This is a genomic window from Christiangramia qingdaonensis (genome assembly GCF_048381525.1).
Lineage (GTDB): Bacteria > Bacteroidota > Bacteroidia > Flavobacteriales > Flavobacteriaceae > Christiangramia.
The window spans coordinates 888,451-946,121 of the sequence record NZ_JBLWIM010000012.1 but is presented as its reverse complement, the minus strand read 5'-3'; the positions used below and the strand labels follow the sequence as shown (position 1 = coordinate 946,121).

Sequence of the window (57,671 nt, the reverse complement as noted above, 5' to 3'; positions counted from 1 at the left end):
TTTGCGGCACGAAATCCTGACCGGCAATTACATATTCACCATCTTCTCCGGTTTTAGAATAATCGTATGGCCATCTGTAAACTGATGGTATTGCTCCTGGCCAGTTTCCATGTACATGTTTTACAGGAGTAGTCCATTCCAGTGTATTCGATCTCCAAGGATTCATTACTGCCTTCTTTCCGTAGAACATAGAAGAGAAGAAGTTATAAATGAATACCAACTGGACTAATGCAGTGATAATAGCAGCTACCGTAATGATAACATTTACATCTGCATAGTCATCGAAGTATGGAAAACTTGTATTCGTGTAATAACGTCTTGGAAGACCAGCGATCCCAATAAAGTGCATTGGGAAAAAGACTCCGTAAGCACCTACAGCTGTTACCCAGAAGTGGATATAACCAAGATTCTTATTCATCATTCTACCAAACATCTTAGGGAACCAGTGGTAAACCCCGGCAAATAGTCCGTATAACGCAGAGATACCCATTACCAGGTGGAAGTGAGCAACCACGAAGTACGTATCATGTACGTTAATATCCAGTGTAGAATCCCCAAGGATAATACCTGTTAAACCACCCGTAATGAAAGTTGATACAAGACCTATCGAGAATAACATTCCCGGGTTCATCTGTAAATTACCTTTCCAGAGGGTAGTGATATAGTTAAAAGCTTTTACTGCTGACGGTATCGCAATTAATAATGTGGTAAATGTAAATACAGACCCAAGGAACGGGTTCATACCAGATACGAACATATGGTGACCCCAAACGATCGTAGATAAGAATGCGATAGCCAGAATCGAAGCTACCATTGCACGATATCCAAAGATTGGTTTACGTGAGTTTGTAGCGATAATTTCTGAAGTGATCCCTAGTGCTGGAAGTAATACGATATAAACTTCAGGGTGACCAAGGAACCAGAATAGGTGTTCGAAAAGTACTGGAGAACCTCCCTGGTGACTTAACACCTCTCCTTTAATAAAGATATCACTCAGGAAGAAGGATGTTCCAAAACTTCTGTCCATGATCAATAATAATGCTGCTGAAAGTAATACCGGGAATGATACAACTCCAATAATAGCCGTTACGAAGAACGCCCATATAGTTAGTGGAAGTCTGGTCATAGACATCCCTGCCGTTCTAAGGTTCAATACTGTAACGATATAATTCAAAGATCCTAGTAACGAGGATGCAATAAAGATCGCCATAGAAACTAACCACAATGTCATCCCTGTACCAGATCCACTAATTGCTTTCGGAAGGGCAGATAATGGAGGGTAAATAGTCCATCCCGCCATTGCTGGTCCAGACTCCACGAACAATGAGCAAAGCATGATCACTGAAGAAAGGAAGAACAACCAGTAGGAAACCATGTTAAGGAATCCAGATGCCATATCACGCGCACCAATTTGCAACGGAATTAATAAGTTCGAGAACGTACCGGAAAGTCCGGCGGTTAATACGAAGAATACCATGATGGTACCGTGAATAGTAACAAGTGCCAGGTAAATACTTGGTGACATTACTCCTTCCGGTGCCCAACGTTCTCCTAATAGTGCTTCAAAAACCCAGAAAGACTCCTCTGGCCATGCAAGCTGAATACGGAAAAGGATGGACATCCCAATACCTACTATTCCCATTAGAAGACCTGTAATAAGATATTGCTTCGCAATCATCTTATGATCGGTACTGAAAATATACTTTGTTATAAAAGTTTCCTTATGATGATGTCCGTGATCATCGTGGTGATCGTGTGCCGGTGCTGTTGCAGTTGCTGACATATCTCTAATTTCTTTATCTTAAAATTGTACGTTCGTTATCTATTCTACTGAAGCTACTGCATTCTCACCTTCCGGTGTATTTTCAGTCTCCATTTCCCCTTCAGAATCTTCTTGCATCGATTCTGGAGTACCATCTCCAGCAGTATCTTCTGGTCTATCTACATTCTGACTACTTTCTTCCATAGTACTCCCAAAAGTAGGCTGCTCTGCCATCCATGCATTGAAATCTTCTTCAGATTCTACTACGATCTTCATCTGCATGTTGTAGTGAGCCTGTCCACAAATTTTGTTACATAGTAAGAAGTATTCAAACTCATACTCATCAAGTGTAGGTTCTCCCTGCGCTCTTAATGCTTCGTTACGTTCGTTTCTAACTTCATTTACACTCTTCACCTTATCACGCATATATTCGCTTTCTCTCATTTCTTCGGAAGTGATCGTTGGAGTAAAACCAAATTGAGTGATCATTCCAGGCACTACGTTCATTTGTGCACGGAAGAAAGGGAAATAAGCTGAATGCAATACATCCTGAGATCTGAATTTGAAAAGGACTGGTCTGTTTACCGGTAAATGTAATTCAGTAGTGATAACGTCATCCTTTCCATAAGAATCAGATTCATCCACACCTAATTGGTTCACACCTTCGATAAAACGAACATTTGCTTTTCCTAATGTGTTGTCCTCACCGGAATATCTCGCTCTCCAGTCAAACTGGTAAGCGTAAACTTCGATCACCAGTGGATCTTCGTCTTCGTTGATATTCATGATATCACTCCAGGTAAATAATCCGTAGATGATAAGACCAGCAAGAGTAATTACAGGAATAATAGTCCAGATAAATTCCAGTTTATCATTATCTGCGTAGAATAATGCCTTTTGAGTTTTCTTCCCTTTGTATTTGAAAGCAAAGTAGTGCAGTAATCCCTGAGTAATGATCTGTACGAACATGATTAATCCGATAGACACAAACATCAAGGTGTCATATTCCGAACCATGTTCAGAAGCAGCTTCCGGAAGGTAGAATTTACTGTATTCCCAGAAACAAAATATGGTAATAACGTAAAGGAAAATTACAAATGCTAGCATCAGGATCCCGTGAGTACGGTTATCCTTATCGTTTGCAACCTGTGAAGTATCCTCATCTGATCCCTTCGATAACTGAAAGATCTTGGAGATCTGCCAACCTGTTACGGCCAGAAGTGCGAGTACTATGATTACTAAAAATACGGTCATTTTATAAGTTCTTCTTTAAACAATCAATCTTTATTAATAGTGGTAATGTTTACTTTCTTTCAAGTATGGATTACCTTTTACAAGTAGCGGTGCCTTTGTAAGTGAATTGAACACTATGAAGGAGAATAAACCTCCAAACAATAGTATTGCACTAATTTCAGGAATTCCAATAAACCAGGATTCCCCAACTGTCGCAGGCATTACCATTACGTAAACGTTGATGTAGTGACCGCATAGAATTATAATACCGGTCATCACCACAAACCAGTTCACCCGTTTGTAATCGCTGTTCATTAACAATAATACCGGGAAAAGGAAGTTTGTTACGATCATACCCCAGAAAAGTATAGGATAATCATTCATTCTCTGAATGAAGTAAACCACCTCTTCAGGAATATTTGAATACCATATCAACATAAACTGAGAGAACCATAGGTAAGTCCAGAAAATACTGATCCCAAACATGAATTTCGCAAGGTCATGAATATGACTATTATTTACGAACTCAAGGTACCCTCTCGATTTTAGATATATTGTGATTATAGCGATCGTGGTAATCCCTGATACGAACATACTAGCAAATACGAACCAACCGAATAATGTACTAAACCAGTGTGGATCCAAACTCATGATCCAGTCCCATGACATCATAGATTCAGTTACGATAAAGAATACGAGGAATCCTGCAGATAGCTTAAAAGTCTTTTTAAAGATCGAAAGATCTGTTGCATCGTCCATCTTTCTGGAGTTCTTCACAATCAAGTATCTGAAGATCGCCCATCCACCAAGGTAGATAGCAGCTCTAATTAAGAAAAATGGTACGTTTAAGTATGCAGTTTTATTCTGAATGATTTCATCGTGTGCTACTACTTCCGGATCCATCCATACAAATAGATGATTTAAGTGTAAACCTGAAAGAACAAGTATTACGAACACGATAAGCCCTCCAGGTAGTAAGTAAGCAGTGATAGCTTCCATTACTCTGAATAATACCGGTGACCAACCTGCCTGTGCAGCATATTGAACAGCATAAAAAGCCATAACTCCTAAAGAGATCATGAAGAAAAAGAATGCAGCCACGTAAAGTGCAGCCCATGGTTTGTTCTGTAACTGGTGCAGGATGTGCTCCATATGCTCAGCCTCATGGGATGCTTCTTCACCATGACCTGCTTCAGCATGGTCTGCGTCAGTGGCATGATCTGTATTATCTTCAGTGTGTTCTATAGTTTCAACTTCAGTGTTTCCACCAGGAATCTGCTCGACGTTAACTTCGTGAGTTTCATCTGTCGCATGCTCTTCCCCGTGATGTTCAGAAGCCATCATTGCCTCCACATCCTCGATAGTTTCTGGAGCCGCGATAAACCCGTAAACGAGACCTATTGCTCCCACAACCATACAAATGATTGCTGCTAATTTTATTTTACTGGATAGCGTATACATATTGATAGATCTAAATCTTTATTCTTGAGTTTCGGTTTGGTTGTTTTCAGTAGCACCTTCAGCAGCGGTATCGCCAGCATCCTCATAGATATTAGCATCTGCTCTGGAAGGAAGAAGGCTTGTTTGCTCTTCTTCAAATTCTCTTTCAGGTTTACCTTCCAACTTATCTTTTAAGCTCATAACATAGTGATCGATTTGCCAGCGTTCTTCGATAGAAGTCTGCGAAGCATAAGATCCCATGTTATTAATTCCGTAGTACATCACGTGATAAACACTACCTTCAGTGATTGCTCTACCTGCATCATCATAGGATGGTACACCAAGAATCTTCTCTCTTTCTACAAGAATTCCTTTCCCATCTCCTTTGTCACCGTGACAAACTGCACAATAAATAGTATACAAACCTTTACCTTCTGCAAGATTATCCTGAGTATATGGAATTGGATTGTTAAGATTTGCCTTTGCATTAGCAAGTCCTGCAGCAGAATTTTCGTAATCATACGGCATCCATCCTCTTGGAATAGATCCTTCTACCGGTAATTTTGCCTCCTGAGCATTCTCGAATACATTGTACTCGCCGTAGGTTTCGTAACCTACAGACTCATACATATCTGGCATATACTGATAGTTTGGATCCTCCTTGTCATTGCAGGAAACAACTGCAAAGCCAAGCAGACAAAATCCTATAGTTTTATGGAACAAACTTCTCATTATCACTATTTATTATCTATTAATCTAATTTCAGATGCTCCAGTATCGTAAAGAAACTTAGTAAGATCATCTATGTTATGGTTCGCAGCATCCACTTCCATAAGAAACAGGTCATCTGTTGTTCTTACATCAGGGTTCTCAGCTTTTTTGAATGGCCATAATCTACTTCTCATGTAGAAGGTGATTACCATAAGGTGAGCTGCAAAGAATACTGTAAGCTCGAACATGATAGGTACGAACGCCGGCATATTCTGAAGAAAACTAAAACTTGGTTTTCCTCCAATATCCTGAGGCCAGTCCTCTATCATGATAAAATTCATCATAGCAACTGCTACTGACAAACCAACCAATCCATAAAGGAATGCGGTGATGGCCAGTCTTGTTGGAGCAAGTCCCATTGCTTTATCAAGTCCGTGAACCGGAAATGGGCAATAGATCTCTCCTATATGATAGCGTGCTTCACGAATCTGCTTTACAGCCTGTAAAAGCAGGTCGTCATCTTGGTAAATAGCGTGTAAAACTTTAGATGCCATCCTGATTATTTATTTTTTAGTTTGTTTGCCTGCTCTGTCCACCCAGCTCTATTAGCCTGGATAGGGAAGTTTTCGATAACTTCATCAAGCAAGACAAAATCCTGTTCTGTCAATTTACTAACCTGGTCGAAAAGGTAGATACCAACCTGATGGAAATGTTGTTGCAATAACGGACCAACATTCTTAAGCCTGGTTAGATCATCTGCAGACTGCGTTGCAGGATCGTAAGTACCAATTCTTCCTAACATCTCATCGATACGGTCTTTCATCACTTCTGAAATTACCATCCCATCCGCGTTCACTGTGTCTTCATGAGGGTGATCTGCCTCTACCGTTTTTTGATGTTCTGTATCTTCGATCTTATGGTGAATTCCATCTTCCTCATTCTGCATAGGATTTCTTCCTACCGCTTGAGGATCGTAATGCAATACATCATCACCATGCTGAGCTCTTAGTTTTTTATACTTCTCTCCGGAAGCCTTCAGGATTGTCTTCACCTCTGCCTGAGCGATCACTGGGAACGAACGAGCGTATAATAGGAACAATACAAAGAAGAATCCAATAGTTCCAATAAAGATCCCGATATCTACAAAGGTAGGTGAGAACATCGTCCATGAAGATGGAAGGTAATCACGGTGAAGCGAAGTCACAATAATTACAAAACGTTCAAACCACATCCCGATGTTTACTACAATCGAAATAAAGAAAGAGAACATGATGCTGGTACGTAATTTCTTGAACCACATAAACTGCGGAGAAAACACGTTACAAGTCATCATACTCCAGTATGCCCACCAGTAAGGTCCGGTTGCTCTGTTAAGGAATGCATACTGTTCGTATTCAACGCCAGAGTACCATGCAATCACTAGCTCGGTAATATATGCAGTACCTACAATAGAACCAGTGATCATGATCACGATATTCATCAATTCGATATGCTGAATCGTAATATAGTCTTCAAGATTAGAAACCTTTCTCATGATGATAAGCAAGGTGTTTACCATCGCAAATCCTGAGAAGATTGCTCCTGCAACGAAGTAAGGAGGGAAAATGGTCGTATGCCATCCCGGTATTACCGAAGTTGCAAAGTCAAAAGATACAATCGTGTGTACAGAAAGTACAAGTGGTGTTGCCAATCCGGCAAGTACCAGTGATACTTCTTCAAAACGTTGCCAGTCTTTAGCACGTCCACTCCATCCAAAAGATAGAATTCCGTAGACTTTTTTAGTAAAAGGAGTGATCGCACGGTCACGGATCATTGCAAAATCAGGTAGCAATCCAGTCCACCAGAATACCAGTGATACAGAAAGATATGTAGAGATCGCAAATACATCCCATAGAAGTGGCGAATTAAAGTTCACCCATAGTGACCCAAACTGGTTTGGAATTGGAAGTACCCAATATGCCAACCATGGACGTCCCATGTGAATAAGAGGAAAAAGACCCGCCTGCATTACAGAGAAAATGGTCATCGCCTCTGCAGACCTGTTAATTGCCATTCTCCATTTCTGGCGGAAAAGCAGTAGTACGGCAGAAATAAGGGTACCGGCGTGACCAATACCTACCCACCATACGAAGTTGGTAATATCCCAGGCCCAACCTACGGTTTTATTTAATCCCCAGGTACCAATACCTGTAGAAATTGTGTAAACTATACATCCTACACCCCAAAGAAAGGCAACAAGGGCAATAGAGAAAACTATCCACCAGGATTTGTTAGCCCGTCCTTCAACCGGAGCAGCAACATCTACCGTCACATCGTGATAGCTTTTGTTCCCGGTAACTAGAGGCTTTCGTATAGGTGCTTCGTAATGAGACATATCCTTCTAATTGATTCTTAGTTATTCGTTATTTTAAGCTTCGGTTGTATTTCTAACTTTAGTCTGGTACATCACGTTTGGTTTCGTACCTACATACTCAAGAAGATGATACATCCTGTCGTCATTTTTCTTTTCAAGAACTTTCGAGTCTTTGTTATTCACATCCCCAAAGACCATCGCACCTTTATCACAAGCAGCAGAACAAGCAGTCTGGAATTCTCCATCTTCAATCGTTCTACCTTCTCTCTTAGCATCAAGAATGGTTTTCTGAGTTTTTTGAATACACATAGAACATTTCTCCATTACCCCTCTGGAACGTACAGTAACGTCAGGATTAAGAACCATTCTACCTAAGTCGTTATTCATGTGGTAATCAAACTCATCATTCTGAGCATAATTGAACCAGTTGAAACGACGTACTTTATAAGGACAGTTGTTCGCACAGTATCTTGTACCAACACATCTGTTATAAATCATTTGATTTTGACCCTGTCTACCATGAGAAGTTGCCGCAACAGGACAAACTGTTTCACACGGGGCATGGTTACAATGCTGACACATTACCGGCTGGAAGACAACCTGAGGATTATCTGCCGTAGATTCAAGCCTGTCAAAAGTAGACAATGAACCTTCTCCCTCTCTATCTCCAAAGATGTAGTCTCCAAATCCAAGTCCTGAAGCATCTTCTTTTTCCTCGATATCTTCATTGAAGTTCTCTTCAGAAGAGAAATAACGGTCAATACGCAACCAGTGCATATCTCTGGACTTTCTTACTTCATCTTTTCCAACTACAGGAACGTTGTTTTCAGAATGACAGGCGATCACACAGGCACCACATCCGGTACATGCATTCAGGTCGATACTCAAATTGAAGTGAGGACCTGTAGATCTATCAAAACTTTCCCAGATATCAACTTCCGGAGAAGTTACAGGAGTCTCCTGATGATCTAAAGAAACCTCTGGAACATGGTTCCATACGTGAGCATCTTTAGTATTGAAGATCTCAAGGGTTGTCTCCTTGATAATATCTCCACGACCCATCAATGTATTATGAAGCTGAACACAGGCGAACTCATGAACACCCGGAGCTTTTTCTATTTTTACTTTCTGTACAGATCTGAAATCATTATACAAAGGATAAGCATTCACACCTGTTTGCATCTCTTCCTGAACACCGGCTTTTCTACCGTATCCAAGTGCAAGACCAACAGATCCTTTGGCCTGTCCTGGCATGATATAAACCGGAACATTCTGTACTACAGTGTTACCAACACTAACATTCACATAGCTACCGTTAAGTCCGCCATTTGCAACATGTTCGTTCATAACTCCCATCGCCTCGGCATCTGCTTTAGACATGGTAATGTAGTTATCCCAACTTGCTCTGGTTAATGGATCTGGCATCTCCTGCAACCATGGGTTGTTTGCCTGTTGACCATCTCCTATTGCTGTATTCGTGTAAAGACTTAATTCAAAACCTTCACCGTCAAGATCATCAATGCTATAAGAAATAGCTGATGCACTGCTTCCAGCTGAAGCCGGAAGAGCTACTGGTGAACTAGCTTCAAAGACACCATCATGAAGCACTTCGCTCCAGTTACGATCCCCAAGTCCGCCAGACCAGGTTTCCTGAATATATTCGTAGTAAGACTGGCTATTATCTGTCCATTTCAATAACGTATCCTGAAATTGTCTGGTATCAAATAATGGTCTTATTGTTGGCTGCATTAGACTGAAAGCCTTTTCGCTATACTGAATATCTCCCCAACTTTCAAGGTAGTGCGGAGTTGCAGCAACATATTTACTTAATTTAGAAGTCTCATCAGTTCTTGTAGTAAAATCAACTACAGTCTGCACTTTCTTAAGACCTTCTACAAAATCTTTTGAATTTGGAAGGGTATGAACCGGATTCAAACCAGCGATCATAAGAGCGCCAATACTTCCATTATTCATATCCTTTACCAGCTGAGCTACTTCACTAGCATTTCCCTGACGAGTTACACGAGCATTCGAAGAATCCATAACCTGACTTCCCAAAGCTTCGTTGATTTCCAACGCCCAACGCTGTGCCTCCTCATCTGGAATTCCACATACGACCACAGCAGCACTTCCTGCCTTTCTTAACTGTCTGGCAGCTTTCACTACTGCATCATCTAGCTTTTCAGAAAGACTACTAGTAGAACCATCAGCGATATAACCCTTAAGAGCAGCCATTACAGCTTTTTGCTCAGATGGTTTAACTGGAATACGTTTATCTGCATTTGCACCAGTCAATGACATATTCGATTCAAACTGAATATGACGTGACATTTTACCATTTTCAGGTATTCTGGTTTTTGCATAAGCAGCATCGAAACCACCACCTTGCCAGTCACCAAGGAAATCTGCCCCAACACCAACTACTGTTTCTACTTTAGAGAAATCGTAGTGAGGAAGCGCACGTTTTCCATATTTAGACTGAAATGCATTCAATGCAGGATCTTCTGAAACAGTATCGTACACTACGTGGCGCACATTACCGAATTTTGCAGAAAACTCCTGAATTAATTTTGTAGTTGAAGGACTGGCAAATGTTTGCGTAAGCAATACGATCTCCCCATTCGCGTTTTCCAATTCTGAAACAACCTGACGGTCGAATTCTTCCCAGGAAACGTTTCTTCCTTCAATCATTGGGCGCTTAACCCTTTTAGTATCATACAATGAAAGTACCGAAGCATGAACACGAGCGTTAACCCCACCCTTGAACTTCGAAAGATCATTATTTTCAATTTTTACAGGACGACCTTCGCGTGTTTTTACCAATACACTGGCGAAGTCGAAACCATCAGCAATAGTTGTCGCATAGTAGTTCGCAACACCAGGAACGATTCTGTCCGGCTGAACTACGTAAGGAATAGACTTTACCACCGGGCCTTCACAGGCAGCCAGTGATGCCGCTGCTGTACTGAAACCAACATACTTAAGGAAATCACGTCTTGAAGTTTTAGAATCTGCAAGATTTTCTTTATCCCCAAGGAAGTCCTCAACCGGGATCTCCTCGGCGAATTCCTTTTGCTGGAGCGTCTCAACAACAGAGCTTTTATCTTCCAGCTCTTCAACACTTTTCCAGTATTTCTTGTTTGATGACATATTATATCTAGATATTAGCTTCTTAAATTAAACCTGAACTTCAGGATTTTAGTAGTGACACTTACCACATTCTAAACCACCCATTTGAGCAGCCGTAAGCTCTTCTACACCATATTTTTTAGATAACTCTTCATGAATCTTTTCATAGTACTCGTTACCCTCAATTCTGATATTCGTTTCACGGTGACAGTTAATACACCATCCCATAGTTAGAGGCGCATTCTGATATACGATCTCCATTTCCTCGATAGGACCATGACATTTCTGACATTCAATTCCAGCAACACTCACGTGCTGAGAGTGATTGAAGTATGCGAAATCTGGCAGGTTGTGAATACGAACCCATTTAACTGGCTTCTCTTCCCCAGAATAGGTTCTGGTAGCTGGATCCCAACCGGTTGCCTCGTATAGCTTCGCAATCTCCTTATCGTAAAACTCTTTAGAATATTCTTCCGTAGCCGTTTCAGGAGACACTTCAGCAATAGCCTTATGACAGTTCATACAAACATTAAGAGAAGGAATCCCGGAATGCTTAGAAACTCTCGCAGAAGAGTGACAGTACTTACACTCGATCTGGTTATCACCCGCGTGAATTCTATGCGAATAGTGAATTGGCTGAATTGGCTGATACCCCTGGTCAACACCAATCTGCATTAAGAAACCATAAGAGAAATAACCAACAGTAAGCAACACCACGATAGATGTTACCACAAGAAGAAATTGATTCTCTACGAAAGACTGGTATAAAGGTTTAGTTTTAGGCTTTTCTGGAATAGTAATTCCAGAAGCAGAAGCGAAATTTCTTAATGTTTTATTTACAAGGAAAAGCACCACAAGAAGCAGCACCAACACAAATGCAAGAATTCCTAGAATGACATTTACAGAAACACCACCTGATCCTTCACCCCCACCTGCCTGAGCTGCATCTGTAGTTGCCGCTGTAGGTTCTGGCTTAGGCTGCTCAACATAAGCAAGGATATTATCAATATCGCTCTCTGACAATTGAGGAAACGCAGGCATTGCCGTTTGATTCCACTCATTGTAAACTGCGTTAGCTTCAGCATCACCACTAGCGATCAAAGCGGCAGAATTCTGGATCCAGTCATAAAGCCACTCCATTTCATGTCTATCTGTCGCACCATTAAGAGCAGGACCAATAGAATTAGAATAAGGTTTGTGACAGGCTGCACACAATGAATTGAATAACTCTTTACCAGCAGCAGCATCCCCCAGAGAGGCGGCAGCTGCTCCAGCACCGGCATCAGCTTCGCTCGCCTGACCAGATTCAGCCTGAGCTGTAGTATCCTGCGCCGTCTGATCCTGCGCATGCGCGAACAGAGAAAATGTAAATAAGAAAGCTACGCTTAAGAGTAGTTGTCGCGAAATTGAATGGCGGAAAATCACCTTTTTCATATTTTAAGTTCGATTAACGTCTAAACTTTGGTACGGTTTTTACACTCAGTATTTTAGGGCTAAATACCTAAAAAGGTACCTTTAAATTCAGCCACAAAAGTAATACTTATAGACGATTCTAGGAATGTTAGATAAGTGTTAATGGGTAATTTATAATAGTTCTAAATAATATTTTACGAGCTGTTTAAGTTATTATATTTTACATTTGTCAAAAGTATATATGCTATGAAAAAACCTAATATACAGTACTCATTTGCGATTGCAGCTTTTTTCTTTCTTTTTAGCCTGAGTTCCAGCGCTCAACAGGGGAGTGTGGAAATTCAACAAAGCAAAAAGATCGACAAACTATTGGAAGTCAAGAAAGAATTAAACGATAATAATAAGATTGGCGATCGCTTCGTGATTCAGTTATTTTATGGAGATAATGGCAAAGCTAACGAGGTAATTCAGAAGTACCGCAACCTTTACGAATATCCTTCCAAGATCGCCTATGAAGCACCGAATTATAAGGTATGGATAGGTAATTTTAGAAACAGGCTGGAAGCCGACAGAGCACTTCTGACCCTGAAAGAAGAATTCCCTTCAGCTTTTATTCCGAAGCCTCAGAGAAAATAAGAAATTGTACATTACAATCTGACAAGTGGCTCATTGAGCCACTTTTTTTTGTTGATAGATCTTCAGAAAATGAGATGCACAAACAACCTTACCAAAAGTACGTATAATAACATTCTAACCGATAATCCCGGTTTTCAATCAAAGTCACAACAATTTTATTTCCAACTTTACCTTACGTAAAACTTCACAGGAAATTCCGTATTTTCTTTAGTCAACTACTCATACTCTTGTTCGACACCGAACAGCGATAACTCTATAATTCTCTTCTTAGAATAGTACAATACAAAAGCAATGTCGTATTGTGCAAAGGAACCATTTCCTAAAAAGCCTCTGTCTAAGAATTTTAGTTTAACTAATGTTACCGTAAAAAGCCACAATCATAATCCTGGGATCACTCAATAATTAAATTTTAACAATTTGATATGTTCTTTAAAGTCTTATTCGATATAAGAAAAGAAACCTATATGTTACTTCAAGTGAAGTGTAGTAATTCCCCACCAGCCAATGTAGTTTGTTACCCAACTACTCAAATGTGAATCCCGTCTGCAATAGTTTCCAGCCGTTTTCTACTGAAGGATCGATAGAATAACACTACTTAAAGTTTTTGAAAGCGCACTGTTATCCCGAAAATATATTATGAATCACTTTATTGCATTGAGGCGAACTTTCAAAAGCAAGATGAATTAGCATTATCGAATATCATACTACACAATTTATATTACCGAAAATCTGTACGTTTATAATCGATGTATTTATCCATGTACCTTGTGGACACAACGAACAAAAAAAGCGGCTCCAAGAGCCGCTTTTTTCGTTTGAGTATCCTACTCAGTTTATTTTGATTTCAAGGTTTTCTTAACCTCTACTTCTCTAAATGCTTCTACTACATCACCTTCTCTTATGTCATTGTAGTTCTTAATCTGAAGACCACAATCATAACCTTTCTTCACCTCTTTCACGTCATCTTTGAAACGTTTTAATGAAGCTAGTTCTCCAGTATAAACAACAACGCCATCTCTAATAAGGCGTATTCCCGCACTTCTGTAAATAGTTCCTGCCGTTACCATACAACCCGCAATCGTACCAACCTTAGATATCTTAAAGGTTTCTCTAATCTCGGCAGTACCAGTGATCTCCTCTTTAAGTTCCGGTGAAAGCATACCTTCCATCGCATCTTTAAGATCGTTAATCGCATCGTAGATGATCGAGTAAGTACGGATGTCAATTTCTTCCTTATCGGCCACCATTCTGGCATTACCTGCAGGTCTAACATTAAATCCTATAATCACCGCGTCTGATGCTGAAGCTAGTAATACATCACTTTCAGTAATCGCACCAACTCCTTTGTGGATGATATTAACCTGAATCTCTTCCGTAGAAAGCTTCTGGAAACTATCGGTAAGCGCTTCTACTGAACCATCCACATCCCCTTTCAGGATTATATTAAGTTCTTTAAAGTCACCAAGTGCGATACGTCTACCAATCTCATCAAGCGTTATGTGACGCTGAGTTCTAACATTTTGCTCACGTTGTAACTGAGTTCTTCGTGCAGCAATATCTTTTGCCTCACGCTCATCTTCCATTACTTTGAAGGTATCACCTGCCTGAGGAGCACCATCAAGTCCCAAAATTGAGACTGGTGTAGATGGTCCGGCTTCTTTCACCTCGTGACCACGCTCATCATGCATCGCTTTGATCTTACCGCTGTTTCTACCGGCAAGTACATAATCTCCGATCTTAAGAGTACCAGCCTGTACAAGAATAGTCGCAATATAACCCCGACCTTTGTCAAGGAATGCTTCCACCACTGTACCTTTAGCAAGCTTCTTAGGATTCGCCTTCAATTCCAGGATTTCGGCTTCCAGAAGTACTTTTTCAAGTAATTCTTTCACACCAGCACCTGTTTTTGCCGAAATATCATGTGATTGAATCTTACCACCCCAGTCTTCTACAAGAAGATCCATTTGAGCAAGTTTCTCTTTTATCTTTTCCGGATTCGCCGTTGGCAAATCAGATTTGTTGATCGCGAAGATGATTGGAACTCCTGCAGCCTGTGCGTGAGAGATCGCTTCCTTTGTTTGAGGCATCACATCATCATCTGCCGCAATCACAATAATCGCGATATCTGTTACCTGTGCACCACGAGCACGCATTGCCGTAAAGGCTTCGTGACCAGGTGTATCCAGGAATGCGATCTTTTGTCCGCCATCAAGCTCAACTCCGTAAGCACCAATATGCTGCGTGATCCCCCCACTCTCACCGGCAATTACATTCTCTTTACGAACGTAATCCAGCAAGGATGTTTTACCGTGATCCACGTGACCCATTACAGTTACGATAGGAGCTCTGGATACAAGATCTTCAGGATTCTCTTCAACTTCTTCAACAGTTTCTTCTACATCTGCTGTAGTGAATTCAACTTCATAGCCAAATTCTTCAGCAACGATAGTTAATGTTTCAGCATCAAGACGCTGATTCATGGTTACCATCATTCCAAGAGACATACATGCTGAGATAATCTTAGTTACCTGAACATCCATCATGGTTGCAACCTCACTTACCGTAACAAATTCTGTTACCTTTAAGATCTTATCATCAGATTCCTGCTGTGCAAGATCATCTGCGGAACGTTGCCTGTGTTCGTCTCTTTTCTGTCTTCTATATTTAGCACCTTTACCTTTGGAAGATTTACCCTGAAGTTTTTCCAGAGTTTCACGTACTTGCTTCTGTACTTCTTCTTCGGTTGGCTCTTCTTTTGTAATAGGTTTGCTTCTTGCTCTTCCGCCTTTTTTGGCAGCTGCACCGCGCGGACTGTTTCCTCCACCACCTTTTACATCCTTACTGATGCGGCGACGACGTTTCTTACGTTTATCTTTTTCGTCCTTAGATTCGGTTTTCTTCTCGTCCTTTTTCTTTACAGGTTTCTTAAACTGTGAAAGATCGATCTTCTTACCGGTGAAGTTAGGTCCGTCAAGCTTCGTGTAGTTTGTCTTGATTGTATCAGAACCTTCTTCCTTCTTCTCTTCGGTAGCTTCTGGAGCTTTTTCAGTTTCAGCTTTAGCCCCAGTTTTCACTTCTGGCTTCGCTTCTTCTTTTTTAGCAACTGGAGCTTCTTCCTTTTTAGGAGCAGGAGCTTCTTTTTTCTCAGCAGGTTTTTCCGCAGGAACCTCTTTTGGCTTCTCTGCAGATTTTGCTGGTTGTTCTTTTTCTTTAGTAGTCTTCTCCGCTTCTTTGACAGGTTCAGCTGGAGTTTCTTTTACTTCTTCAGTTTCTTTAGAGGCTTCTTCCGTAGGAGCTTGTTCTCCGGGTTTTTTGTCCAGGTCTATCTTACCAACCGTTTTTGGACCGGCAAGCTTAGCTCGGGAAGTAGAAACTTCTTCCTTCTTCACCTCTTCAGCTTTACGCTTTTCCTCTATTTCCTTGCGAAGTTCCTCCTTCTCCTTCTTTCTCTCTTCTCCTACTTCTTTGGAAGCAACCTTTTTACTCTTATCGGTTTGGAACTCGTCAGAAAGCACCTCGTAGATTTCTCCCGAGATCTTGGTAGTTGGACGTGCATCAATCTCGTAGCCTTTGGAAGTAAGATATTCCACAGCCCTGTCTAACGAGATATTGAACTCACGTAGAACTTTATTTAATCGCGTTGTTTTCGCTTCTGCCATAAATTGCCCTCTAAATTAACCTCTTTTAATGTATTCTATATTAAAAAAATATTATTCTTCAAATTCTGAGCGAAGAACCGACATAACGTCTTTGATGGTTTCTTCCTCAAGGTCTGTACGACGTACAAGATCATCAACATCCTGTTCCAATACAGCCTTTGCAGTATCCAGACCAATTTTCGAAAATTCGGCAATCACCCAATCTTCAATTTCATCTGTAAACTCTTTTAACTCCACATCTTCTTCAACACCTTCTCTGTAAACATCGATCTCATAACCGGTTAATTGCCCGGCCAGTCTAATGTTGTGGCCACCTCTACCAATTGCTTTGGAAACTTCTTCCGGCTTCAGCATTACCTCAGCGGTTTTAGCTTCCTCATCCATTTTAATGCTGGTTATCTTCGCAGGGCTCAAGGCTCTAGTGATGAATAACTGCTCATTATTGGTGAAATTGATCACATCAATGTTTTCATTTCCAAGCTCACGAACGATGCTGTGAATACGAGAACCTTTCATTCCCACACAGGCACCAACAGGATCGATCCTATCATCATAAGAATCTACTGCTACTTTCGCTTTTTCACCAGGTACACGAACTACTTTTTTGATAGTAATTAAACCATCAAACACTTCAGGGATTTCCTGCTCGAATAACTTCTCGAGGAAACCTGGTGCGGTTCGGGACATGATGATGGTAGGCTTGTTACCTTTTAACTCAACGCTTTCAATGATTCCACGTACGTTTTCTCCTTTTCTGAAGAAATCTGAGGGAATCTGGCGGTCTTTAGGAAGCACGATCTCATTGCCCTCGTCATCAAGGAGAATGATTGCTCTGTGCCTGATATGATGAACTTCTGCAGTATAAATTTCTCCTTCTAGATCTTTAAACTGCTTATAAATATTCGTGTTATCATGCTCATGGATCTTAGAGATCAGGTTTTGACGCAACGCCAAAATAGCTCTTCTTCCAAGATCAATAAGCTTCACTTCTTCTGAAACATCTTCACCAACTTCAAAATCGGGTTCGATCCTTCTGGCCTGAGTAAGAGAAATTTCTCTATTGGAATCTTCAACTTCACCATCTGCAACAACGATCCGGTTTCTCCAGATCTCAAGATCTCCTTTATCAGGGTTTACAATAATATCAAAATTATCGTCTTCTCCATACTTTTTCTTCAAAGCATTTCTGAAAACGTCTTCCAGGATCGCCATAAGCGTAACCCTGTCTATAAGCTTATCATCCTTAAATTCTGAGAATGATTCAATCAACGCGATATTTTCCATATCAATTTGTGATTAAAATGTTATTTTAACTTTCGCTTCCACAATCTCATCATAAGACAATGTTGCCTCTTTATCAACTGTGACCTTCCCTTTACCTACCGGCTTGGGCTCCCTGGCTTTCCAGGCTAGCTTGATCTCTTTTTCGTCTGCAGCCAAAAGATCTCCTTCAAATTTATCATTTTCAGTTTTCACCTTCAACCTGCGACCTATGTTTTTTCTGTATTGCCTTGGTAAGCTCAAAGGTTCAGAAACCCCTGCAGAAGTCACTTCCAGTGAGAAATCTTCCTCTTCCCTGTCGAGATTATGTTCGATCCCGCGACTTACTGTAATACAATCATTTACTGAAACTCCCTCATCACCGTCTATTACGATCTTTATGTGATTAGCGGAGTTTAGGTCAAGGCTTATTAAAAATAAGTTCTTATTCTCTTCAAAGACCTGCTCTGCTAATTTTTCTACTTTATCCTTCAGCATATGTTTATAAAAAGAGGGGACTTCTGTCCCCTCGCTGTACCAAAATTTTAGTTTCAACGCTGCAAATATAGCAATATTTTTCAAGTATAAAAACGCCAGAGGAAATGAAATATTCTTTGTAAATTTAATAGAGACTTCACCTTCAATCTATTACTTCGAATTATGAAAAATATTCTAGTTCCCACCGATTTCAGCGATCAGGCCGAAAAAGCTCTTAAGGTCGCTGCACAACTAGCCCGAAAATTCGACAGCGAGATCTATTTACTCCATATGCTGGAGCTACCAATGATGTTGATCGACCCGGTGCACGGCAGTAGCCAGAACGTTCCTGAGGCGTTATTTTTTATGAAGCTTGCACATCAAAGATTTTCCAAATTAAAGGCGGCAAACTATCTTGAAGGAATAAAGGTACATGAAACCGTCCAGTTCCACCGGGCTTTCGAAGGAATCATTGAAATTAGCCAGGAGAAGAATTGCGATATGATCGTGATGGGTTCACATGGCGCCAGCGGCTACCAGGAAATGTTCATTGGCTCCAACACAGAGAAGGTCGTTCGTAATTCTGAAATTCCTGTACTGGTCATCAAAAACGAGATCCCAGATTTCAGAATTGAAAATTTTGTATTTGCTACAGACGCAACTTCAGATCAAAAAGACCTGCTTTCCAGGGCCATGAAATTTGCGCGTGCTATCGATACGCAAATGCACCTGTTGTTCGTAAACACGCCCAACGATTTTTTAAGCACTGCGGAAGCTACTAAAAGAATGCTGAAATTCACCGAAGAATATCCCGAGCTGGAAACCAATATTCATATATACAACGACATTAGTGTGGAAAAAGGCATTCTGAATTTCGCCCGTAAGCGGGGAGCAGACCTGCTTGGTATAGGAACTCATGGTCGTAAGGGTCTCGCTCACTTTTTCAATGGAAGTATTAGCGAAGACCTGGTTAATCACGCTAACAGGCCGGTAGTAACCTTTAGAATTTAAATAAATGCTTTCAAAGCTCCATTCTTGATCATATTCCAGAGATAGTTCCAGAAGGATTTAGTTCTGTCCCTGTCTACAGTAATATCTTTGTGATTTGCCTTATTATTCTGCGCTTTATTCTTAACGATAAGGTTCGCCAGTGCAGATACCACTTTGTTCTTCTCTTTTCCATCCTTCTGCAGTACTTCGATCTTAAAATCCTTATACTCCAGGCGCATATCACCCTTAGCTGAATAAGGACCACCTGAAAAATTAAAATACAGATCCTCAATTTCTCCATGAGCCTGCACATTCATGGCAGGTTTCATAAATTCATTGATCTGTTCCGCAGCGATCCTGCCAAGCTCCCCATTTATATTAAAACGATCCTGGGTATCAGCAATATTAAATGACCAATTCACATCCAGAGAAGCAGTTTCCATAAAATCTGCCTGAGCCTTGATCCTGGTTTCCGGGAAATCTTCCCTATCCAAATTAACGTTGGAGATCTGACTTATCTGAAAATTCATATTAGAAAAATCTACAGTTCCCGGCTCGCGATCTGCATGTATCTTTTCTTCGTACTTCAAATACCCGTTAGTAAGACTTATACTGTCAATTTGCAATAGCACAGGCATTTCTCTAAGCATTTGACTATATAAAGGCTTAATACTATTATCATCTGGCTGTAACTTATCCCTGTAGATCACGAAATCGAATTGATCTATATGCGTTAGGGAGTTTCCAATTTTCAGACTATCATTTTGCAGGCTCCAGGTAAGGCCCTGCATTCCAATACTGTCGATCTCAAGATCATACCAGTCGGTTTCCTTACGAATATTCTGCTGATGCTCACTCTTGGAAAATTTTGGTTTAAGCTGAAAATCGGTAATTTTTACATCGTTATTTTTAATTACAAGATCGCCAACATATAATTTCTGAAGATCATTCAGGTCATAAAATAAACTATCAATATTCAGAAGGATAAGATCATAACTAAAAGGAACTGATTCCTTCAGAGAGGTTGAATCAATTCGCACCTGTTCCATGCTGATATCGCGAAGTTTTGAATAAAATCTATGAGTGGAACTATCTTTTTCGAAAATCTTCAGGCTTCCGCCGGACACTTTAACCGACTTGATCCTGATCTTATTTTTAAAACTATTCTGTTTTTTGGAAGAGGACGTATCCTTCTCTTTCTTCGGAAATTTGAAGATCTTTACTTCAGGATTAGAAATCTTCAGATCACCAATGATGATATTCTTGTCAGTTAAATACTCAAGGATCTCGATATCATTTAATCTGATGGTATCAACTTCCAACATTTTACCACGAATACTGATGGCTGCATTGATCACTTCCGCAGAACGATCTAAAAGTTTCACATCGACCTTTTCATAAACCGCATTTGCAGCATCCAGATTTTTCTCGATTCCTTTCTTGATCTTACTTTCCAGAATATTGTTCGCTATCACTAAAATGAGAGCCAGAACTCCAATTGCGATCAAAACTCCAACAGCAATTTTGTTTGATTTCTTCAATTTAACAGTATTTAGGTGAGCCAATTTACTATTCGGCAGGCATGATTCTGGCCGAATTAAGAATATTTAACTTAAAAGATTGTGAGCCAGAAGTTACCAAAGTTAAATATTCGTCAAACTTAATTTTAAACTTTCAAGCTAAGCTTATTGCACGCTATATTTGTAGTGTAATAATTAGAAAAAAATGTTTTTAAAGGTCGGTGTAAAAGTTTTATTTGTAATGGTCGAGTTATTTCTCGGGTTTTACAGTCTTGTAATCAGTGAAAGTTTACTGGTTAAATTTATATTTTTCGTAGTAACTGCTGCGATCGTCGCCTTTGGAATTTTGAAAACGATTAACAAAGTCTTACCAGCTAATGGAGAAATGCTCCAGTTAGGATCGGAAGATGAAGAATAATAATTGAGAAAGAAGAATTAAATCCGTTGATTTGCATCAACGGATTTTTTTTGTCTAAAACTCAACCAATTTAATTAACATGAGGCTCGTTTGTCTTGCAGACACTCATAATCTACATCATCATTTACCCATTCCCGATGGCGATGTGCTTATTCATGCCGGGGATTGTACAGATGGTGGCACCCGGAACGAAACCAATAATTTCCTGAAATGGATGAATGAACAACCTCATCCTTACAAGATCCTTATACCCGGGAATCATGATTTCTATTTTGAAAAAAGGGAATTATTGAAAACAATTCCTGAAGGTATTGAAGTACTCCTTGACCAGGAATTGATCATTAAGGGAAAGAAATTCTGGGGATCTCCGGTAACTCCCGGAATGGAGAACTGGGCATTTAATAGAGAAAGAGGTTTGGCGATGCAAAGGCACTGGGATAAAATCCCGGAAGATACAGATGTTCTAATCACCCACACCCCTCCATACGGGATCATGGATCAAATTGCTTCGGGTGATAGGCTGGGTTGTGAAGAATTGTTGAAAACATTAGACTTCGTTGAGCCTGAAATCCATTTGTTTGGACATATTCATTACTCTTCAGGCTACCTCAAAAGAAGCAAAACTTCATTTTACAATCTCTCGATTCTCGATGAAGCTGGTAGTATCATGCGTTCTCCAATGGTGTTAGATATTTAATCTAAAATTTTTGTAAACAAATTTACAGTTAGGTTAAAAATTTATTAATAAGCTAAGTATTAGATTTTTATTAACAGCTTTTAGCCTGTCTAGTAGTAATTTAGCCATTGTAAATCATACAACAATACACCTAACACCAATTTATAATGAACAATTTTACTACCCCGGAGTTAATTGACGAGGTTAAAAATCTCATTTCTTACAGTATTTCTAACAAAAATCTGGAGTCCTCGAATTTTCAGTTAATGCATAGAGCCATCGTAAAGAAGTATTTTGAAGCTAAGAATGTGCAGATTAACTATGACGAGCAAACTATCGAATTACAATTACCTGTTGGTCAGAAGAAATACACGAACATCACATTCGAATGTATGGACCTGGAAAGATTTTTACAATCCTGTCTTAAGAAGGATGAGAAGAGCATTTTCTTTTATGAAACTATTCTTTCTCACTATAATATTACTTCAGCAGCTTAGTTAACATTCTTCAAGCATTATAAAGTTTCGGTCCCTACACCGAACTTTTTTATTTTATCCCCCTCCTATTTCTTTTAGCTTGTCTACATTCAAAGGTTTCGATAGAAAACCTGCCAATCCAGGAAAATTATCAAATCGTTCTTTATCTGAAAATGCGATAGACGAAGTAACGATGTAAATTTTTGTATGATCGTAAACTTCAGGATATTTAGATTGCAACGCCTCCAGAAACTGCCAGCCATCCATTAATGGCATATTTATATCCAGCAACATCACTGAAGGTAAATTCTCTTTATTGTCACTATAATACTTCAGCGCCTCTTTAGGAAACTGGTAATATTCCGCCAGTTTGAACATCCCAGATTTTTCTATATATCGGCTAATAATCATTTGATAGACCTCATCATCGTCTATCACTGCTATCTTATCTATCATTTAAAAAAAACTTTAAAAGTTGTCCCTTCTCCCGGAGTACTCTCCACATCAACTGAACCACCCATAGCCTCTACCTGGTTTTTTGTAATAAAGAGACCTACACCGCGACCGTCTTTTCTACTGGAAAATGTTTTATAGAGTCCGAAAATCTTCTCACCGTAAGCCTCCATATCAATCCCAATACCGTTATCCTGAACTTCAAGTACCCACCGTTCATTTTGCTGATAGCCAGTAATAATAATTTCAGGAGTTCTGGATTTTTCAGTGTAACGAAGTGCGTTGGTTAGAAAATTTAATAGTACACTTTCCATATAGGCCGCGTTAAAAGAAACCACCATCTCAGCTGGAACTTTATTTCGAATCCTAGCCTCCTTCCTGTTGATCTGCGGAATAAGGATCTCCAAAGTACTTTCCAGTGTTTTCCTAACATTAATGCTTTGAACGCCAATATCCATATTGGTACTAATGGAGACCACTTCGTTCAAATCATGCAGAGACTGGTCGAGATTCCCGGATACTTTCTGAAGCAATTCTATATATTGATCCTTTTCCTCTACTGAATCTTCTTCGGTATACAATTCCAGAATAGATTGCATATTGCTGGCATGAGATCGTAAATTGTGTGAAACTATGTAGGCAAAGTTGAGCAGACGTTTATTCTGCTCCATCACCAATTCATAAGATTTCACAAGGTTGAGCTCCGCCTCACGCTTTTCTGTAATATCCCGAAGGTTCACCACGAATCCATTCACATTTTGAACATCCAGCATATTGGTTAGCGTCGCATTTACCCAGAACCAGTGGTCTTCAGCATTTTTTACCCGAAGGATAATATCTGCAATCGGTAGGTTTGGCTTCGTATAGGAGTACTCGATCTTTTGTCTTAATAGGTCATGATCATCTGGATGAATATAATGCAATACTCCATGAGCGGTAAAATCGATCTCTTCATATTTGGAGACCTTAGCCAGTGAAGGAGAATAATAACGAACGCTATTTTCTGTATCTACGATAAGTATGATCTCATCGCTATTTTCCACGAGGGCGCGGAAGCGGTTTTCATTATCGATCAATAACTGCTTTGCTTCCATCCTGGCAGAAATATCTTCGATAAGTGCAATCTGTGAAGTTGCCTGCTCACCTTCAGCCCATAACGGGGAGACACTTAAATTTATCCATATGATTTCCCCATCGCTTCTAATGAGTCGTTTCTGCAGACTGTATTGATTGATTTCATTATTCCTGAGTTTTTCAATTAGTTCAATATTCCTTTGGTTATCATCGGGATGGGTGATATCAATATGAGATTTACCCACCAGGTAGTCTTCAGGATAACCTAGTAATTGCTGAAATTTCTTATTAGACTCCAGGATGAGCCCGGTGTTCGTATCAAGTCGGGCCATCCCGATCGCTGCCTGATTAAAAATGGTTCTAAAACGCTGCTCACTTTCAGCCAGTTCTCCTGCCTGCGACTTCATACGCTGCTGCATGATAACAGGACGTTCCAAAACCTGGTAGAGAATATAAGCTATCGCACCTCCCAGAAAAATGATTAGTAAGGCAACCGGGATAAGTCTTAGAAATGGCTGGTGTAATGACTGCGGAATAATATATAGACGCCATTCTCCATCTGGGAGAGTAATCACTTCAGAATAACTTTCGTGAAGATCTGGTCTTGACTGCAGGAAAAATTCTTCCTTTTCTGAAACCGGGTTTATCTTTGAAAATTGAAACTGATAATCATCACCTGATAATTCGTGTATTCCCGATTGGTGCATCAAATTATCGAACTTTATGATCACCGCAACGAATCCCCAGAAGTCAGTTTTTACAAAAACAGGTAATCGTCCAACTACGGCAAGACCACCCTGTTTCAGTTCGAACGGACCAGCGAAAAACATACGTTTACGTTCGATCGCTTCAAGGGCTTCCTGATTACAGTTAGGATCCTCAAGAATATTATAATTGATCGCATCCTTGTTCTCCTCAAATGGATATACTTTGGTAATAACACCATCGGGTACGATCTGGATCGCATCAATATTTGGATTGTTATCTACCAGCTGAGATGCAATGAGCTCGAAATTATCAATTTCACCCTTTTCGTCGATTTGCAAGGCTAATGAAAGGGCTGCGGAATAACTGTATTTTAGAGATTGGTCAATATTCTGACCTACTACATCGATTATATGAGACATTTCAGTCTGCCTATCGTCTAACAGGATCTGGTAACGCTGCCAAAGCATAAAAAATCCCAGGATCACGAGCAACAGCGCACTCGCCATGGAGATCAGCAAAAGTTTCAGGTTCAAACCTGGTGAGTTAGGGTGTTGGTTAGTTTTTGACATTCACTGGATTCAGGCCTGCTGAACGAGACTTTGAAATGTTAAGATTCAAATATAGCTAAATATGTATAACTTATTCAGGGTAGAAAAAGAAGTAGTAGTGATATTAAAAAACCCGGCGAATAGCCGGGTTTATGTTTTACAGGAAAGTTTTTGAGAGGACTATTCCTGTTCCAAATTTAGGACCTGCCTGTTGAGATAGCTCCACGGCTAGATTAAGTTTTACATCAACCCATTTTGAGATAAAGCCCACTTCATTGAATAAATAATATTCATCTAAGTTCGGATAGAATTTATCATTGTATGTTCCATCTTTTCTGGTATAAGAAGCAAGAACCCGAAAAGGATACTTTTCTCCATAGGTTAGAAAATCACCCTGAAATCCCAGATGATGAGCAATAAATTTATTGTTGACAACCCTATTCAATTCTTCACTATAATCAAAAAAGGGAGCACCAATTATCTGGTTATTATAGGTCCATCCAGATTTATATACAGAGTTATTAAAGTAGTCACTGGAATTATCCAGATCCAAATGGTTGCTTTGATTACGTGTATAATAAAGTTCATACATTGCACTTCGAATCCACGTGCGATCCTCCTTAGACCGCATATAAAAGGCATATTGGCCATCTGGAGCATTTCCCAGACTACTACCTTTAGGGTCGTCGAAGATGGTATTTATGAAAAAGGTAAAATAATAGTTTTGTGTATCATAATTAGCTTCCAACATGTAACTACCTAAATGGTTACCCAGAGCTACTTGTTGATCTACAACCGGTGCATCGGCATCACCTTTACCTGCATACAAAATCTTCAAATAATCTTCAAAGTCACCGGGCAATTTTCCCTCTGCATTTGAAGTACCACCCCATTGTGCGTAGTGTTCAGCTCCTATCCTAAAGCTTAAAGAACTATTGGGTGCATAAATAAAATGGAGACTTTTATTATGAACTCTAGTGCTCTCTACTGTTCTTTCGTCATTAAGTATATACTCTGCAAATTCAAATTCAAAACCAAACCTTTCTTGCGCACCAAAGAAAATTGGTGCAGCACTGCTAAGTTTAATACCAGGAAAAGCCTGGGAATTTAAAGAGTTTAGTATATGACCATTACTGGCGCTTAAGCCATCAAAGGCAATTGCTTCATGTCGTTTTCCTACAAGAAGATCCAGATATCTTCCATAACCTTGAACAAATAATTCATCAGCATATACTGAACTATCGAATCCTTCACGGTATACGCCGGTTCCACCTGCTTTTAACATGATCCCTTCGTATAAATCTATTTCGAAGCTTGCACCTGCCAGTGTATAAAAGTTAGTTTCTCTATCAACCAGTCCTTTTCTATTGCTATATAACCAGAATGGCAGTTCATTATCCTGACTATAAAATCCACCGGCTTCTAAATTGACTTCAAATTCTGGTGAGTACTGCGCCTGAACACCAAAGAATGGAATTAAAAGAAAGAGTAGTAAACGATTTAAGCCCCGGTACATCGTGAAATTTTCAGGCAAATTAAATCTTTTAAATACTAATTGTTCATAATGTTTTTATAAACTAATCAGGATCAGAATGATTTGGAAAGCTGTACACCAGTTCCAAGGGAATTATGCATAGGCTGGCTAAGATCGGCTCCAATTAAGAGAGAAACGTGGAAATGTTTCAATTGAGAACTTAGTGAGCTAGAAAAGTAGATTTGTTCATTTTCAAGAGAACTATCAGAGTAATTGACCATCGAAACTTTGGTTTTCATTTGAATTGGAAAGCTATCTATAAACTTAAGTTCTGAGTCAATTCCGAAGTGATGAGCTAGAAACTTATCATTGGTAACTGCAGGTATCGATGCATCAAAAGCAAAAAACGGCAACCCGATAATTCTATTATGATAAGTCCAGCCTGATCTGTATGCCTGGAAATTATTGAAATATGCATCTGTATCCTGAGGACCGCCCGAGTTTTTACTCTGGTTCTTAGTATAATAAAACTCATAGAGAATTGCATTCCACCATGCGCCGGGATTACGATTGGATACATTAATTGCATATTTACCATCAGGAATATTAGCGAACCTGCTACCTGAACCATCCTCAAAAAAATGATTATATATCAATTGTACACTCAAATAATTGAAATCTTGTGACAGTTCAGCGGAATATACTGCCAGATGGTTACCTAAGGCATTCTGCCTTTCGCCTTCCACAGAATTTTCACCACCTCCTCTACCAGAAATGACTCTAAAATAATCTGATACTGCCTCTGGCTGATCTCCTGTTTCTGGAGAAGTTCCAGCCCATTGAGCATAATGATCAAGACCCAGGCTCAATTTGAAACCTTGCTTGCTATAATGAAAAGCTAGCTTTTTATGGTGCAATCTAGCATTTGAAACATACCTCGTTTTCTCGAGAAAGAATTCGTCCCACTCAAGTTCAAAACCTAATGCTTTAGACCTTAGTATCCAGAAAGGTTCATTCATACTAAACTGTATTCCAGGTATTGGTCTTGAATTTACAGACCAGGCAAAATTCATATCACTGGCACTCATACCATCATATAGTTCTTTTCGTTGTTTCCTGCCCACAACCAGCTCAATGTCTTTATAATTAATTTCTGCGTAAAGTTCATCCATTTGCAGATTCCTGTAGTACCCGTTTTCATAAAAAACCCCTCCTTGAAGTTTAAAGGTCCAGTCTTCGTTATGCAAGTAGTCAATATAAATAGAACTATGACCTGTAAAATCTGTGTCAATAGACACTCTTGCTCGTGTATTTGAATAAAGCCAGAATGGTAGTTCATCCTGGGAATAAATAAATCCAGTAGCGCTTATATTTCCCCCAATTTGCCACTGAGCTTTAACCTGCTTAGCGAAAAGTAACGCGATTATAATTAGAATTGTTCTCATACAAAAACACCCCGATAATTACGGGGTGATAGCTTTAAATTGTTATACACTAAGATTTCAGTTTTATTTTCAATTTCTCCCAGAAACCTTGTGACTCAACTCCGTAGGCGTAGCCATAAGAATAGCCATATTTCCCGTATCCATAATTAGCAGATTTAACGCTGTTCAATACTAAGCCGGCATTTTTTAGTTTTTGATCGTCTTTTGCATCCCCTATAAAGTTTAGCAATTTTCTCTCGGTGTAATCAGCTCTTACAGAATATAGCGTGAGATCAGCATGTTTGCTAATAAGAAAGGTATCTGCTACTACCATCGCTGGAGCAGTATCAACTAGAATATAATCGTATAAATCTTTCACCTGATCGAACAATTCTTCCAGTCTATGACTTCTTAGTAACTCTGAAGGATTGGGCGGAATACTTCCAGAGGTTAAAATGTCCAGATCTGGATGCAAACTGGAATTTTTAATCAGATCCTGAATATGTAGATTACGATCTACCAGATAATTACTAACTCCCAACCAGGATTTAGCATCTTCCTGGAACCTTTGTAACTGTGGATTTCTAAGGTCGGCTCCCATAATCAACACCTTTTTACCGGTGTTCGCCAGTGTTTTAGCCAGGTTAAAAGCAATAAATGTTTTACCCTCGCCTTTTACTGTGGAAGTCACAAAGATTGTAGTCGCTCTTTGATTGATTTCATTCGAAGTTTCTGCCAGGAAATACTGCAGGTTCGTATGCATCAATCTAAACGATTCGGCCATTACAGAGCGGTCATTCTCCTGAATCAATTCATTCTGACCTTTAGCCAGTCTTGGAATTTCACCAACGATTGGAATATTGAGTCCGCTACTGGTAATATCCTCTTTAGTACGAATTTTATTATTCAATAAGTTTTTTAGATAAACTATCGCAAATGGAATTCCCAATCCGATTAACAAGGCTGTTAGGTAAATACTACGTTTGTTTGGTGAAACCGGAGTACCCGAACTATATGCGGAGTCTACGATCTTAGCTTTAGGTGCAGTGATCGCCAGCGTGAGACTGTTCTCCTCCCTCTTCTGTAATAAGAACAGATATAAAGCTTCTTTAATATTTTGTTGTCTTTCTATTCCTCTGAATTCCTGCTCTTTCCCTGGTACTGCGGAAATCTTTCCTCCTATAACTGCAGATTGCCGGTTAAGATCATCTCTGGCAATTCGGAGATTAGTCTGTACGTTTTGAATACTGCTGAAGATATTATTTTTTAATTGTTCAATTTGAGTATTCAGGTTAATAACAACCGGGTTCTTTTCTGTACTCCCGGCCAATATTCTGTCTCTTTGCAAAACCAGTTCATTGTATTGAGCAATGTACTCGTTGAGTCCCGATCCTTCAAGGCCAAGATTGGATGGTAGTAGATCTGAATCATTCTCCTGATTCATGAAATTCAGCATAGATTTACTCAATTCCAGCTGAGTCTCGATTTCCTGCATTTTCTTATCGAACTCGCTTGCGCTTTCAATAAATAATTGTGATTCAGACTGAATATCAGTAAGATTGTTGTCCTGCTTGAATTCTTTTTTTCCACTTTCTACAGAGTCAAGTTCACCGGTGATCAAGGCCAGTCTTTCATCTATAAATTGCGCTGTATTTCTTGCTACCAGATTCTTATCCTCGATAGCCTGCCTATTATATTCAAAAATTAGTTGATCCAGAATATCCTGAGCTTTCTCTTTGATAGGATCGTTTAATCCTAAATTAACCAACGTCGAATTGTAATCCTCCAATTTCACTTGCAATTGAGAACGGTACGAATTTGCGAGACTCACCGGATCATTGAAAACAACTTTTAAAGGATAATAGTTGAAGTTCTCAATGTCAATTCCACTAGAATTATCCCGTACTACCAGTGTAGTTTCTCCAATCTCAAATGCTTCTCCTAAATTTGCAATATAACTTTGTTGGTTAGAAAGATTAGTGATCGTGATGGCCCCCTGAATTGGTTTTGAGATTTGCAGGTTAGGCAGTGTTTCCTTCCCAGAATTTTTATTCAAGATTTCTACTAATAAAGGGCTTCCCTGGTATATTTCTGTAGTACGCACATTGCCTTCGGCATAATAGGAAGTAGTGAAATTGAGACTTTGCATTACATCCTGCATCAACTCTCTACTTTTCAGAATCCCCAGTTCATTCTCAATGCTGTTTGATCCCATTCCACTAAACATTCCAAGATCCTGCATCATTGCAAATTCAGAACCTCCTCCACTGTTCTCATCTTTGATGATAATGGTTGCTGAAGTACTGTAAATAGGCACGGTGTAACGCAGATTGATATAGGCAATAAGCAACGAAAAAATTACCGAGGCGACAAACCAGGGCCAGTATCTTAAATATTTTTCTGCTTCATCCCTGAGATTGAGTTCATTTTGATCTTTGGTTGAAGGGCTTTTAGATGTTTGGGACATATCTAATTGGTAAGTAAAATTACTAAGGAAATTATTACTGAAAATATGGACAGGTAAGTGGAAGCTGTTCCCAGATAACCAGCGGTTTGTCTTTTAGGACCGTTAGGATCTATATAAACAACATCGTTTTGTTGTAAATTATAAAATGGTGATTCCAGTATTTCAGGATTAGTTAGATCCAGATATTCATGGACTATTTTGTTATCATTCTGGCGCATTACCAACACATTTGTTCTATCTCCACTCAATGGAATATCCCCCGCAAGTCCCAATGCCTTGGAAAGACTAATATGATCATCCTGAATACTAAAAGTTCCCGGGTTTCTCACCTCTCCCAGCACGCTGATCTGAAAATTCAGAATACGAACATTTACGATAGGATCCTGTACATAAACCTCAAGAAGTTCCTTCATCTTCAGAGATAGTTCCTGATTGGTATAACCTTCTACCGCTATCTTCCCAAGAACAGGAAATTGAATAGTTCCATCATTTGCGACCAGGTAAGTCTCCAATTCCACATTGGCTGCTGATGCACCTTCAGCCATACTCCCTACAGATTTGGTTAAGTTAAAAGGCAGTGCCGCTTCCTGTTCTGGGGCAGAAACTCTGATAGTCAATACATCATCGGGCTGAATCTCCAGATTATTACCGGGATGTAGTTCATGAACCTGATCCAAACCCTGAAAATATGAGATATTCTTTTTACTAACACAAGAGCTTAATATGCCTAACAGGCAGATGGAGAAAAACAGTCTACGAATCATGAAAAATTTAAATTTACGCCGCAAAAATAATAGGTTGAGATTTAATTGTCAGTTAAATTTTAACTTAATTTTAGTAATCCAATATTGGACAGAAGTATCACCTCAGGTGCTTAGAAGTTCATATTCCGGATGAGCCCGCGAATCTGTACTTTAATACCTTTCTTCGTCAATCGTGTTGAAAGCACCCGATACTTGCGATTTTTCCGAAGGTATTCGAATACTAATGCTATTACCACGAATAGAACCAGCATAATGAGACTCAGATAAATACTGCTGATAATCTTACTAAGCATCATAAACAACCCGATAATTAGAACATTAATAAAACCAAGCAATACACTGGCTTCCTTATGACTTAATTTATTATCTAATAAAACATGATGTAGATGATTTCTATCAGCTTCAAAAGGAGTATTTCCCTGGGAAAGTCTTATAAGGATGACTCTTCCAGTATCATAAACAGGTAGAAATAAAATAGCGATAAGAAATAATACACGATTTTCTGGCATAAAACCCTCTTCCAGTAATGTAGCAGAGTTATCTCTTACTAATAATTTTAGAGCAAGAAAAGCAATTAAAAATCCGATTGTTAAAGATCCTCCGTCACCCATAAAAATTTTGCGATGACCCCCTGAAAAATTGTAGCGCAAAAATGCCGCAAGTAAGCCAACTACGGTAACACTTATTAGAACAAAATATGGTTCTGAGATAAGGTAGAACATCACGGCAAAGGAAGTACATATTACGATCCCGGCTATTCCCGCCAGACCATCAATGCCATCTATAAGATTATACGCATTAATCAATGCGATTACCACAAATAATTTTAGAATATAACCCAACCAATAAGGTATTTCAGTAATCCCTAAAAATCCATGCAAATTAGTTAACTCCAACTCCGGTGAAAAAATAATAAATCCAGCCGCAAACACCTGGCTCACGAATTTTAATCTGGCCGAAGAAACCACCAAATCATCCTTTAATCCCGCCATAAATAGAAAAGTGAGACCTATAATAAGATGATTCCCGGTATAGGTGATACGCAGGCTTTGCAGAATACTTATGATAAGTATTAGCACCAGAAAAAAGGCTACTCCTCCAAAGGAAGGTACTTCTATTTGATGAGAACTGCGATGATTGATTTCCTTTACCAATTGTTTTTCTTTAGTTACCCAAAGTACTTTAGGAATAAAATACCAGGTAAGGATAAAGGCAAGCAGGAAAGTACCTGCCGTAAAAAAACCGTAATAGCTTTTGAAAAGTTCGAGGATGACCTCCTGATCTAAAATATTCATTGGTGTAAAGTTTTCTGGTTAGTAATTAACCTGAACCTGTAGGGAAGAAAGGTTTAAATGTATTTCTAAAAAAACTGGGAAATCTTTGATAAGTTCTTTTGGAGAAGAACGCTGTAAGGATTGGTAATTTTATTAGTCCTTAACGCCCTGAGATCTTCCATGGATTTTAGCTTGATGTTTTTAAGACTTCGGTTACTTGCCCCACCCACTCTCATTTTCATAAGAACTTCTGGTATATACTTAAAGCTTAAGCTTGAATCTGAAAATACCCTCAGAATAAAATCATAGTCTGCAGCAATGCGATATTTCAAATCGAAGTTTCCGTGTTTTTCATAAACCTCAGATCTTAGAAACAGGGTGGGATGGGCCGGCATCCAGCCTTTTCTTAACAACTTCGAGAAAAACTGCTCACTTTTCCAGAATCTAATTCTCTTGTTAACATCTGTTTTGCTAACATATTCCAGATCACCATAAACACCATCTACCTTTTCATTCTTAAACTTCTGAACCATTTCAGAAATTATTTCTGGTGAAGCTAAAAAATCATCGGAATGTACAAAACCAATAATATCACCACTCGCAAGAGCAACCCCTTTATTTAGAGCATCATAAATGCCCTGATCTTTTTCTGATATTATTTTTAGTTCCCTGCCGTAATTTTCCTTGATTAGTTTTAGAGTGTTATCGCTGGAACCGCCATCGATCACCACCCATTCTATATTCAGATAGGATTGGGTAGCGATAGATTTCATTGCAGTAAAAATATTATCTGCGCTGTTATAGGTTGCGGTGATGATTGTAACTTTCACTTTATTTGTTATCTGTCTTTGTTGAGAGTTTTACTGTAATTTTAAAATTATCAGACTAAGTTAAGTCCTTAATCCTATCTCTGATACCTTGTACCATTACTAAGAGGCATTAGCCGATGTAGCAATCTCATCCACTATTCGGGGTCTAACCTTAACAGCAGGATTCCCCTGATAAACTTTATAAGCCTCCAGATTTTTGTTAGCCACTGAACTCACAGAAAGAATGCTATGACTCTTACAAATTACCCCGGGACAAACCACAGACTGCGCTCCGATCCATACCCCATCTTCCAGTGTAATATTCTGTACTATCAGATCGAAAGTTAGTTTTTTATAGTTGTGGTTCCCGCAAAGCAACATAGCTCCCTGGGAAATACAAACATTACTACCAATCTTCACTTCGCCTAAATTATCTATCCAGACTTTCTCTCCTATCCATGTGTGGTTCCCAATTTCCAGTTTCCAGGGATATTTAATATTTACCCCTGGCTTTATCACGACTCCTTCACCTATTTTAGCTCCAAATAACTTTAATAATGCCACTTTTAACTCTGAAGAAGGATTTAAGGAATTCTGAAAAAAGAGTACGTTAGTCAAATACCAGAGCAGAATCTTTAGTCTCCCACCGGGTTGGTACCAGCTATTATTGTATTTAGAAAGATCTGTTTTCACTTTGTTATTAACCGTAATTTAAAATGGCCTATTGAAAGTTTTGCGTAGAATTTGATTTAAAGAAGCCGTAAAATTTTAGGTTGTTTGGGCTAAACGGATTTTTCTGCTTTCATTACTTTTGGAAGCAAGTTCCTAAAATTTAAGCTTCAAGTGAAAAATTCAGCAAAGCTTTCATAAGCCTAGACTTTTTTGGTTATTTTTTGGGCGATGCAAAAAAGAACATATAGTATCATCCTAATTGGGAATGAAGCTTCCTTTTTGTACCTCATTGTTTCTTAGAAGTTTCTCAAAATAAGAAATTGTCTTCACTAATCCCTCTTCTAAATGAACCTTAGGTTCCCAGCCATTTAATTCCTTTTTCGCCAGGTCTATAACCGGTCTTCTTTGCGTAGGATCATCTTTAGGAAGCTCTAAGTGAATAAGCTTTGAAGAAGAACCTGTGAGTTCTATGATTTTTTCTGCTAACTCGATCATGGTGAATTCTCCCGGATTACCCAGGTTTACCGGACCTATAAAACCATCCCTACTATTCATCATTCTAATCATTCCCTCCACCAAATCATCTACATATTGAAAACTTCTGGTTTGAGTACCGTCTCCAAAAATGGTAATATCCTCACCTTTTAAAGCCTGAACGATAAAATTGGACACTACACGCCCATCTTCCGGATTCATATTAGGGCCATACGTATTAAAGATCCTGATGATCTTAATTTTTACCTGGTTTTGCAGATAATAATCCATAAACAAGGTTTCTGCGCAACGCTTGCCTTCATCATAACAAGACCTGGTTCCAATTGGATTTACATTTCCCCAATAAGATTCCGGCTGTGGATGAACGGCAGGATCTCCATAGACTTCACTGGTACTGGCCTGCAAGATCTTCGCTTTAACCCGTTTAGCAAGACCAAGAGTGTTTATGGCTCCCATTACTGAAGTTTTGATCGTCTTGATAGGGTTATACTGGTAATGTACCGGAGAGGCGGGACAGGCCAGATTATAGATCTCATCTACTTCAGCATAATAAGGTTCGGTAATGTCATGTCGCACCAATTCAAAGTAAGGGTTATCGAGTAATTCGATAACATTTTTTTTACTCCCAGTAAAATAATTATCCAGGCAGATGATTTCGTTACCTTCATCTAATAATCTTTTACATAAGTGTGAACCGACAAAACCAGCACCGCCGGTAATTAATATTTTTATCATGGCTTTTCTGACTATATGCTTTAAGCTTTAGGCTCAAGCTATTTATTATAATATTTTTTTCCTTTGGACGCAGCTACACAAAATTGTTTCTTTTCCGCAACAGCTTTAGACTTTAAGCTTACAGTATAGAGCTTACAGCTCAAATAGCCTTCTGCTTGCCTCTATGGCTTTAGGATCATTACAATATTCTTTTGCAAACTCAAAAGAGGCCTTGGACCATTTATCATATTCTTTTTGATCCATTGATACAGCTTTTTCTATAGCCGGGACTAAGTCTCCAGAATCCAAAGAGCAATCCCAACCAATCTTTTGTTTCCTCAATTTAGTCCAGGGTGTTTTATCTGAAATTATCACAGGGCAGGCAGCAGTTAATGCCTCTAAGATCCCATGGCCGAAATTCTCACCTTCTGAAGGCATCAGGAAAAAATGGTAATCCTTCATAATTCCCGGCACCTCTTCACTCTCTATACTACCTTTATAGTTCACCTGGATATTATCAGGCAATCTCCGGATCAGCTCTTTACATTCCTGCCAATACTTTTGATCGTAAATGGGACCATAAATATCATATATGATGTTTTCTGAAGAATGAGATTTAAACAGCGCCTTTAATGCTGTAAGAGTTCCTTTTTCTTTGGCCACCCGTGCTACTGAAATTAATTTTGTTGTGCTCGTTTTTTCACGTATTGGGATTGCACCTTCCTCTGTTTTTCTTGGCAGGTTTGGTGCTACCAATATCCCTTTTGAATAAGGAAAGATCTTATGGATACATTCTTTTTCCTCTTCATTGGTTGCATGAAAAATAGTTTTGCTATGCAGTCCTGCAAGCTTAGCTGCTTCTATAAAGATCTTTTTCTTTAACGGCTTTACAGAAAATGCCTGTGGATTGAGCATTCCTCTGGCTGCAACCACTACAGGTTTATTCAAGCTCTTTAAAATTCGAACCGGAACAATGGAAAAAAATCTGGAATAGATTCCATTAACATAGGCCAGTTTAAATTCCGTGTTTGAAATGAGCTGCTTGAGGTATTTTACATTTATATTATTTTCTGAGAGATAGAATACCTTACAATTTTCACCTAAAGTGGTCCACTTATTTGCTTCAATCCCATTATAAGGCTTTTCTTCACAATAATCGGTGTCCCTCGTGACAATTAGAAATTCGAATTCCTCTCCTAGATGATCCACTAAATTCGCTACTGAACGTACCGGGCCACCTGAATTCGTGCCAGGTAAAAACCAATCAATAAAGACAAGAATTCTTTTCTTTTGGTTAGGCATTGGCTACTTCTTTATACAACTCCTTGTATTGAGCTGCAATATTTTCGATGTGAAATCTCTTTACATTTTCCCGCCCCCGGTTGATCAATTTGGTACGGAATTGATCATCTTCAATAATCTTCATTATGCCTGCTCTGATTGCGGTAACATCTGTAGGATCAACTAAAAGAGCTCCATTTCCGGCAACTTCAGGAATAGCAGTTACATTTGATGAAAGTACTGGACGGCCTACTGCCTGAGCTTCAATTACCGGCATTCCAAAACCTTCATAGAGGGAAACGAAGCTGAGCACGTCACATTCTTCATAAGCAGCCTTGATCTCGCTAAAAGGAAGAAACTGCTTGTTCCGGAAATTTATTTTATTTTGTTTTAGTAATTGCACATGCAGCTCTGTTAACTCTCCAATAATTAATAGAGTACATTTTAGCCCATTGAGAGCTTTAATTGTCCTTTCCAGGTTTTTATTTGTTTTTGTGCCAAGATGAAGAATTAAGGGGTTCTTTTGGTTAAAACTTTTTGGAGAGTATTCTAATAAACTGTTGACAGGATTATAAATAACTTTTATTTTCTTTTTAGCAAATGGAATCAATCCTATTACCTGACCTTTAGAAAAATTTGATATTACTGTTATTTTGCTCACCATTAGAGCAGGCAGCCAGAACCAGAATATTTTAATAAACAATCGGTGAGAAAAGCTCCCGTAAAATGCGGATTCCAGATCATGAATAGTTAGAATGGATTTCTTGGCGAGGACTAAGGCCACATAATTTATATGACCGGTAATATGATTAATATCTCCCTTAGATTTTTTTACATATTTGAGGTTTGATAAAATACTTTTTGGATGTGCCCCATCAAAAGGGACTTCTAGTTTTTTTATTGATAAGCTTTTCTCCAGATGATTGTAAATACTTGCAAAAACTCCTTCAATACTATTGAATTGCGGAAGTCTTTTTCTGAAAATGAGCGTTATATTTCCCATTTAAGAGTTTTTTTTGCAAACCAAAAGAAAAGGAAAACTACTATACTGGCCTTTACCAAATGATTTAGGACAACTACTAATTCGGTTTCTGCTTTAACTACCTGCAAGAATAGTAATGGAATAAAGAAAATTAATAGTGGATGATTCTTACTAAAGTCTAACAACTTATTCCAATAAAGAACAAGAAGAAATCCCCAACCCAGCATAAAAGCTATTCCACCATAACCACCAAAATTGGCATAAGCCTCACCTATCATACTCATTCCCATAGAAGTGTTTTTCCCCAATTCGATACCTGTATATTTTTGAAAATTTTCCCTACCTCCGGCAATTGTTTTTCCAGGTGCAAGAAAACGCGGTAAAAGACTGGCGGAAATTGCCTCCTTTACAGTTTCTCCATCGGCATATGGTTGATCTTCCGGCACTTCTTTTATAATAGCCGAAATGATCCACCCTTGATTCAAACGCACATTTAATTCTTGCTGTTCGGCATCTGAAGAAAGATCTGAGGTATTTAGTTCTTCGCTCAAAACATTCATGAATAAACTCAACTTATTTCCCTGATATCCATTCCATACCTGTTGCCTAAATGCACCTTTAACAATTTGAATGCCGGTAATTAATAGAAATGCGCTTAGAAAAATCACCATCTTTTTCTTAAAATCAGGTTTATATTTTAAAGCCCATAACATAAAAAAGAATGCTCCCCATAGTAAAAAGTCATGAAACAAAGCGCTGTCAAGTGAACGCATAAATAAATAACCTATAGCGGCATAAAAAATAATGCGATCCTTCCGGGAAGGAGAAAACAATAAAAGTCCTGCTCCTATAAACTTGAACTGAGCAAGCAGAAACAGGAAAAAAGCCAGGGAAGGGGGAGCAAAAAATCCACCTATATCGGCTATTACTCCAAGAAACAATATGGGTTTACCATAAACAGTCAAATTCTCAATATTAATTTCATCAAACTGAAATTTGATTTTCTTTCGGCTAAATACTGCAATTGCAAAAAACAGGTACGCAGGTACGACGTAAGACATATAGGTCATCTCATCTACATACATATAATATTTGTAATGTTGAACGGATGAACCATAACTGTTAATTGGCCCTACGATCCATTGTAAACCGGCAATAAGAAGGAGAAATTCTAGAACGGGGAAACTCCTCCCCAGTTCCTGGAAAAATTTCCAAAAAACAACCAGAAGAATTCCGATGCCAAAAATACTCCAAAAATTCATAGATTAATTATTTTCTTTATGGTTTTTTATTCCTAGAGGAGGCAGTGCTCGTTGTAAAATCTGGCTCAATAAGCTCTCGTAATCTCTAGCATCATTATGCACTCGATCAAGTCCTTTCTGAATTAATGTTTCCAGCTGTTTCTCGTTCTGGAGATAAAATTGAATTTTCTCTACCAGCTCATCTGGCGAAGAATAGAAAATGGCTTCATCTTCAGAAAAAAAAGATGATGTTTCTATATTTTTTTCAGTTAATAATGCTGTACCACAAGCAGGTATTTCGAATGTACGTGTTGTATGGAATTCCGGAAAATTTTTTGATAAAAGGCCAAGAGCAAACTTCGAGGAAGAAAGAAATTCTGAGTATTCGTGGCTGAAAATACCAGAACCGACATAATCAAGATTGGGATTTTCTTTATGTTTATTAGCGAATTTATTCCATCCCATTCCCGCCACTCTTACTTTAATATTATTCTGCAAAAGAAGTTCAATAATTTCAAAACGCGACTTTTCGGCTAATCCTATAAAGGCAACAGAATTATCTTTTTTCTCAAAAGGCAGCTTTGAATAATGAACATCTTTTGAAAACCCTTGAGTTGTTAAAATAATCTTTTCTTTAGGAATATGCTCCGTGTATACGGGAATTTCAGCTCTTTTTGTTGTAATCAAAAAGTCATAAAAAGGTATTGATTTCTTAAAATGAACAGATTTATTTTCGTAGAAAGCCATATCGGGAGTGTAATGAATAATCTTTTTACTCCTGGCTTTTAAATTTTTCATCAAGTTAGGTGTCAAAAAAATACCTTTATCCACCCAAACTAAATCAAACTTGGCAGAAGTTTCCATTTCCTCCAATTCTGTTAAGCAATATCGGTTAGTATTTGATACTAAAGGACCTCTTTTATATCTAAAACCCAAAGTTCTCCAGATTCTGGGTGTATTATAGAATGGAAAATGGGTGTCAATAACATAAAAATGATCTGGTGATAATATCTTTTTTATCTCTTCCGCCCTCATGTGACTCGTGGTTCCCTTACTGTATTGACCTATATATAAAATTTTCATTATTGTATTTTTTCCAATATGGTGGAATAAGCATCTTCAAACCAGTATTGTTTGGCTTGGTAAGGAAGATTCTTTTCTGACAGGGAGTTTAATTCGGTAGAAGAAATATTAAGAAAATCCACTTTCGTTACCTGGGGAATAGTTTCTTCAGTAATATATTCCCAACAGCCTTCCAGTTCCTCTGGAAACCAAATGTTAAGGTTACAAGCGAGATATTCAAATAATTTATTAGTTGCGTTGTACTTATAATTTTCATTGAAAGCTTTATGTAATATTACACCTATTCCATAATTACTAAGAATGTTTGGTACCTCTTCATACTCTATTCCCCCTTCGTGGAACGTGACTTTTTCACTTTTTAGTTGTTTAAAGTATTGCTTTACATCATTGTGTAAATTATATGAATATATATCTAGAGAGTATTTCTCTTGAGAAACTATCCAGTCACACAGTTCTCTTATATAGGTAGACTCAAACGCTAAAGAACCTATATATACGATTTTTTTTCTTTGAAACTCAGTTTTGTTTTCGTTTTGTCTTTGCCAGTTCTTTGGTGGATAGTTTGGCAAAATCTGCAATTTGTTTGGAGAAACGCCAGGGTGATCCTTGGAAAATAAATCAAGCCGATTCGAATTCGTCTGACTTATCCAATCTGCGTGCGGGTATAATTGTCTCTTTTCTAATTTATGAAAATACTTTACTATTTTCATGTAATTTTCATACCATTCTGAAGAAGCATATTCATGATAATGAATAAAAATCTTGCACTTACGGTTGACGAGCCTAGAATAGACATATACAGGCCATGAGGAAATAGATTCGTAATAGAAAATCGCATGGGGCCGGGTTTTAATAAGCCCGTATAAAGTTTTTAAAAAATAAACAGCATATAAAATACTTTTCTTAAGCACAGTTTGTTTTGGTTCAGGAGCGTCATAACGTTTTATCTCAATCTTTTCAAGATCATAAACTTTTCGATTTTTCTTGTTATGAGTAGTATAGACATGTGTATGGATCTTACTTTCCACGGAAGCCACAGTATTAAGGAAATTAATAACAGGTGGATAATATTCAATTGGGTAATAATGTATAACTGTTAATTTGATCATGGGCACGTAGTTTTAAATGACGGTAAACAAATTTCCAGTAGAATTACAGCCAGCCTTCTTTTCTTTGACCTATTGGGAAAACGCGGTCTCGCATACAACAAAGGCATCGACTAATTTTTTTGTTTTTTCTAGTACGACTTCGTCACTATAGTAAAGCTGCAAAAGTTTTCTATTATGGTTCCGTTTCTTTATACCTAAAGAACCGGAATGTGAATCTATTCTATCTGATGCCAGTGCCTGAACCGATTGAATTATAAAACCCTTTGAGGTTAAAAATTGAAATAATGGATTGTTTTTATCCATAATAATTTTTGTTCCTAACCATAGCAAGCCAATGATGTTACCCAAAGCCTGTTGCCTGTTATGATTCATTATGGCAAGAGAACAACTACCGAGAAATTCATTATATTTTTGAATAGGCAAAAAGTCGGTTAAGGGCATAAAATTTTCTCCAAAATATTCCTGACCTATTTTTAATATCTCATTCCTGTAATCTTTACTTCCATAGCTTAAGGGAACAATTATTTTTCTGTGTTTCCAGTCAAGATTTTCTTTAATAAAATCAAATGATTCAATATGATTGCATGCAGCAGTACTACTGTTTCCCACTAAAATATTAGGACCCGAAATTTCTAAATCTCTGATAGCTTCGGTAACGAAGTCATCTAGAGAACCATAAGAAAAATCAATAAATTCTAGGTTTAATGAAAGGCGGTCATTCATCAATTCCAGTTCATTGGATATGACCGGGGCACAAAAGTTAATCCTCTTCATTGCTCGGCCCCTCTCTTTATAAGGTAGAAATAATCGTCTGATCCAATTTGTATAGGGATATAGATATTCATTCCACCCTAGTAAATCTTTTATAAGTTTCCGGGTTTTCTCCTTATAACTCCTGTCCATAAATAATTTCTGGGCATCTTGCCCCCAGAATAACCAGATCACAGGAAGATTCAGTGGTGCAGCATTAATTATTTTACATTTTTCTTCAGTCATGTAATGTATGAATATTGCGTCGTAATTATATAAGTTCAACTGTTTCTCTAAATCCCAGATAAGTTTTACTTTTCCCTTTTGATTAATATATTGAAGTTCATGGCTACTGCTGTTTACTAAGACTGCGAAAAGATTAGCACCGGGAGCAACTTTTTCAAATTGTTTGATGGCTAAATCAATAAATTTTTCGTCATCAACTATATGTAATAGTTTTTCCGTTTTCATATATTTTTTGCTGGAACTCCAACGACAGTAGTCCCTGAAGCTACATTTCTTGTTACGACAGCACCTGCACCTATTACCGCCTCATCATTAATATTTACGTCAGGTAGAATAGTAGCATTTGCGCCTATTGACACTAAATTGCCTATTAAGGACCGACCTAAAACTTTGGCACCAGGACCGACTTCACAAAATCTACCAATTTTCACCTCATGATGAATTTGTGCGCCTGCATTGATGAGAGTCCCTTCACCAATTGAGACTTCATTACTTATGAAACAATGCTCCATAATATTCAATCCATCTCCAAGAAAAACCTCGTAAGTTCCTAAAATCGAAGATTTAGAAATTATTGACGTAAGCTTTCCTTTACTTTTGAAAAAATTTGCCAATTTAAGTCTAACATAAGGATTACCTGTGCCAAGACAGAAAGCGGGATTTACAGAAGTTAAATATTCTAAAGCTTCTGTTCTATTACGTATAAGCGAATACTCTGAATATATTTTTTCTGGTAGGTCAGGACTTACATCATCATAAAACATCATGGAATCCTTTCCATATCCTAAATTAATTAAAACCAAGAGTATTTCCTTCGCATGACCTTTTGCACCAAGTATAAGCATTTTAGAAATATTTTTGTGATCTAAGTATGAATCTTACTATCATATCTATTTCAGCTTTTGTAATACTATAGTATAGGGGTAAACAGAGAACTCTTTTAGAAATATCATCGGTAATTGGTGTTTCCCGTTTTTCAACGTAATTTAATTCCGTTAGAGACGGGTAGAAATAGCGCCTGGGAGTTATTCTGTTTTTTTCTAATTCGTCTACCGCTCTTAGAAGGAGCTCTTCACTTTCAAAGATTATTGGATAATAAGAATGGTTATAAACTGTTGTGCCTTCAGTTATTTTTGGTCTTCTTACTTTTAATTTTTCCAGTAGTAAATGGTCGTAATACTCTGAATCTACTTTACGTTTCTGTAGTATTTGATCAATATATTTAATATTAGTTAAACCCATTGCAGCGTGAAATTCACTGTTTTTACCGTTTATTCCTACTCCTTCAAAAATTGTTGGTCCATTATGACCGAAGTTGCGAAGAAAGGAAAGTTTTTTTAGCACCGCAGGATCTTTGGTAATAACTGAACCTCCTTCAATCGTGTGGAATAACTTAGTAGCATGAAAGCTGCAAGTGCTGATGTCACCCCATTCAAAAATAGATTTTTTGTTATACTCAGAACCAAAGCTATGCGCGCCATCGTAAATTACTTTTAAATTGTGTTTTCTGCTTATTGCTTCAATAGCTTCCACATCGCAAGGGTTGCCGTAAACATGGGTTGCTAATATGGCTGATGTGTTTTCCGTTATAGCATTTTCGATCAGAAATGGATCAAGGTTGAGAGTGTCTTTATCGATATCAACGAATACAGGCTTACAATTCTCCCAAACAATTGAGGAAGTTGTAGCTACATAAGAAAAAGGGGTAGTAATTATTTCACCTTGTAAACCAAGTGCTTTAATTCCCAATTGCAAGGCAATTGTGCCATTTGTGACAAAGAGTAAATGATCAAGATTCAAATAGTCTTTTAACTGAAGCTCTAACTCATTTACCAAGGGGCCGTTATTGGTTAACCAATTCCGATTCCATATTTCATTGACAAAAGAGATATATTCCTCTTTAGGAGGTAAAAAGGGTTCTGTTACGTTTATCATATCTTATTAATTATTATCTCCAAACCAATTAATACTAACCTCTTTCCCATGAGCGGTACTTTTTAAAAGTTGCTCCATCTTATCTATGTAAGATTCCATTTTTAATCGTTGTAACATTATTTCAGCTCTGTCTTTATACTCGCCGGTGATGCTCTCATAAGTGTTATACATCATAATCAACTTATCGGATAGATCGTTAGCATCTTCAGCGGTAAATCGCTGCCCAAGCCCAAAATGTTTTGAAAGCTCTCCTAATCCACCACTGTTGGAAACTAAAGAAGGAATACCGGCTTCCGCAGCTTCACAAAAAATTCTGCCGAATGGTTCCTGGATACTTGGAATAACCATCATATGCATATTCTCCAGCTCTTTTTGAATATTTGTTTGAAATCCGCGTAGTACAAACATAGATTGAAGATCTGCCTTTTCAATTCGATTAATAAAATCCTTTTCTATCTCTGCGGAAGGAGCATTTCCAACTATATAAAACTTAAACGGATAGTCTTTTAAGTTTTTTGCAGCTTCTATTAGTAGGAAATGTCCCTTAGATTTACTTATTCTACCTAACAGGATAATATTAAATGGATTCTTTGATTGCTTCTTCTCAACCTTTTTTAGATCTTTAGGTTGGTAGCCATAATAAAGAGTACTTTTTTTAGAATTTTCTATTGTTAGCTTATCTTCAATAAAAGCTGAATTACTAATAAAACTTTTAACTCTATTAGTGATTCTAGTCGAAAGACTATTTACCCAATACGCATCTTCTAAAGTAGAAACTTCACAAAGGATGGGTTTTTTACTAATTAAATTATTCAATATACTTATAGGTCTCAAAACACCTGCCTGGTTGATAAAAATTAAGTCAAACTTGCCAGAATTTATTCTTTTAGTAGTATGATAATAAGCTAATAATTTAGACAAGTAGCCATTTGAGGCAGGCTCTAAAGTTTCCTCATACGCAATACCATTATCTTCAAGTAGAGAGGAAAAAGAAGAGTTTTTCGGTAGAAATACTGTAAAAGAATATTTCTTTCTATCTATATTCGTAAGGATATCTAAAAGAACCATTTCAGATCCATAAAGATTTCCTGAAGGTTCTATAACCGCGAAATTTATCATTTTAAAATTTTTAGTAAAGTGTTGAGTGGAATTAAAATAACCCGCTATCTATAATATTCTGCTAGCTTTCTTAATTTAAAAATTTTATTTTATCACGTAGAGTTAGAGCTTTTTCGAAGCCAATTCCATTTGCTATTTTTTTAAAGGTTTTCCCTCCCTGAGGCCACATTTTCGAGAAACCTAAAGCATGAAATTTATTTTTAGCCAATGACAACAACTCAGGGTATTGAGGATGAAAATGGTAAATAAAACTTATGTAATTGTTCGCGAGAGCTTTTTTAACCTCCTCATTCTTCAAATACTCAGGAATATTCTTTTCATAAAGCATGTAAGAGGATAAAAGAGCTTCTGCTTTTAATTTATTTTTATTGTTTGATTGACTAACACTCTCAGGATTTCCTGAACGGTAATAAACATTGGCACTTTCACAATATTTAATTTGAGATGCATTGATTAATACTCTTGAAAAAAATTCACCATCCTGATTAATGCTTAGGCCTTCAGTCCATTCTCCTGCCTTTTCTATAATATGGCGTGGGGTTAGCCATATAGAAGTTTGCCCCACTCCTTTACCACTCCAGGAATCGATTAGCCAATTTACTGGATCTGAATAGTCCTTATTTATTTCGAAATTTTGAAACTCAGTGTTTTTAGGTGAATCCTTAAATTTTACCCACGAGCAAGATGCTATAGCATCCCGAGAACTTTTTTTAAGCATTTCTACCTGAATCTCAATTTTATTAAGAGATAGTATATCATCGGCATCTAAATATTGAATATAATCTCCTGTGCAGACCGAAAAAGCATAGTTTCTAGCAGCACAGGCACCTTTATTAGTTTGAGAAAATACTTTTATTTTTTTCGATTTCAGATAGTTTATATCTGATAGACTATTATTAGTGGAACCATCATCTACTATTATGATTTCTAAATTTTCATAAGTTTGATCCAAAACCGATTGCAGAGTTTCAACTAAAAAATTAGAATTAAAATTTGGTATTAATACCGAAACTAATGGCAAACTCATATAAACTTAATTAATTTTGCAGGTATACCACCTACTAAAGAACGCGTCTCAACATCTTTTGTTACAACTGACCCGGCTGCAATAACTGCCTTTTCTCCTATTTTCACACCTGGGAGAATTATTACTCCTGCTCCAATCCAGGCTCCATTTTCTATTATTATAGGTGAAGTTTTAATAGGTCCCTTCCACGCGGGTTTATTTTCTTCAGCATAATCATGATCGTGAGTATATAAGGTACAATTTGGACCGATTGCCACTTCCTGGCCAATGACGATGTCATGACATACATCCATTATTGTAAAATCTCCTATGTTAGTTCCTTTGCCAATTTTTATTCTTCCATGGTGATTCTTTTCACGAGGAAATATAGAACAGTATGTTTGGAAGGTTACATTTTCCTCAATTATCCACTTATTGCTTGCATACATCTTTGAAAATTCACCAAGAGAAAATTTATCACCAATTTTCATCACCGAGTTATTAGTGACAATTATTTCTGAATTCCTACTCAAATTACAAGAATCAGCGATTTCAACCTCAGAATTTCTGGATATTTTGAATATCGCTCTATCTAACCTCCCTGAATTTCCAATTTCCAATTTACCAGCACCCTCAAAAATTACTGGAAATTGAATACTTAAATTTTTCGAAATTTTTGCTCTAGAAAGATTATAAAACCAGTAAGTATGGTAGACAATTCTTTTAAAAAACAGCAGTATGATTTTCCAAATTAGGTAAAGCATAAATTAAAATTCTTTGGCATGAAACACCTTATAAGACATAAATATATCCTTAAAGTTGAATCTCTTGAATTGCTGCATTAAGTAGCGCTGATAAGACTTTAGATGTTTATAATTTAAAACTTCTTGTTGCTTTGAGTTTTTGTAAAAATTGAATTTTGCTACATAATGTCTTGAAACATTCAAAGTTTTAACCTGATTCATCGTGTTTTTCTTTCGAATAGATGCTTCTTGCCCTTCGGAGGTTCGATACCAAACCATGCCATGGGGCATTAGTACTACAGGGTACTTAAGGGAGATTTTGTGCCAGAATTCAAAATCGCCATAGTGCCGCACTTTTGAAAATCCGCCTACGTCAGAAAAAGCATCTTTTTTTATAATAGAAGACAGAGGTGCTTTATGAAAAATAGAACTCTTAAAATAATTCCATTGGTATGCTTCTTTAGAAGATAATTGAATTGGATAAATGCTATGCTTATCTTGATCTAATGAACAAAGCCCATAACCTGCGTCTGGAAATTTCTCCATATAATATACAAGTTGTTCTAAACCATAGGGATAGATCATATCATCTGCATCGACATACTTTAAATATTTACCTGTTGCATAAGAAGCGGCTTGGTTTCGGTTGGGATAGTCTCCTAAATTTTGTTCATTTTGAAAAACTTTTATACGCTGATCCTCTTTCTCAAATTGTTGAGCAATTTTTAATGAATTATCAGTAGATCTATCGTCGACAATTATTAATTCGAAATTTGTATATGTGGAAGCTAAAACGCTTTTTATAGCTTGTTCAATATATTTCTCCCGATTATACACCGTCATCAATACAGAGACTAATGGATTATTTAAGCTTTTCATATAAAGATTATCTTTTTTAGACGATTTTCCAAAGCCAATGGAAATAACCCCAATATTTTTTCAAGGGTTGTGATATTTCCTTTAACTGGCAAAGTTGCAGCGATACAATTTTCGTAAGCTTGTGTTTGATTCCAGGGATTGAACATTTGATTTGCCTTCTTTTTACAGATTGCACTCATTTCAGACAGTTTTTCTCTTTCTTTAGAAAGTTCCTCAATATAATCTGCATATTGATTTGGATGGTTTAGATCAACCGTATAACCGTTTACTTTATGTTCAATGAGTTCGGGGATACCACTTTTTAATGAAGTTGCCATTGGTACTACTCCACATTTCATTGCTTCTACCACCACGACCGGCAGTCCCTCCCCACTTGAAGGAAGTAATAAGATATCGTGTTTTTCATGTCTTTTTATTACTTCTTCATTCGACAATTTGCCAACTAAAGTTACTTTATCATTTTTATGAAAAAGTGTTCTTAATTTTCCTTTTTCCGGGCCTGATCCAATTATATTGAGATGATAATTAATATTTCTTTTATCCAGTAGTTCTGTAATAATTTTTAATTTCAAAACTCCTTTGGCCTCAATTAGAGATCCCACAAAAGCCAGTCTTAATTCCTTGCTTTTAATTTTTACACTTTTCTTAATATCAGGAACAGGGAATTTTATACTAGAAAGCTTAAATCGTGACTTACTTGGATTGTTATTTTGTAGTGCTAAAACCTGATCCTTCAAGTAATCACTTACCGTAATAAATGAACTTATTAAATCTCCTTTTTCCCTGATTACATTGTAATAATGTCTATAGTCGCCGTGCATTATGTAAACAACAGGAATTTCCAATTTGAAGTACTTTACCACTTCCAAGTCAAGTCCCCCATCATTTGAAATAATTATTGATTTTTCATTCAGATGGTCTTTTATATTTTTTAATACCCCAAATCTTGAGGACCATTTTCCATCGTAACTTAATCTTATGGTTTCATCTACGTTAAACTCCCCATTTATTCTTCTAGCAGGATCTTCCAGATGATTGTGCAATAAAATCACTTTAGTATAGAATTTTGAAGATCTGTACCTGGTTAAATTTCTAATTACAGATGCAACTCCAGCATCCTTATCGGGAAGTATAAAGACAAAATTCATCTCGAGAAAGATTTAACCCAAGATATAAAATTAAACTCTTGAAAAATCTTCAATTTATCATTGTACATATCTCCAACATGATCTTTACCGTAATAATATTTTATAACCTTTACATTTTCACCTTTCCTTGGTCGAGCTGAAAAGAAAATTTTGGGAAAATTAACATTATCAAATCTTTCCATTAGATCATCATGAAATCTATTTTGATCATTCATTACAACAAGTATTTTGTCTGAGAGAACTCTTTTTTTTCGTCTGTTCCATTTTTCTTTTGCCTCTTCTTCATTTTTGTAATGCAAGAAATGGATTTCAAGATTATTGGAAAGAAGACCGATTGGATACTTTTTCTTTTTATGTTCCTGATAAGATTCCTGAAATCGACTGGAGTTGATAAAATTTAATTCCTCATTAAGATATTTATCGATGTCTTCTATGAATTTAATATAGTCTTCTGCAAAAAAATAGAGACCTACAGTTGGAGTATTATAGGGACGGTTAATAGTTTCGTAAAGATGCCCGGCATAACAGTTGTTAGAAATAAGTGTAAATTCAGAATTTCTAAGATTTTGTTTAGCGTATTTTCTATAGAAATAGTTGCCAAAACTTTTTAGATGTAGTTTTAATCTTCTCAAAACTTTAGTTGTTATCGTCTGCATCACTTTTTTTCTGATATTCTGAATTTTAATAACTAAAGGTTTTAAAATATCAAGAAATTCAATAAAACCTGAAGTTTTAAGAATCACATTAGTTGTAAAAAATATTAGAATAAAGACAATCGATTTGAAGATGATCCGGAGAATGAGGTTATCTATAAAAGACGGAGTGAAAATGTCTATCCCAATAATTATCAGAAACGGCACGAAATAAATTAAAAAAGTTTTATAAAAATCGAAATATCTAAAATTAAAAAATTTCTTCACCAGGAATAGGTTAAAAGTAATTCCGACCATTGCGGCAATTATTGTAGAAGATATATACGCAAAAAGCCCATAGTAGATTGCTACAGGTATAGCCAAGAGATATAATAATTTTTTAAAAACTTCAACTTTAAGAATAGCGCCCGATTTACCAATGCTCAGAACCGGGTTGCTCAAAATTGTTGGTATTGTAAAAATGAATGAAAAAACGGCTAAGATCTTAAAAATAGGTACACTTCCAATCCATTTTTCAGTCAGTAGTAAAACTATAATAGACTCTGCATTTATGAACATTAGGCCTGAAAATAAAAATGTTGTAAAACAAACCAGGTTTAAGATTCTTATCATGGCCGCCCGGAGTCTCTCTTCATCTTGAGCCATTTTGGACAAAGAGGGGAAAAGTACGCCTGAAAAAGAGGAAAAGGCATATTGAACTACAAGCTTATTTAAGGATTGTGCTTTATAAAAAAGACCTAATACTGAGGCTGAAAAAACTTTACCTATAACCAGAGTGTCCATTCTCGAAAAGATAGAATCAATAAAAATACTTAGAGAATATTTGTAACCAAATGACCATAATCCCTTGATCTGTTTGATATCGAACAAAAATGAAGGTTTCCAAACTGAAAAATACCAGATTAATATAGTACCGATGGTCCATCCCAATATTTGGGAATAGATCAGGCTATATACTCCAAAACCTGTGTAAGCTAAATAAATCCCCAAAGCACCTGAAAGTATTCCTGCTGATACTTCTACTTTAAACGGAGTTTTATAGTCAAGGTTTTTTCTAAGAAGAGCATTTTGCAATGTTGTTAAACCTTTTATTAAAAAAGTTAGTGACATTAATCTGGTAATGGCTTCGAGCTTTGGCATCTCAAAGTAAGAAGCTATTAATGGAGCACTTATATACATCAAAACACCTAGAACAAGCGCCATCAACATGTTGATCCAAAATACCGTTGAAAGCTGTACCCGGTTCACCCGTTGCTTTTGAATTACAGCGTTACCAAAGCCAAAATCAACAAACGAATCGGTTAAACTTGCAAATACCATAGCCATTCCTAAAAGACCAAAATCTTCTGGCATAAGTAATCTTGCCAGGATGGTAGAAACAATAAAGGTTCTCAATTGGCCTACCAGTAACTTAGAAAAGTTCCAGGTTGCTGCATTAAGGGTAGTACTTTTAAGATCTCTCAAAAGAAGCAGGTAATTTTAATAATTAAAGGCCTATAACCTTGTATCTTAAGATCTTTAGTCATTTAGCAGCGCTGACTCCTTTTTGTAGTATTTAACATACCATTTCACGAATTCGTTTATCCCTTTTTTAATGCTGGTTTGGGGATCGTAATCGTACCGTTTTCGAAAATCTGAAATATCAGCCCAGGTTTTCTCTACATCACCAGGTTGCATTGGTAGAAAATCTTTCGAGGCATTTTTGTCCAAGGCTTTTTCAATTTCAGAAATGAAATCCATCAATTTTTCAGGTTTGCTATTTCCAATATTAAATAGTTCATAGTTAGAAGTCTCAGTAGTACCCACCTTAAGTATGGTAGCAAGAATCCCCTCAATTATGTCATCTATATAGGTAAAGTCTCGGGATAAATTTCCTGAATTAAACACCTTAATTGGTTTGTTATTAATAATAGCATCAGTAAATAAAAACATTGCCATATCGGGTCTACCCCAGGGACCATAGACAGTAAAAAAACGTAAACCAATAGTTTTTATACCAAATAGGTGACTGTAGGTATGCGCCATGAGTTCATTACTTTTTTTTGAAGCAGCATAAAGACTGATGGGATTGTCTACATTATCATCTGTTGAAAACGGAACCTTATCATTTTTTCCGTATACACTTGAACTACTGGCATAAACCAAATTTTTGGTTCCCGAGTACCTCATGGATTCTAATAAATTCAAAAATCCTGCAATATTGCTATCCATATATGCTGATGGATTTTCGATGCTATACCTTACTCCGGCCTGTGCTGCTAAATTGACCACAGTATCAAAGGATTCCTTTTTTAAGACTTCCGGTAAATTTTTTCTATCCCCAAGATCCATTCGAATAAAGCGGAAATTATTTCCATATATGATGGAAGTAGTCCAATTATTCCATAAATCTGCCTCTTCTTGGGAAATACCCAACTGTTCTAGACGAGCAAACTTTAGGTTTACATCATAATAATCATTGATATTATCTAAGCCTACTACTTCATTGCCATCCTCGACCAGCCTTCTACATAAATGAAAGCCAATAAATCCTGCAGAACCTGTGACTAATATCTTCATAGAATAGTCGTTATAATTTCGTAATAGTGTTGCGCGTTCTCCATTTTATAAGCAGCTATATTCTTTTAGCTATACCGTCTTCTAAGATTTTGAAGTAAAATTACTACTGCTCTAATTTTTTTAAAAGGTATTGACCATAGCCGTTCTTTTTAAGTGGTAAAGCCAGATCCTCCAATTGTTTTCTGTTAATATATTTTTTATCAAAAGCAATTTCCTCAAGGCAGGCTACTTTCAACCCTTGTCTTTTTTCTATAGTGTGTATAAAATTAGAAGCCTCAAGCATAGATTCATGGGTGCCGGTATCCAACCAGGCGTAACCACGGCCCATTAGTTCTACTTTTAAATTCCCTTGTTTTAAATAATCCTCGTTTACAGAAGTAATTTCCAGTTCTCCTCTATGACTGGGCTTCACATTTTTTGCAATTTTCACAACAGAGTTGGGATAGAAATACAATCCTGCAACGGCATAATTGCTTTTTGGCTGTTTAGGTTTTTCTTCGATGCTAATGACATTTCCGTTCTTGTCAAATTCGGCAACTCCATACCTTTCCGGGTCGTTGACATAGTAACCAAAAACAGTAGCTTTCCCTACTGCTTCTACGTTCAACCGTGACTGTTTCAGCATTCCGGTTAGTCCCTGCCCATAGAAAATATTATCTCCCAGTACCAGGCAAACATCATCACTGCCTATGAATTTTTCTCCAATGATAAAGGCCTGTGCGAGTCCGTCCGGACTTGGTTGTTCTTTATATTCGAATCTCATTCCAAGATCTGAACCGTCTCCCAGTAACATCTTGAATTGAGGAAGGTCATTAGGGGTGGAAATAATTAGCACTTCTCTAATTCCCGCAAGCATCAAAACTGATAGCGGATAATAGATCATAGGTTTATCGTAAATACTCAGGAGCTGCTTGGATACTCCTTTTGTAATTGGATATAAACGGGTGCCGGAGCCGCCGGCGAGGATAATACCTTTCATGTAAATACGGATTTCGCGGATTCTAAAAACGATTCCACGGATTCTTTTTAATTATACTGTTTATTGTAGTATTGCTGGTAGCTTCCAGAAGTGACATTTTTAAGCCACTCCTCATTTTCAAGATACCAATCGATCGTTTTAGATAGTCCTTCTTCAAAAGTTACGCTGGGTTTCCAGCCTAGTTCCTTGTTTAGTTTGGTTGCATCAATCGCATACCGTAGATCATGACCCGGACGGTCTTTAACGTAAGTGATCAGCTTTTCACTTTCTCCTTCATTTCGACCTAACTTCTGGTCCATTTGTTGACAAAGAAGTTTTACCAGGTCTATGTTTTTCCATTCATTAAAGCCGCCTATGTTATAGGTTTCATTATTGCTGCCTTTATGAAATACCAAATCTATTGCGGCCGCATGATCTTTAACAAAAAGCCAGTCTCTGGTATAATTCCCATCCCCGTAAACGGGTAGGGATTTATTATTTATAATATTATTTATGAACAGAGGAATTAGTTTTTCCGGAAAATGATTAGGCCCGTAATTGTTGGAGCAGTTGCTTATGACATAAGGAAGCTTATAAGTCTCTCCATACGATCTCACAAAATGATCTGAACTTGCTTTACTGGCAGAGTATGGAGAATTTGGATCGTAGGCCGTGGTTTCGGTAAATAAGCCTTCTTCTCCTAAACTACCATATACTTCATCGGTACTTACATGGTAAAATAGTTTCCCGTTAATATCTTTCCAATGCTCTTTTGCGGCAGTCAGGAGGTTTACTGTCCCCATTACATTAGTCTTCACGAAAGCCATAGGATCTGTAATAGACCTGTCTACATGAGACTCCGCAGCCAGGTGAATCACCCTATCAAACTGATGCTTGCCAAAAAGTTCATCTATTTGTTCTGCATTAGTAATATCTGCTTTTAAGAAAGTATAGTTCGGAGCATCCTGAATATCTTTTAAATTCTCCAGGTTACCTGCATAGGTTAGGGCATCAAGGTTGAAAATATGATATTCCGGGTATTTGTTTACAAACAGGCGAAGCACGTGAGATCCTATGAACCCTGCACCACCTGTAACTAATATTTTTTTGATATACTTCATAAAATTTTAAATCCTTTTAAACCTGTTATACAGCCAGTACGGGTTCTTTTCTTGCTTCTTCAACTATAGGTTTTCCTATACTGCTAAGCTTAAAGCCTATTTTTGTAAGTTCATGTAAATTGAGCAAATTCCTCCCATCAAAAACAAAAGCAGGTTTTAGCATACGCTCGTAAATTTTTTCCCAGTCATAGGTTTTAAATTCATCCCACTCGGTTAATACGGCGATGGCATGGGCATCTTCGCAAGCTTGGTAAGGATCGCTTACTACTTTTAGTAGCTTACGATTTTCTTCTTCTGTTCTTGTTCCTAAATAATCCAGGTCGGCATACATCTGTTCTTCGGTTACTTTGGGATCGTACACCACGATCTCTGCCTGTTCATTCAGAAGGTAATCGGCTACATATATAGCGGCAGATTCCCGGGTATCGTTAGTATCTTTTTTAAATGCCCAGCCTAAAAGAGCTATTTTTTTTCCAGAAACAGTATTAAACAAGGTCTTGACAATATTGGCCGCGAACCTTCTTTTCTGATGATCGTTCATGATGATCACCTGTTCCCAGTAATCGGCTACTTCATCCAGGCTAAGGGATTTGGCGATGTACACCAAGTTAAGGATATCTTTTTGGAAACAGCTTCCTCCAAAACCTACCGAAGATTTTAGGAATTTCGGACCTATCCTGGAATCCATACCAATAGCCCGGGCTACTTCATTCACATCGGCGCCGGTCTTCTCACAAAGTTCGCTCATGGCGTTTATGCTGGATACTCTTTGTGCAAGAAACGCATTGGCGGTTAATTTCGAAAGTTCAGATGACCACACATTGGTGATCAGTATTCTTTCTTCTGGAAGCCAGTGCGCATAAATATCTACCAAAGCCTGTACAGCTTCAGTTCCTTCAGTTGTATCAATATCACCTCCAATTAAAACCCTGTCGGCATTTTGGAGATCTTCCACTGCCGTTCCTTCCGCAAGGAATTCAGGATTGGAAAGAATTTGAAAATTCACCCCATTCCCTGTATTTACCAGGATACTTTTTAAAGCTTCCGCAGTGCGGACTGGTAAAGTAGATTTTTCTACAATGATCTTATCTGTAGTAGATACCCTGGCGATTTGCCGCGCACAAAGCTCAATATATTTTAAGTCGGCAGCCATTCCTTTTCCTATTCCGTAAGTTTTTGTAGGCGTATTTACCGAAATAAAGATCATTTCAGCTTTATCTATGGCAGCATCCACTTCAGTAGAAAAGAAAAGGTTTCTTCCTCTTGCTTCTTCTACCACCTCAGCCAGTCCCGGTTCGTAGATGGGAAGGTTATCCAGGTTGTCATCATTCCAGGCTGCGATTCTTTTTTCGTTCAGGTCAACAACAGTAACGTTGATCTCGGGACATTTCTGGGCGATCACAGACATAGTAGGTCCTCCTACATAGCCTGCACCTATACAACAAATATTTTTTATGTTCTTCATTTTATTATGACGCGGATTCCACTGATTTGGGCGGATTACGCGGATTTTTTTAAATTGCGGATTCCATCGATTTAAGCGGATTACGCGGATTTATATATTATAGTTTAGCGTCAGCTTTGTCTCCAAGGATGCCTTTAACATCGTAAACTATTGATTTTTCACTCTTTAATTCTTCAAGATCCAGTAGAAGAAATTCCTTATGAGCCACAGCCAGAACAATTGCATCAAATTTTGCCGCATGCAATTCTTTCACGGTGTCAAGATTATACTCATGCTTTACTTCAGCCGGGTTTGCTAAAGGGTCATAAATAGTGACATTCGTTTGATACTCTCCCAGGTGTCTTATCACATCTACCACTTTGGTATTTCTTACATCTGGACAATTTTCCTTAAAGGTAATTCCTAACAATAAAATGTTAGCTCCTTTAACCTTCAAATCATTTTTAAGCATCAACTTAATAACTTCAGCAGCTGCATATTGACCCATAGAATCATTCATACGCCTTCCAGCAAGGATGATATCCGGATGGTAACCAATTTCCTGAGCTTTTTGCGCCAGGTAATAAGGATCTACTCCAATACAATGACCTCCTACAAGTCCAGGTTTAAAAGGTAAAAAGTTCCATTTGGTACCCGCAGCGGCCAATACATCGCTAGTATCTATATTCATTATATTAAAGATCTTAGCGAGTTCATTTACAAAAGCTATATTGATATCACGTTGTGAGTTTTCAATTACCTTTGCAGCTTCTGCCACTTTAATAGTAGGCGCTAAATGGGTGCCTGCAGTTATTACACTTTTATATAACTTATCAACTTTTTTTCCAACTTCAGGGGTTGAACCAGCAGTCACTTTCAAAATTTTTTCAACTGTATGTTCTTTATCACCCGGATTAATCCTTTCCGGTGAATATCCTACGAAGAAATCCTCGTTGAATTTTAGTCCGCTTACTCTTTCTAAAACCGGCACACATTCGTCTTCGGTCACTCCGGGGTAAACGGTGGATTCATAAATAACAATGTCTCCTTTTTTTAAAACTTTAGCTACACTTTCACTGCTTTTGTAAAGTGGCGTAAGATCGGGGCGGTTATTTTTATCAATTGGTGTAGGAACGGTAATAATGTAATGATTACATTCACTTAAGTCCTCTAAATTAGCAGTGCAAAACAATCCAGCTTCTTTGGTAGCTTGCGGAACTAAACATGCTTCTAGAAGTTCTGGTTCCACTTCCAAAGTTGAATCGACACCGCTTCTCAATTCAGCGATCCTTGATCGATTAATATCAAAACCTACAACGGAATACCTGGTTGCAAATAATCGCGCTAAGGGAAGTCCAACGTAACCAAGGCCAATAACTGCAATTTTTATTTTATTCATATTATATTTTGACTTCTTTAAATTTTTGCTGGTTGTTTAAGAACCAGTCATAGGTTTTTTTAATTCCCTCTTCCAAAGAAGTAGTGGCTTCCCAGCCTTCGTTTTTTAATTTTTCAACGTCCATAAGTTTACGCGGAGTACCATCAGGTTTTGAGGTATCCCAGATGATCTTTCCGGTATGACCAACTATTCTTTGGATCAATTCAGCGAGCTCATTTATGGTAAGATCCTCTCCTGTACCAATATTATAAAGATTCTCTGGTAGTTTGTTTTCTAAAGCAAAGCAAACAGCATCTGCTAAATCATCTACAAAAAGGAATTCCCGCATTGGTGATCCGCTTCCCCATAGTTCGACAGGCTTACTACTGGCATCGACAGGCTCATCACGGGTTTCGTCAAGCTCACCGCAGGCAGGCGCATTATCATTCATCTTTGCGTCATGGAATTTGCGAATCATCGCAGGTAATACATGTGAGGTTTTTAAATCGAAATTATCATGAGTACCGTAAAGATTGGTAGGCATTAGACTTACATAATCTTTTCCAAACTGTTTCCTAATCGCTTCGCAGGCTTTAACCCCGGCAATTTTAGCAATAGCATACCATTCATTGGTCGGCTCCAGGCTATCGGTTAGTAAATATTCTTCCTTTAATGGCTGTGGAGCATGCTTTGGATAAATACAAGAGCTCCCTAAGAATATAAATTTCTGAACATCCGTTTTATGAGAGAAGTCGATAAGGTTATTCTGAATCTGCATATTCTCCATCAAGAACTGATAAGGATATTTACTATTAGCCATAATACCGCCTACTCTCGCTGCCGCATCGATGACTACTTCCGGTTTTTCAGTTTCAAAAAATTCAGCCACAGCTGCCTGGTTACGAAGATCCAGTTCCGAAGAAGTTTTACCGATAAGATTTGTATATCCTTCAGCCTCCAGTTTTCTCCAGATCGCTGATCCCACCATTCCACGGTGACCGGCTATA

General features: G+C 37.8%; 46 protein-coding genes and 1 pseudogene (1 of these 47 running past the window's edge). 5 read left to right on the top strand and 42 right to left on the bottom strand.

Annotated elements, in window-relative coordinates:
* The 8 genes in view from ACNI3T_RS09330 to ACNI3T_RS09295 are tightly spaced (at most 48 nt apart) and all read right to left on the bottom strand, a layout consistent with a single transcriptional unit that may run on beyond the window.
* Window positions 1–1,783, bottom strand: the 5' portion of a protein-coding gene (locus tag ACNI3T_RS09330) for a cytochrome c oxidase subunit I (protein WP_418227561.1). 41 nt of this gene lie to the left of the window's left edge; the window shows 1,783 of its 1,824 coding nt (coding positions 1–1,783); its start codon is at window positions 1,781–1,783; the stop codon falls past the left edge of the window.
* Between the two features lie 39 nt (window positions 1,784–1,822).
* The gene (locus ACNI3T_RS09325) at window positions 1,823–3,016 is read right to left on the bottom strand and encodes a cytochrome c oxidase subunit II (RefSeq protein ID WP_418227560.1); all 1,194 of its coding nucleotides are present in this window, start codon (window positions 3,014–3,016) and stop codon (window positions 1,823–1,825) included.
* Window positions 3,017–3,049: 33 nt separating this feature from the next.
* Window positions 3,050–4,456 carry a quinol:cytochrome C oxidoreductase gene (locus ACNI3T_RS09320; protein ID WP_418227559.1) on the bottom strand — a complete coding sequence of 469 codons (1,407 nt, stop codon included), beginning with the start codon at window positions 4,454–4,456 and terminating at the stop codon, window positions 3,050–3,052.
* Window positions 4,457–4,474: 18 nt separating this feature from the next.
* Window positions 4,475–5,167 carry a c-type cytochrome gene (locus tag ACNI3T_RS09315; protein WP_322301132.1) on the bottom strand — a complete coding sequence of 231 codons (693 nt, stop codon included), beginning with the start codon at window positions 5,165–5,167 and terminating at the stop codon, window positions 4,475–4,477.
* Between the two features lie 5 nt (window positions 5,168–5,172).
* Entirely contained in the window at window positions 5,173–5,700 is a 528-nt protein-coding gene (locus tag ACNI3T_RS09310; protein ID WP_295181067.1) for a DUF3341 domain-containing protein, read from the bottom strand.
* Between the two features lie 5 nt (window positions 5,701–5,705).
* Window positions 5,706–7,520 (bottom strand): NrfD/PsrC family molybdoenzyme membrane anchor subunit, encoded by a 1,815-nt coding sequence (nrfD, locus tag ACNI3T_RS09305; RefSeq protein WP_298246136.1) that lies wholly within the window; start codon window positions 7,518–7,520, stop codon window positions 5,706–5,708.
* 33 nt (window positions 7,521–7,553) lie between these two features.
* On the bottom strand, window positions 7,554–10,649 hold the full coding sequence (locus ACNI3T_RS09300; protein WP_418227558.1) for a TAT-variant-translocated molybdopterin oxidoreductase: 3,096 nt from the start codon (window positions 10,647–10,649) through the stop codon (window positions 7,554–7,556).
* Between the two features lie 48 nt (window positions 10,650–10,697).
* Window positions 10,698–12,062, bottom strand: coding sequence for a c-type cytochrome (locus tag ACNI3T_RS09295; RefSeq protein WP_418227557.1), 1,365 nt, complete (start codon window positions 12,060–12,062; stop codon window positions 10,698–10,700).
* Between the two features lie 225 nt (window positions 12,063–12,287).
* Between ACNI3T_RS09295 and ACNI3T_RS09290 the strand changes: the two genes are divergently transcribed.
* Window positions 12,288–12,677, top strand: coding sequence for an SPOR domain-containing protein (locus tag ACNI3T_RS09290; RefSeq protein ID WP_418227556.1), 390 nt, complete (start codon window positions 12,288–12,290; stop codon window positions 12,675–12,677).
* A gap of 833 nt (window positions 12,678–13,510) precedes the next feature.
* Here ACNI3T_RS09290 and infB read toward each other — a convergent pair.
* Genes infB through rimP form a run of 3 tightly spaced genes read right to left on the bottom strand, consistent with a single transcriptional unit; the run spans window position 13,511 to window position 18,094 of the window.
* Complete coding sequence (gene infB / locus ACNI3T_RS09285; RefSeq protein ID WP_418227555.1) at window positions 13,511–16,336, bottom strand: translation initiation factor IF-2; 2,826 nt, start codon at window positions 16,334–16,336, stop codon at window positions 13,511–13,513.
* 51 nt (window positions 16,337–16,387) lie between these two features.
* Window positions 16,388–17,620: a transcription termination factor NusA gene (nusA, locus tag ACNI3T_RS09280; protein ID WP_026914123.1), complete on the bottom strand. Its 1,233-nt coding sequence runs from the start codon at window positions 17,618–17,620 to the stop codon at window positions 16,388–16,390.
* A gap of 12 nt (window positions 17,621–17,632) precedes the next feature.
* Window positions 17,633–18,094, bottom strand: coding sequence for a ribosome assembly cofactor RimP (gene rimP / locus ACNI3T_RS09275; RefSeq protein ID WP_418227554.1), 462 nt, complete (start codon window positions 18,092–18,094; stop codon window positions 17,633–17,635).
* 162 nt (window positions 18,095–18,256) lie between these two features.
* Here rimP and ACNI3T_RS09270 point away from each other — a divergent pair, with 162 nt between their 5' ends.
* Entirely contained in the window at window positions 18,257–19,084 is an 828-nt protein-coding gene (locus ACNI3T_RS09270) for a universal stress protein (RefSeq protein WP_418227553.1), read from the top strand.
* Here the strand turns inward: ACNI3T_RS09270 and ACNI3T_RS09265 are convergent.
* Entirely contained in the window at window positions 19,081–20,604 is a 1,524-nt protein-coding gene (locus ACNI3T_RS09265) for an AsmA family protein (RefSeq protein WP_418227552.1), read from the bottom strand. The genes ACNI3T_RS09270 and ACNI3T_RS09265 overlap by 4 nt on opposite strands.
* Window positions 20,605–20,788: 184 nt before the next feature.
* On the opposite strand from ACNI3T_RS09265, the gene ACNI3T_RS09260 reads away from it, so the two are divergent.
* The 3 genes from ACNI3T_RS09260 (at window position 20,789) to ACNI3T_RS09250 (ending at window position 22,174) form a co-directional block, all read left to right on the top strand.
* Window positions 20,789–21,001, top strand: coding sequence for a hypothetical protein (locus ACNI3T_RS09260; protein WP_322301141.1), 213 nt, complete (start codon window positions 20,789–20,791; stop codon window positions 20,999–21,001).
* 79 nt (window positions 21,002–21,080) lie between these two features.
* A complete protein-coding gene (locus ACNI3T_RS09255) occupies window positions 21,081–21,698 on the top strand; it encodes a metallophosphatase domain-containing protein (protein ID WP_418227551.1) in 618 nt (205 codons plus the stop codon).
* 146 nt (window positions 21,699–21,844) lie between these two features.
* Window positions 21,845–22,174 carry a hypothetical protein gene (locus ACNI3T_RS09250; protein ID WP_322301143.1) on the top strand — a complete coding sequence of 110 codons (330 nt, stop codon included), beginning with the start codon at window positions 21,845–21,847 and terminating at the stop codon, window positions 22,172–22,174.
* A 54-nt stretch (window positions 22,175–22,228) separates the two neighbouring features.
* On the opposite strand, the gene ACNI3T_RS09245 is transcribed toward ACNI3T_RS09250, so the two are convergent.
* The 30 genes and pseudogenes from ACNI3T_RS09245 to ACNI3T_RS09100 all read right to left on the bottom strand — a co-directional run bounded on the left by ACNI3T_RS09245 (window position 22,229) and on the right by ACNI3T_RS09100 (window position 57,670).
* Entirely contained in the window at window positions 22,229–22,609 is a 381-nt protein-coding gene (locus ACNI3T_RS09245; protein ID WP_418227550.1) for a response regulator, read from the bottom strand.
* The gene (locus ACNI3T_RS09240; protein WP_418227549.1) at window positions 22,606–24,957 is read right to left on the bottom strand and encodes a PAS domain S-box protein; all 2,352 of its coding nucleotides are present in this window, start codon (window positions 24,955–24,957) and stop codon (window positions 22,606–22,608) included. Before ACNI3T_RS09240 ends, ACNI3T_RS09245 begins: the two co-directional genes overlap by 4 nt.
* Window positions 24,958–25,093: 136 nt before the next feature.
* The gene (locus ACNI3T_RS09235) at window positions 25,094–26,470 is read right to left on the bottom strand and encodes a capsule assembly Wzi family protein (protein WP_418227548.1); all 1,377 of its coding nucleotides are present in this window, start codon (window positions 26,468–26,470) and stop codon (window positions 25,094–25,096) included.
* A 53-nt stretch (window positions 26,471–26,523) separates the two neighbouring features.
* A complete protein-coding gene (locus tag ACNI3T_RS09230; RefSeq protein ID WP_418227547.1) occupies window positions 26,524–27,855 on the bottom strand; it encodes a hypothetical protein in 1,332 nt (443 codons plus the stop codon).
* A gap of 49 nt (window positions 27,856–27,904) precedes the next feature.
* Window positions 27,905–30,301 carry a GumC family protein gene (locus ACNI3T_RS09225; RefSeq protein ID WP_418227546.1) on the bottom strand — a complete coding sequence of 799 codons (2,397 nt, stop codon included), beginning with the start codon at window positions 30,299–30,301 and terminating at the stop codon, window positions 27,905–27,907.
* Between the two features lie 2 nt (window positions 30,302–30,303).
* Window positions 30,304–31,065 (bottom strand): polysaccharide biosynthesis/export family protein, encoded by a 762-nt coding sequence (locus ACNI3T_RS09220; RefSeq protein WP_418227545.1) that lies wholly within the window; start codon window positions 31,063–31,065, stop codon window positions 30,304–30,306.
* Window positions 31,066–31,175: 110 nt separating this feature from the next.
* Window positions 31,176–32,360, bottom strand: coding sequence for an MraY family glycosyltransferase (locus tag ACNI3T_RS09215; RefSeq protein ID WP_418227544.1), 1,185 nt, complete (start codon window positions 32,358–32,360; stop codon window positions 31,176–31,178).
* Window positions 32,361–32,425: 65 nt separating this feature from the next.
* Window positions 32,426–33,169 (bottom strand): glycosyltransferase family 2 protein, encoded by a 744-nt coding sequence (locus tag ACNI3T_RS09210; RefSeq protein ID WP_418227543.1) that lies wholly within the window; start codon window positions 33,167–33,169, stop codon window positions 32,426–32,428.
* Window positions 33,170–33,268: 99 nt separating this feature from the next.
* Window positions 33,269–33,841, bottom strand: coding sequence for a WcaF family extracellular polysaccharide biosynthesis acetyltransferase (locus ACNI3T_RS09205; RefSeq protein ID WP_418227542.1), 573 nt, complete (start codon window positions 33,839–33,841; stop codon window positions 33,269–33,271).
* A 234-nt stretch (window positions 33,842–34,075) separates the two neighbouring features.
* The gene (locus tag ACNI3T_RS09200; RefSeq protein WP_418227541.1) at window positions 34,076–35,050 is read right to left on the bottom strand and encodes a UDP-glucuronic acid decarboxylase family protein; all 975 of its coding nucleotides are present in this window, start codon (window positions 35,048–35,050) and stop codon (window positions 34,076–34,078) included.
* Between the two features lie 132 nt (window positions 35,051–35,182).
* Entirely contained in the window at window positions 35,183–36,331 is a 1,149-nt protein-coding gene (locus tag ACNI3T_RS09195) for a glycosyltransferase family 4 protein (RefSeq protein ID WP_418227540.1), read from the bottom strand.
* Window positions 36,324–37,313, bottom strand: a complete 990-nt coding sequence (locus ACNI3T_RS09190) for a glycosyltransferase family 4 protein (RefSeq protein ID WP_418227539.1) — start codon at window positions 37,311–37,313, stop codon at window positions 36,324–36,326. Before ACNI3T_RS09190 ends, ACNI3T_RS09195 begins: the two co-directional genes overlap by 8 nt.
* On the bottom strand, window positions 37,301–38,125 hold the full coding sequence (locus ACNI3T_RS09185) for a hypothetical protein (RefSeq protein ID WP_418227538.1): 825 nt from the start codon (window positions 38,123–38,125) through the stop codon (window positions 37,301–37,303). The genes ACNI3T_RS09190 and ACNI3T_RS09185 overlap by 13 nt, the downstream gene beginning before the upstream one ends.
* Before the next feature lie 432 nt (window positions 38,126–38,557).
* Window positions 38,558–39,616 carry a CgeB family protein gene (locus ACNI3T_RS09180; RefSeq protein WP_418227537.1) on the bottom strand — a complete coding sequence of 353 codons (1,059 nt, stop codon included), beginning with the start codon at window positions 39,614–39,616 and terminating at the stop codon, window positions 38,558–38,560.
* Window positions 39,616–40,725 carry a glycosyltransferase family protein gene (locus ACNI3T_RS09175; RefSeq protein WP_418227536.1) on the bottom strand — a complete coding sequence of 370 codons (1,110 nt, stop codon included), beginning with the start codon at window positions 40,723–40,725 and terminating at the stop codon, window positions 39,616–39,618. Before ACNI3T_RS09175 ends, ACNI3T_RS09180 begins: the two co-directional genes overlap by 1 nt.
* A gap of 69 nt (window positions 40,726–40,794) precedes the next feature.
* A complete protein-coding gene (locus ACNI3T_RS09170) occupies window positions 40,795–41,946 on the bottom strand; it encodes a TDP-N-acetylfucosamine:lipid II N-acetylfucosaminyltransferase family protein (protein ID WP_418227535.1) in 1,152 nt (383 codons plus the stop codon).
* Window positions 41,943–42,566 carry an acetyltransferase gene (locus ACNI3T_RS09165; RefSeq protein ID WP_418227534.1) on the bottom strand — a complete coding sequence of 208 codons (624 nt, stop codon included), beginning with the start codon at window positions 42,564–42,566 and terminating at the stop codon, window positions 41,943–41,945. Before ACNI3T_RS09165 ends, ACNI3T_RS09170 begins: the two co-directional genes overlap by 4 nt.
* Before the next feature lies 1 nt (window position 42,567).
* Window positions 42,568–43,656 (bottom strand): DegT/DnrJ/EryC1/StrS family aminotransferase, encoded by a 1,089-nt coding sequence (locus ACNI3T_RS09160; protein ID WP_418227533.1) that lies wholly within the window; start codon window positions 43,654–43,656, stop codon window positions 42,568–42,570.
* A gap of 6 nt (window positions 43,657–43,662) precedes the next feature.
* Window positions 43,663–44,724, bottom strand: a complete 1,062-nt coding sequence (locus ACNI3T_RS09155; RefSeq protein WP_418227532.1) for a glycosyltransferase — start codon at window positions 44,722–44,724, stop codon at window positions 43,663–43,665.
* A gap of 121 nt (window positions 44,725–44,845) precedes the next feature.
* Entirely contained in the window at window positions 44,846–45,802 is a 957-nt protein-coding gene (locus ACNI3T_RS09150; protein ID WP_418227531.1) for a glycosyltransferase family 2 protein, read from the bottom strand.
* A gap of 5 nt (window positions 45,803–45,807) precedes the next feature.
* A pseudogene (locus ACNI3T_RS09145) lies at window positions 45,808–45,957 on the bottom strand (DapH/DapD/GlmU-related protein); the annotation flags it as partial.
* A 591-nt stretch (window positions 45,958–46,548) separates the two neighbouring features.
* Window positions 46,549–47,403, bottom strand: coding sequence for a glycosyltransferase family 2 protein (locus ACNI3T_RS09140; protein ID WP_418227530.1), 855 nt, complete (start codon window positions 47,401–47,403; stop codon window positions 46,549–46,551).
* Window positions 47,400–48,551, bottom strand: a complete 1,152-nt coding sequence (locus ACNI3T_RS09135) for a glycosyltransferase family 4 protein (protein WP_418227529.1) — start codon at window positions 48,549–48,551, stop codon at window positions 47,400–47,402. Before ACNI3T_RS09135 ends, ACNI3T_RS09140 begins: the two co-directional genes overlap by 4 nt.
* Window positions 48,548–50,668: an oligosaccharide flippase family protein gene (locus ACNI3T_RS09130; RefSeq protein WP_418227528.1), complete on the bottom strand. Its 2,121-nt coding sequence runs from the start codon at window positions 50,666–50,668 to the stop codon at window positions 48,548–48,550. Before ACNI3T_RS09130 ends, ACNI3T_RS09135 begins: the two co-directional genes overlap by 4 nt.
* A gap of 54 nt (window positions 50,669–50,722) precedes the next feature.
* Window positions 50,723–51,763 carry an NAD-dependent epimerase/dehydratase family protein gene (locus ACNI3T_RS09125; RefSeq protein WP_418227527.1) on the bottom strand — a complete coding sequence of 347 codons (1,041 nt, stop codon included), beginning with the start codon at window positions 51,761–51,763 and terminating at the stop codon, window positions 50,723–50,725.
* Between the two features lie 103 nt (window positions 51,764–51,866).
* The gene (gene rfbA, locus ACNI3T_RS09120) at window positions 51,867–52,742 is read right to left on the bottom strand and encodes a glucose-1-phosphate thymidylyltransferase RfbA (RefSeq protein WP_418227526.1); all 876 of its coding nucleotides are present in this window, start codon (window positions 52,740–52,742) and stop codon (window positions 51,867–51,869) included.
* A 47-nt stretch (window positions 52,743–52,789) separates the two neighbouring features.
* Window positions 52,790–53,833, bottom strand: coding sequence for a dTDP-glucose 4,6-dehydratase (gene rfbB, locus ACNI3T_RS09115; protein ID WP_418227879.1), 1,044 nt, complete (start codon window positions 53,831–53,833; stop codon window positions 52,790–52,792).
* A gap of 34 nt (window positions 53,834–53,867) precedes the next feature.
* A complete protein-coding gene (locus ACNI3T_RS09110) occupies window positions 53,868–55,307 on the bottom strand; it encodes a UDP-glucose 6-dehydrogenase (RefSeq protein ID WP_418227525.1) in 1,440 nt (479 codons plus the stop codon).
* 97 nt (window positions 55,308–55,404) lie between these two features.
* The gene (locus ACNI3T_RS09105; protein WP_418227524.1) at window positions 55,405–56,685 is read right to left on the bottom strand and encodes a nucleotide sugar dehydrogenase; all 1,281 of its coding nucleotides are present in this window, start codon (window positions 56,683–56,685) and stop codon (window positions 55,405–55,407) included.
* A gap of 1 nt (window position 56,686) precedes the next feature.
* Window positions 56,687–57,670, bottom strand: a complete 984-nt coding sequence (locus tag ACNI3T_RS09100) for a GDP-L-fucose synthase family protein (RefSeq protein ID WP_418227523.1) — start codon at window positions 57,668–57,670, stop codon at window positions 56,687–56,689.
* Window position 57,671 lies beyond the last annotated feature (1 nt).

Coding starts and splice junctions, on each gene's coding strand:
- ACNI3T_RS09245 (WP_418227550.1), bottom strand. CDS start 22,609: ATGATAGATAAGATAGCAGTGATAGACGATGATGAGGTCTATCAAATG.
- ACNI3T_RS09105 (WP_418227524.1), bottom strand. CDS start 56,685: ATGAATAAAATAAAAATTGCAGTTATTGGCCTTGGTTACGTTGGACTT.
- ACNI3T_RS09320 (WP_418227559.1), bottom strand. CDS start 4,456: ATGTATACGCTATCCAGTAAAATAAAATTAGCAGCAATCATTTGTATG.
- ACNI3T_RS09300 (WP_418227558.1), bottom strand. CDS start 10,649: ATGTCATCAAACAAGAAATACTGGAAAAGTGTTGAAGAGCTGGAAGAT.
- ACNI3T_RS09310 (WP_295181067.1), bottom strand. CDS start 5,700: ATGGCATCTAAAGTTTTACACGCTATTTACCAAGATGACGACCTGCTT.
- ACNI3T_RS09270 (WP_418227553.1), top strand. CDS start 18,257: ATGAAAAATATTCTAGTTCCCACCGATTTCAGCGATCAGGCCGAAAAA.
- nrfD (WP_298246136.1), bottom strand. CDS start 7,520: ATGTCTCATTACGAAGCACCTATACGAAAGCCTCTAGTTACCGGGAAC.
- ACNI3T_RS09255 (WP_418227551.1), top strand. CDS start 21,081: ATGAGGCTCGTTTGTCTTGCAGACACTCATAATCTACATCATCATTTA.
- ACNI3T_RS09230 (WP_418227547.1), bottom strand. CDS start 27,855: ATGAGAACAATTCTAATTATAATCGCGTTACTTTTCGCTAAGCAGGTT.
- ACNI3T_RS09325 (WP_418227560.1), bottom strand. CDS start 3,016: ATGACCGTATTTTTAGTAATCATAGTACTCGCACTTCTGGCCGTAACA.
- ACNI3T_RS09290 (WP_418227556.1), top strand. CDS start 12,288: ATGAAAAAACCTAATATACAGTACTCATTTGCGATTGCAGCTTTTTTC.
- ACNI3T_RS09140 (WP_418227530.1), bottom strand. CDS start 47,403: ATGAAAAGCTTAAATAATCCATTAGTCTCTGTATTGATGACGGTGTAT.
- ACNI3T_RS09150 (WP_418227531.1), bottom strand. CDS start 45,802: ATGAGTTTGCCATTAGTTTCGGTATTAATACCAAATTTTAATTCTAAT.
- ACNI3T_RS09240 (WP_418227549.1), bottom strand. CDS start 24,957: ATGTCAAAAACTAACCAACACCCTAACTCACCAGGTTTGAACCTGAAA.
- ACNI3T_RS09190 (WP_418227539.1), bottom strand. CDS start 37,313: ATGGGAAATATAACGCTCATTTTCAGAAAAAGACTTCCGCAATTCAAT.
- ACNI3T_RS09180 (WP_418227537.1), bottom strand. CDS start 39,616: ATGAAAATTTTATATATAGGTCAATACAGTAAGGGAACCACGAGTCAC.
- ACNI3T_RS09225 (WP_418227546.1), bottom strand. CDS start 30,301: ATGTCCCAAACATCTAAAAGCCCTTCAACCAAAGATCAAAATGAACTC.
- ACNI3T_RS09215 (WP_418227544.1), bottom strand. CDS start 32,360: ATGAATATTTTAGATCAGGAGGTCATCCTCGAACTTTTCAAAAGCTAT.
- ACNI3T_RS09315 (WP_322301132.1), bottom strand. CDS start 5,167: ATGAGAAGTTTGTTCCATAAAACTATAGGATTTTGTCTGCTTGGCTTT.
- ACNI3T_RS09195 (WP_418227540.1), bottom strand. CDS start 36,331: ATGCCTAACCAAAAGAAAAGAATTCTTGTCTTTATTGATTGGTTTTTA.
- ACNI3T_RS09135 (WP_418227529.1), bottom strand. CDS start 48,551: ATGAATTTTGTCTTTATACTTCCCGATAAGGATGCTGGAGTTGCATCT.
- ACNI3T_RS09250 (WP_322301143.1), top strand. CDS start 21,845: ATGAACAATTTTACTACCCCGGAGTTAATTGACGAGGTTAAAAATCTC.
- ACNI3T_RS09165 (WP_418227534.1), bottom strand. CDS start 42,566: ATGCTTATACTTGGTGCAAAAGGTCATGCGAAGGAAATACTCTTGGTT.
- ACNI3T_RS09220 (WP_418227545.1), bottom strand. CDS start 31,065: ATGATTCGTAGACTGTTTTTCTCCATCTGCCTGTTAGGCATATTAAGC.
- ACNI3T_RS09175 (WP_418227536.1), bottom strand. CDS start 40,725: ATGATCAAATTAACAGTTATACATTATTACCCAATTGAATATTATCCA.
- nusA (WP_026914123.1), bottom strand. CDS start 17,620: ATGGAAAATATCGCGTTGATTGAATCATTCTCAGAATTTAAGGATGAT.
- ACNI3T_RS09110 (WP_418227525.1), bottom strand. CDS start 55,307: ATGAAGAACATAAAAAATATTTGTTGTATAGGTGCAGGCTATGTAGGA.
- infB (WP_418227555.1), bottom strand. CDS start 16,336: ATGGCAGAAGCGAAAACAACGCGATTAAATAAAGTTCTACGTGAGTTC.
- rfbA (WP_418227526.1), bottom strand. CDS start 52,742: ATGAAAGGTATTATCCTCGCCGGCGGCTCCGGCACCCGTTTATATCCA.
- ACNI3T_RS09200 (WP_418227541.1), bottom strand. CDS start 35,050: ATGATAAAAATATTAATTACCGGCGGTGCTGGTTTTGTCGGTTCACAC.
- ACNI3T_RS09155 (WP_418227532.1), bottom strand. CDS start 44,724: ATGGTTCTTTTAGATATCCTTACGAATATAGATAGAAAGAAATATTCT.
- ACNI3T_RS09125 (WP_418227527.1), bottom strand. CDS start 51,763: ATGAAGATATTAGTCACAGGTTCTGCAGGATTTATTGGCTTTCATTTA.
- ACNI3T_RS09260 (WP_322301141.1), top strand. CDS start 20,789: ATGTTTTTAAAGGTCGGTGTAAAAGTTTTATTTGTAATGGTCGAGTTA.
- ACNI3T_RS09295 (WP_418227557.1), bottom strand. CDS start 12,062: ATGAAAAAGGTGATTTTCCGCCATTCAATTTCGCGACAACTACTCTTA.
- rimP (WP_418227554.1), bottom strand. CDS start 18,094: ATGCTGAAGGATAAAGTAGAAAAATTAGCAGAGCAGGTCTTTGAAGAG.
- ACNI3T_RS09170 (WP_418227535.1), bottom strand. CDS start 41,946: ATGAAAACGGAAAAACTATTACATATAGTTGATGACGAAAAATTTATT.
- ACNI3T_RS09160 (WP_418227533.1), bottom strand. CDS start 43,656: ATGATAAACGTAACAGAACCCTTTTTACCTCCTAAAGAGGAATATATC.